Source organism: Salegentibacter sp. UBA1130, from assembly GCF_002311535.1.
Lineage (GTDB): Bacteria > Bacteroidota > Bacteroidia > Flavobacteriales > Flavobacteriaceae > Salegentibacter > Salegentibacter agarivorans.
Window position 1 is genome coordinate 1 of sequence record NZ_DCAP01000020.1, and the last position, 57,671, is coordinate 57,671.

General features: G+C 35.2%; 54 protein-coding genes (1 of these 54 running past the window's edge). 15 read left to right on the forward strand and 39 right to left on the reverse strand.

Going from position 1 to position 57,671, the window contains the following annotated elements:
- Positions 1-121: 121 nt before the first annotated feature.
- The 19 genes from B4F31_RS05425 to B4F31_RS05515 form a co-directional block, all read right to left on the reverse strand.
- Entirely contained in the window at positions 122-1,480 is a 1,359-nt protein-coding gene (locus tag B4F31_RS05425) for a capsule assembly Wzi family protein (protein ID WP_286760806.1), read from the reverse strand.
- Between the two features lie 224 nt (positions 1,481-1,704).
- Positions 1,705-2,103 carry an endonuclease domain-containing protein gene (locus tag B4F31_RS05430; RefSeq protein ID WP_286760807.1) on the reverse strand — a complete coding sequence of 133 codons (399 nt, stop codon included), beginning with the start codon at positions 2,101-2,103 and terminating at the stop codon, positions 1,705-1,707.
- Positions 2,104-2,546: 443 nt separating this feature from the next.
- On the reverse strand, positions 2,547-4,949 hold the full coding sequence (locus tag B4F31_RS05435; RefSeq protein WP_286760808.1) for a GumC family protein: 2,403 nt from the start codon (positions 4,947-4,949) through the stop codon (positions 2,547-2,549).
- 6 nt (positions 4,950-4,955) lie between these two features.
- Positions 4,956-5,753, reverse strand: a complete 798-nt coding sequence (locus tag B4F31_RS05440; protein WP_286760809.1) for a polysaccharide biosynthesis/export family protein — start codon at positions 5,751-5,753, stop codon at positions 4,956-4,958.
- Positions 5,754-6,430: 677 nt separating this feature from the next.
- Positions 6,431-7,870: a capsule assembly Wzi family protein gene (locus tag B4F31_RS05445; RefSeq protein ID WP_286760810.1), complete on the reverse strand. Its 1,440-nt coding sequence runs from the start codon at positions 7,868-7,870 to the stop codon at positions 6,431-6,433.
- An 8-nt stretch (positions 7,871-7,878) separates the two neighbouring features.
- Positions 7,879-8,946, reverse strand: a complete 1,068-nt coding sequence (locus tag B4F31_RS05450) for a sugar transferase (RefSeq protein WP_286760811.1) — start codon at positions 8,944-8,946, stop codon at positions 7,879-7,881.
- A 110-nt stretch (positions 8,947-9,056) separates the two neighbouring features.
- A complete protein-coding gene (gene wecB / locus B4F31_RS05455) occupies positions 9,057-10,196 on the reverse strand; it encodes a non-hydrolyzing UDP-N-acetylglucosamine 2-epimerase (RefSeq protein WP_286760812.1) in 1,140 nt (379 codons plus the stop codon).
- Positions 10,190-11,290, reverse strand: coding sequence for a hypothetical protein (locus tag B4F31_RS05460; protein WP_286760813.1), 1,101 nt, complete (start codon positions 11,288-11,290; stop codon positions 10,190-10,192). Before B4F31_RS05460 ends, wecB begins: the two co-directional genes overlap by 7 nt.
- Before the next feature lie 49 nt (positions 11,291-11,339).
- A complete protein-coding gene (locus B4F31_RS05465; protein WP_286760814.1) occupies positions 11,340-12,287 on the reverse strand; it encodes a glycosyltransferase family 4 protein in 948 nt (315 codons plus the stop codon).
- 9 nt (positions 12,288-12,296) lie between these two features.
- The gene (locus tag B4F31_RS05470) at positions 12,297-13,550 is read right to left on the reverse strand and encodes a hypothetical protein (RefSeq protein ID WP_286760815.1); all 1,254 of its coding nucleotides are present in this window, start codon (positions 13,548-13,550) and stop codon (positions 12,297-12,299) included.
- A 6-nt stretch (positions 13,551-13,556) separates the two neighbouring features.
- Positions 13,557-14,732 carry a glycosyltransferase family 4 protein gene (locus B4F31_RS05475; protein WP_286760816.1) on the reverse strand — a complete coding sequence of 392 codons (1,176 nt, stop codon included), beginning with the start codon at positions 14,730-14,732 and terminating at the stop codon, positions 13,557-13,559.
- Entirely contained in the window at positions 14,729-16,168 is a 1,440-nt protein-coding gene (locus tag B4F31_RS05480; protein WP_286760817.1) for an oligosaccharide flippase family protein, read from the reverse strand. Before B4F31_RS05480 ends, B4F31_RS05475 begins: the two co-directional genes overlap by 4 nt.
- 5 nt (positions 16,169-16,173) lie before the next feature.
- Positions 16,174-16,683: an acyltransferase gene (locus B4F31_RS05485; protein ID WP_286760818.1), complete on the reverse strand. Its 510-nt coding sequence runs from the start codon at positions 16,681-16,683 to the stop codon at positions 16,174-16,176.
- A 29-nt stretch (positions 16,684-16,712) separates the two neighbouring features.
- Positions 16,713-17,726, reverse strand: a complete 1,014-nt coding sequence (locus B4F31_RS05490; protein ID WP_286760819.1) for a Gfo/Idh/MocA family protein — start codon at positions 17,724-17,726, stop codon at positions 16,713-16,715.
- Entirely contained in the window at positions 17,726-18,835 is a 1,110-nt protein-coding gene (locus B4F31_RS05495) for a DegT/DnrJ/EryC1/StrS family aminotransferase (protein WP_286760820.1), read from the reverse strand. Before B4F31_RS05495 ends, B4F31_RS05490 begins: the two co-directional genes overlap by 1 nt.
- Complete coding sequence (locus B4F31_RS05500; RefSeq protein ID WP_286760821.1) at positions 18,828-19,409, reverse strand: acyltransferase; 582 nt, start codon at positions 19,407-19,409, stop codon at positions 18,828-18,830. The genes B4F31_RS05495 and B4F31_RS05500 overlap by 8 nt, the downstream gene beginning before the upstream one ends.
- Positions 19,410-19,411: 2 nt before the next feature.
- Complete coding sequence (locus B4F31_RS05505; protein ID WP_286760822.1) at positions 19,412-20,815, reverse strand: nucleotide sugar dehydrogenase; 1,404 nt, start codon at positions 20,813-20,815, stop codon at positions 19,412-19,414.
- 930 nt (positions 20,816-21,745) lie between these two features.
- Positions 21,746-22,180: a hypothetical protein gene (locus B4F31_RS05510; RefSeq protein ID WP_286760823.1), complete on the reverse strand. Its 435-nt coding sequence runs from the start codon at positions 22,178-22,180 to the stop codon at positions 21,746-21,748.
- A 382-nt stretch (positions 22,181-22,562) separates the two neighbouring features.
- The gene (locus tag B4F31_RS05515; protein WP_286760824.1) at positions 22,563-22,931 is read right to left on the reverse strand and encodes a hypothetical protein; all 369 of its coding nucleotides are present in this window, start codon (positions 22,929-22,931) and stop codon (positions 22,563-22,565) included.
- Positions 22,932-23,773: 842 nt separating this feature from the next.
- Here B4F31_RS05515 and B4F31_RS05520 point away from each other — a divergent pair.
- From B4F31_RS05520 to B4F31_RS05530, 3 genes are read left to right on the forward strand one after another with little or no spacing between them, the layout of a single operon-like run.
- The gene (locus B4F31_RS05520) at positions 23,774-26,776 is read left to right on the forward strand and encodes a SusC/RagA family TonB-linked outer membrane protein (RefSeq protein WP_286760825.1); all 3,003 of its coding nucleotides are present in this window, start codon (positions 23,774-23,776) and stop codon (positions 26,774-26,776) included.
- An 11-nt stretch (positions 26,777-26,787) separates the two neighbouring features.
- Positions 26,788-28,173, forward strand: coding sequence for a RagB/SusD family nutrient uptake outer membrane protein (locus tag B4F31_RS05525; protein WP_286760826.1), 1,386 nt, complete (start codon positions 26,788-26,790; stop codon positions 28,171-28,173).
- A gap of 27 nt (positions 28,174-28,200) precedes the next feature.
- On the forward strand, positions 28,201-31,038 hold the full coding sequence (locus tag B4F31_RS05530; RefSeq protein ID WP_286760827.1) for a M16 family metallopeptidase: 2,838 nt from the start codon (positions 28,201-28,203) through the stop codon (positions 31,036-31,038).
- 65 nt (positions 31,039-31,103) lie between these two features.
- Here B4F31_RS05530 and B4F31_RS05535 read toward each other — a convergent pair whose 3' ends face one another.
- The 9 genes from B4F31_RS05535 to B4F31_RS05575 form a co-directional block, all read right to left on the reverse strand.
- Entirely contained in the window at positions 31,104-31,421 is a 318-nt protein-coding gene (locus tag B4F31_RS05535; RefSeq protein ID WP_286760828.1) for a DUF6520 family protein, read from the reverse strand.
- A gap of 244 nt (positions 31,422-31,665) precedes the next feature.
- Complete coding sequence (locus B4F31_RS05540) at positions 31,666-32,604, reverse strand: helix-turn-helix domain-containing protein (protein ID WP_286760829.1); 939 nt, start codon at positions 32,602-32,604, stop codon at positions 31,666-31,668.
- A gap of 14 nt (positions 32,605-32,618) precedes the next feature.
- The gene (locus tag B4F31_RS05545; protein ID WP_286760830.1) at positions 32,619-32,987 is read right to left on the reverse strand and encodes a hypothetical protein; all 369 of its coding nucleotides are present in this window, start codon (positions 32,985-32,987) and stop codon (positions 32,619-32,621) included.
- Positions 32,988-33,238: 251 nt separating this feature from the next.
- On the reverse strand, positions 33,239-33,712 hold the full coding sequence (gene nusG / locus B4F31_RS05550) for a transcription termination/antitermination protein NusG (RefSeq protein WP_093304139.1): 474 nt from the start codon (positions 33,710-33,712) through the stop codon (positions 33,239-33,241).
- 279 nt (positions 33,713-33,991) lie between these two features.
- Positions 33,992-34,357: a DUF2200 domain-containing protein gene (locus tag B4F31_RS05555; protein WP_286760831.1), complete on the reverse strand. Its 366-nt coding sequence runs from the start codon at positions 34,355-34,357 to the stop codon at positions 33,992-33,994.
- A gap of 126 nt (positions 34,358-34,483) precedes the next feature.
- A complete protein-coding gene (locus tag B4F31_RS05560; protein ID WP_286760832.1) occupies positions 34,484-35,548 on the reverse strand; it encodes a glycoside hydrolase family 43 protein in 1,065 nt (354 codons plus the stop codon).
- A 103-nt stretch (positions 35,549-35,651) separates the two neighbouring features.
- Positions 35,652-36,122, reverse strand: coding sequence for an OsmC family protein (locus tag B4F31_RS05565; RefSeq protein WP_286760833.1), 471 nt, complete (start codon positions 36,120-36,122; stop codon positions 35,652-35,654).
- A gap of 44 nt (positions 36,123-36,166) precedes the next feature.
- Entirely contained in the window at positions 36,167-36,610 is a 444-nt protein-coding gene (locus B4F31_RS05570; RefSeq protein ID WP_286760834.1) for a methyltransferase family protein, read from the reverse strand.
- 156 nt (positions 36,611-36,766) lie between these two features.
- Positions 36,767-37,342: a Crp/Fnr family transcriptional regulator gene (locus B4F31_RS05575; RefSeq protein WP_286760835.1), complete on the reverse strand. Its 576-nt coding sequence runs from the start codon at positions 37,340-37,342 to the stop codon at positions 36,767-36,769.
- Between the two features lie 415 nt (positions 37,343-37,757).
- Here B4F31_RS05575 and B4F31_RS05580 point away from each other — a divergent pair, with 415 nt between their 5' ends.
- The 3 genes from B4F31_RS05580 to B4F31_RS05590 all read left to right on the forward strand — a co-directional run bounded on the left by B4F31_RS05580 (position 37,758) and on the right by B4F31_RS05590 (position 39,589).
- Positions 37,758-38,249, forward strand: coding sequence for a hypothetical protein (locus B4F31_RS05580; protein ID WP_286760836.1), 492 nt, complete (start codon positions 37,758-37,760; stop codon positions 38,247-38,249).
- Between the two features lie 4 nt (positions 38,250-38,253).
- The gene (locus B4F31_RS05585) at positions 38,254-39,051 is read left to right on the forward strand and encodes a tetratricopeptide repeat protein (RefSeq protein ID WP_075324736.1); all 798 of its coding nucleotides are present in this window, start codon (positions 38,254-38,256) and stop codon (positions 39,049-39,051) included.
- Positions 39,052-39,115: 64 nt separating this feature from the next.
- Complete coding sequence (locus B4F31_RS05590; protein ID WP_075324737.1) at positions 39,116-39,589, forward strand: hypothetical protein; 474 nt, start codon at positions 39,116-39,118, stop codon at positions 39,587-39,589.
- A 200-nt stretch (positions 39,590-39,789) separates the two neighbouring features.
- On the opposite strand, the gene B4F31_RS05595 is transcribed toward B4F31_RS05590, so the two are convergent.
- The 3 genes from B4F31_RS05595 to B4F31_RS05605 form a co-directional block, all read right to left on the reverse strand.
- Positions 39,790-41,262, reverse strand: a complete 1,473-nt coding sequence (locus tag B4F31_RS05595; RefSeq protein WP_286760837.1) for a glycosyltransferase family 2 protein — start codon at positions 41,260-41,262, stop codon at positions 39,790-39,792.
- Between the two features lie 448 nt (positions 41,263-41,710).
- Positions 41,711-42,622 (reverse strand): helix-turn-helix domain-containing protein, encoded by a 912-nt coding sequence (locus tag B4F31_RS05600; RefSeq protein WP_075324739.1) that lies wholly within the window; start codon positions 42,620-42,622, stop codon positions 41,711-41,713.
- 11 nt (positions 42,623-42,633) lie between these two features.
- Complete coding sequence (locus B4F31_RS05605; protein ID WP_093304166.1) at positions 42,634-43,014, reverse strand: STAS/SEC14 domain-containing protein; 381 nt, start codon at positions 43,012-43,014, stop codon at positions 42,634-42,636.
- A 287-nt stretch (positions 43,015-43,301) separates the two neighbouring features.
- Here B4F31_RS05605 and B4F31_RS05610 point away from each other — a divergent pair, with 287 nt between their 5' ends.
- Together B4F31_RS05610 and B4F31_RS05615 are read left to right on the forward strand one after the other, a co-directional pair.
- Positions 43,302-44,135, forward strand: a complete 834-nt coding sequence (locus B4F31_RS05610; RefSeq protein ID WP_093304216.1) for an RteC domain-containing protein — start codon at positions 43,302-43,304, stop codon at positions 44,133-44,135.
- A 252-nt stretch (positions 44,136-44,387) separates the two neighbouring features.
- Positions 44,388-44,666, forward strand: coding sequence for a helix-turn-helix domain-containing protein (locus tag B4F31_RS05615; protein WP_394333650.1), 279 nt, complete (start codon positions 44,388-44,390; stop codon positions 44,664-44,666).
- A 58-nt stretch (positions 44,667-44,724) separates the two neighbouring features.
- On the opposite strand, the gene B4F31_RS05620 is transcribed toward B4F31_RS05615, so the two are convergent.
- The 8 genes from B4F31_RS05620 to B4F31_RS05655 form a co-directional block, all read right to left on the reverse strand.
- Positions 44,725-45,699 carry an alpha/beta fold hydrolase gene (locus B4F31_RS05620; protein WP_286760838.1) on the reverse strand — a complete coding sequence of 325 codons (975 nt, stop codon included), beginning with the start codon at positions 45,697-45,699 and terminating at the stop codon, positions 44,725-44,727.
- A 456-nt stretch (positions 45,700-46,155) separates the two neighbouring features.
- On the reverse strand, positions 46,156-46,710 hold the full coding sequence (locus B4F31_RS05625; RefSeq protein ID WP_286760839.1) for a hypothetical protein: 555 nt from the start codon (positions 46,708-46,710) through the stop codon (positions 46,156-46,158).
- Between the two features lie 154 nt (positions 46,711-46,864).
- Positions 46,865-48,034, reverse strand: a complete 1,170-nt coding sequence (locus B4F31_RS05630; protein WP_286760840.1) for a ligand-binding sensor domain-containing protein — start codon at positions 48,032-48,034, stop codon at positions 46,865-46,867.
- A 371-nt stretch (positions 48,035-48,405) separates the two neighbouring features.
- Positions 48,406-48,834: a DUF1801 domain-containing protein gene (locus B4F31_RS05635; protein ID WP_286760841.1), complete on the reverse strand. Its 429-nt coding sequence runs from the start codon at positions 48,832-48,834 to the stop codon at positions 48,406-48,408.
- Positions 48,835-48,996: 162 nt separating this feature from the next.
- Positions 48,997-49,755 (reverse strand): nucleotidyl transferase AbiEii/AbiGii toxin family protein, encoded by a 759-nt coding sequence (locus B4F31_RS05640; RefSeq protein WP_286760842.1) that lies wholly within the window; start codon positions 49,753-49,755, stop codon positions 48,997-48,999.
- Positions 49,752-50,039 (reverse strand): DUF6922 domain-containing protein, encoded by a 288-nt coding sequence (locus B4F31_RS05645; RefSeq protein WP_223088911.1) that lies wholly within the window; start codon positions 50,037-50,039, stop codon positions 49,752-49,754. The genes B4F31_RS05640 and B4F31_RS05645 overlap by 4 nt, the downstream gene beginning before the upstream one ends.
- Before the next feature lie 301 nt (positions 50,040-50,340).
- Positions 50,341-50,763, reverse strand: a complete 423-nt coding sequence (locus B4F31_RS05650) for a type II toxin-antitoxin system VapC family toxin (protein WP_286760843.1) — start codon at positions 50,761-50,763, stop codon at positions 50,341-50,343.
- The gene (locus B4F31_RS05655) at positions 50,763-51,014 is read right to left on the reverse strand and encodes a DUF6364 family protein (protein WP_286760844.1); all 252 of its coding nucleotides are present in this window, start codon (positions 51,012-51,014) and stop codon (positions 50,763-50,765) included. The genes B4F31_RS05650 and B4F31_RS05655 overlap by 1 nt, the downstream gene beginning before the upstream one ends.
- 803 nt (positions 51,015-51,817) lie before the next feature.
- Here B4F31_RS05655 and B4F31_RS05660 point away from each other — a divergent pair.
- The 7 genes in view from B4F31_RS05660 to traM are tightly spaced (at most 26 nt apart) and all read left to right on the forward strand, a layout consistent with a single transcriptional unit that may run on beyond the window.
- Positions 51,818-52,105 (forward strand): hypothetical protein, encoded by a 288-nt coding sequence (locus B4F31_RS05660; RefSeq protein WP_075324752.1) that lies wholly within the window; start codon positions 51,818-51,820, stop codon positions 52,103-52,105.
- Positions 52,106-52,131: 26 nt separating this feature from the next.
- Complete coding sequence (locus tag B4F31_RS05665) at positions 52,132-52,416, forward strand: hypothetical protein (RefSeq protein ID WP_286760845.1); 285 nt, start codon at positions 52,132-52,134, stop codon at positions 52,414-52,416.
- Positions 52,403-54,826, forward strand: a complete 2,424-nt coding sequence (locus tag B4F31_RS05670; protein WP_286760846.1) for a TraG family conjugative transposon ATPase — start codon at positions 52,403-52,405, stop codon at positions 54,824-54,826. The genes B4F31_RS05665 and B4F31_RS05670 overlap by 14 nt, the downstream gene beginning before the upstream one ends.
- Entirely contained in the window at positions 54,813-55,406 is a 594-nt protein-coding gene (locus tag B4F31_RS05675) for a conjugal transfer protein (RefSeq protein ID WP_198036127.1), read from the forward strand. The genes B4F31_RS05670 and B4F31_RS05675 overlap by 14 nt, the downstream gene beginning before the upstream one ends.
- A 2-nt stretch (positions 55,407-55,408) precedes the next feature.
- Entirely contained in the window at positions 55,409-56,251 is an 843-nt protein-coding gene (locus B4F31_RS05680) for a hypothetical protein (RefSeq protein ID WP_286760847.1), read from the forward strand.
- Between the two features lie 10 nt (positions 56,252-56,261).
- Positions 56,262-56,870, forward strand: coding sequence for a conjugal transfer protein TraK (locus B4F31_RS05685; RefSeq protein ID WP_286760848.1), 609 nt, complete (start codon positions 56,262-56,264; stop codon positions 56,868-56,870).
- 18 nt (positions 56,871-56,888) lie between these two features.
- Positions 56,889-57,671, forward strand: the 5' portion of a protein-coding gene (gene traM / locus B4F31_RS05690; RefSeq protein ID WP_286760849.1) for a conjugative transposon protein TraM. It continues 171 nt past the right edge of the window; the window shows 783 of its 954 coding nt (coding positions 1-783); the start codon lies at positions 56,889-56,891; its stop codon lies off the right edge, out of view.

Consider the following 57,671-nt stretch of genomic DNA (forward strand, 5'->3'; position numbering starts at 1 on the left):
AAATACTTTTTAGACGGCCTCTTTAAGTGTATTGCGAGTGATAAGTATAATTGATTAAAATCACATCGTTTTTAGCACGGATTCTTATTAAGTTATTCTTTCTAAAAGTTATTTCAACAGTTTAAAACTCCTTTCTCAAGTTAATTCCTGCTCCGTAAAGAGGTTCAGCCATATTGCTTAGTTCAACTCCAAGCTGAACATTCAACTGCACAAAAGACTGTAATACTTTAATATCAAATAATCCCGCCAAAATATCCCGGTTAGGGGTATAATACCTACCGTACCTACCTTCGTTATGCGAAAAACTCAGTAGCAACTTCCACGGATAACTCACAAAGTAATTGGAGAAATTTCCGGAAATTCCCAGGTGATGTACACTAAATTTGTTATTGACTACCTGGTCTAATGCTTCATCGTAGGTAAAAAAGGGAAGTCCTATAATTCTACGTTCATAAGTAAAACCGGAATGATAGGTCACAAAATTATTAAGGTAATTATCATTTTTGTGAGGTGCACTGGAGTTTATACTTTGATTACGTGTAAAAATGAATTCATACAGAATACCGTTGATTAAGCGACGATCATCCTCAAAATTAAAAAAAACTCCATAGCGACCATCGGGAAAATTAGCAAATCTACTCCCGGTACCATCCTCAAACATATGATTGTAGATAAAACTTAATTCAAGTTCGGGGTCTATTCTTTTCTTAATTTCCAATTCGTAAGTTCCTAAATGATTGCCCAACACATTAACCTGATCGCTTTTTACTGCATTTTCTCCCCCTTCTCTTCCCGAGATCACTTTTATATAATCTGAAAACCCATCGGGTTGTGGTCCTGATTCGGGGGAATTTCCTGCCCACTGTGCAAAATGCCGCACGCCTAATTTAAGCTGAAAATCGGGATTAGGTTGGTATACAAAATTGATGCTTTTATGATGCAATCTCGCTCCTTTTACAAAACGATCATCGCCCATTAAATATTCACTCCAGCTGGCTTCAAAACCATAAGCTGATTGTGGTGTAAAGAAAATAGTCCGATTGGTGGAAAATGATACTCCCGGCATTGGCCTGGCGTTTAAAGACCATAACATATTTTCATTAGTAGCACTTAAACCTTTATACAATTCTTTTTCCTGCCTACGTCCAATTACGGCTTCAAGCCAATCGTTGTTATAAGCAGCATAGATCTCATCCAGGAAAATTTCATCGCTTATTCCATCCTGGTATAAAATACCCACGCCAATTTCTAAAGAATTTCCGTTACGGAATTCATTAAACGTTCTTCCTGAAATCCACCCCGAAAGATGTGTTTCTTCTGAAATTCGACCTCTTTGGTTACTATACATCCAAAAAGGTAATCGCTGTAATTCGCCATCGTGAAGATAGGCGTTCAAATAAACAGAACCTTCAAAATCCCATTGCGCATAACTGCTGAAGGTGAGTAAACTAAATAAGCTTACAAAAAGTATTTTTTTCATTGAATGATTAAGTCTGGTTTAGAAGAAAACGAGTTTAATATTAAAAGAATGGCTCTTTTATTTAGTTGGCAGTCTCAGTTGACAGGAAAAATTGAAATAGATTTTCCGCCTCTCCCAGCCCTAAAGGGTGGCGGAAAATAATTACATTACAGAAAAACACTTTATTACAATATGTGATTTCGAGAATTTTTGATAGGAAGAATTGGATACTATACTGAAGAACGTTATAAAAGTTTCAATTCATCTATCTTTTTCAGAATTTGCTCAATAACTTTTTCAATGTTTTCAACTATTTCTTCATTCGTAAACCGCAATATATGTAATTCCTGAAATTGAAGTAATTCTTCTCGTTTCTGATCTGCGGTTCTTTGCTCTTTATTGTTGTGATAACCACCATCGATTTCAATTACTAATTTAAATTGGTGACAATAGAAATCAACAATAAAAAAATGTATTGGATGCTGTCGTCTGAATTTATAACCTAATTGATTATTATTTAATTTTTCCCACAGGATTTTCTCAGTAGAAGTCATATTCTGCCTTAATTTTCTAGCCCTGGAAAAATTCTCTGGAGGAGCTCCCTTCCACATGCTTTTATTATATCCGGGATGATTTTTTTCCAAAATATGTTGACTTTGTTTTTTTCAATTAACCCTGCCCCCAAACTAAATTTAAACTCGAAAAAGATTTGGAAGAAACAATGTAATACTATTTCAACACTGTAAATATTCAAAAAAAAATCAAAAATATGATTCTTGTAAAGAAAAATCCACTCCCTTTAGGGTGGGAAAAATGGATTTTTCAGGCTCTTAAGGAACGCACAACTGAGCACTCTCAAGTGAAAATCCAGCAGTTTCAGTTGGCAGTTAAGCTACCGTCATTGCGAAGGATTCCGAGGGATTGGGAGACTGAAGCAATCTGTTGTTTCTAAAACTAGGCGTGTTTATAATGAATTCAGAATAAAAATTCAAACTAAAGATTGCCGCGCTCATGCGTTGCTCGCAATGCCAACAAAATACGCCCAATGACTAAACGAGACGAAAGCAAACAGAGAACCGAGAACTAACTAATAAACCGCTGCTTTATTTAAAAGTCGTTTCAAAAAAGATTTCTTCTCTTCTCCATAAGCATATCCATACTTATTACCGTACCCAAAATTTGACCATTTCACATCATTAAGTACAAAGCTTAGATCGTGGAATTTCCCATCTCTTTTTGAATCTACGGCGAACTGTAAAAGTTTTTTTTCAGTATGTCCGGCTCTTACTACATATAAAGTAACATCTGCCCATTTATTGATAAGGAAGGTATCTGTAACTAACAGGGATGGAGCGGTATCTACAATTACATAATCATACATTTGCTCCAACTCCTTAAACATTTCGCCGGTTTTTTGTCTCCTCCATAATTCCGATGGATTTGGAGGAATGGTACCTGAAGGTAGAAGCTGTAAGTTAGGGTTGTCTGTATTAGACTCTCTTATCAGGTCTTTAAGTTTTAAATCGTCATTAGCCAGGTAATCACTAACCCCTATATGCTCCCGGGCATTTTTCTCAAAACGCTGTAGCTGCGGATTCCTTAAATCGGCACCTACTATAATAACTTTTTTATTAGTATTTGCAAGAGTAACTGCCAGGTTAAAAGACACCAGGGTTTTTCCTTCTCCTTTTACCGTTGAAGTCACAAAAATGGTATTTCCTGTTTCCTTTTCAGCTGTATTTACAATTAAGTATTGCAAGTTGGTGTGTAAAATCCTAAAAGCTTCAGCAAGGATGCTCCTATCGTTTTTCACAATCATTTCATTTTGCTTTTTCTCCACTCTGGGAATTTCTCCAACCACCGGAATAATATTGGCATGTTTTTCCAGGTCTTCCCTACTTTTCACCTTATTACTTAATAAAGTTTTTATATAAATAATAAGAAATGGAATTAACAACCCAAGAATTAGGGCTGCAAGTAATATAATCTTCGATTTTGGAGAAACAGCGGTATTATTGCTATAAGCACTATCTACGATCTTTGCTTTGGGTGCGGTAACCGCCAGGGATAATGAATTTTCTTCCCGTTTTTCCAGTAAAAATAAATAAAGTGCCTCTTTAATATTTTGTTGTCTTTCAATGCCCCGGTATTGTCTTTCCTTTGCAGGTACTGCTGAAATTTGCGAACCTATAAGCGCCGCCTGTCGGTCTAAATCCTTTTGTGCGATCAGGAAATTGTTTCGCATACGCTCTAAACTCTGTAAAACATTGGCACGCATTTGTTCAATTTGAGAATTTAGTCTTAATACTACCGGATTTTCTTCGGTGGAACCACTTAAAATCCTGTTGCGCTCAAGCACAAGCGTGTTATATTCCCCTATAAGATCATTTACACCTGATTCTTCAATGCCCAGGTTGGCTGGCAATAAATCAGAATTACTACCCGTCTCCAGGTAAGCAATCATCGCATTGGCAAGTTCCAGTTGGGTTCCTATCTCCTGTTGCCGTTTTTTATAATCACTGGCATTCTCAATAAACATTTCAGACTCAGCTTCAATATTAGTCAGCTGGTTTGCCTCTTTAAATTCTTCTTTTCCCACTTCTACTGAATCCAGTTCCTGGTTGATGATAGCAAGCCTTTCATCAATAAATTCTGCCGTATTGGTGGCTACCAGGTTTTTATCTTCAATGGCCTGTTGGTTATATTCCAGAATTAACTGGTCTAAAATATCCTGGGCTTTCTCCCTTACCGGGTCTACCAGGCTCAATTCCAACAAACTTGAATTTTTATCGGTTAAATTAATATTTACGGCTTCCCTGTATTTGCCCACCACAGATTCTAAGGGACTAAAGCGCACTGAAATTTCTCCCTCTTCATCTTCTAGAGATAAACCGGTTTCTTCCACCGTAATCGTGGCAAAGTTTATAGCTACCGGATTACCAAATTTTCCTTCAAAAACCTCCTCAGTTTCCGTATTTATAAGATGGAAATTTTCATCCGTTTTGGGGATTATATAAAACGAACTTCCTCTTTCTTCTTTAATTGAATTTTCAAGTGCCTTTTCATCTAATTGCAGAGCAACCACTTTAAAAGGACTATTATTATAAAGCTCCTTAGATTTTACAGCTCCTTCCTCAAAATAAGTGATATTAAGATTTAAGGCTTTAATCGTCTGGCTCATAAGAGTTTTAGAACGCAGGATTCCCATCTCGTTTTCTATACTGCTGGCGCCCATCCCTCCTAACAAGCCTAGATCGGCAAAAGCAGCCATTTCTGAAGAAGGACCTTTACTTTCTTCATCTTTAATAATAATACTCGCGGTAGTATTGTATTGCGGGGTACTATATTTTATATACAAAATGCCAATTACCACGCAAAGAATTACCCCCAGAATAAACCAGGGCCAATAGCGCAAATATTTTTCAAGTTCTTCCCTTAAATCGATTTCTTCTTCTTGCGGACGAATAGAGGTAGGTGTGTTTTGAGACATAATAAATTATCTGGTTAAAAGCACGGCAACTGAAACTAAAACTGAGGCTATAGAAATATAAACCCCGGCATTCCGGTTATAACTGGCACTTTGTCTTTGTGGGGCGTTAGGTTCTACGTAAATAACATCATTTTGTTGTAAATGATAATATGGTGAATTAATAACATCGGCATCACCAAGGTTGAGATAGGCGTGCGTAGTTCTACCATTTTCTTCCCGCATCACCAGTACATTATCCCGTTTCCCGTAAATCGTCATATCCCCGGCCATTCCAAGGGCCTGAGGTAATGTAAAGTAATCGTCCTGTACATCAAAAGTTCCGGGGCGGGTTACCTCTCCCAATACACTTACCTGGAAATTCACCACCCTCACATTTACAATAGGATCCTGAACATATCTTTTTATCTGGCCTTTTAAGTTTTTCGCCAATTCTTCCTGGCTATATCCTTCTGCTTTTATTTCCCCCAGGAATGGAAAATCTATATTGCCATCCTTGCCTACCAGGTAGGTTTGGAGTTGTTGCCTGCCATTTACTGTTAATCCAATTTGATCCCCACCCATGGGAACGCCAATCACTGGAAGGTTAAATGGGATAGCCGCATCCTGTTGTTCAGCTGCAACACTAATGGTAAGCAGGTCATTAGGTTTGATTTTTAAACTTTTAGTAGATTGCTCTTGCATTTTGGCTTCTGCCTGTTCCAGACCCTGGAAATAAACAATCTCCTGGCGCGAAACACAGGAAGTAGCTAAAAAAATAAAAAATAGGCCCAGGGCCGGTAATCTTAAGAAATGGGGATATTTCATTTATCTTTATTTAATCTTAAATTTTGAATTAAAAGTTTTTATGTCCAACCCGAATTTACTTTGGGATTCTAAGAACTTAGTCTTATTATATTAGATCTCCGTTTAAAATGCGGAGCAATCTCTGAAACATCCCGAAACTTCGGGACAGAATGACATTTAATTTGGTGGGCATGCACTATGCTTGCTCCCTAATTTTAAATTTGTGCGAATATAAAAGTTTATGTTAAATTTTCCTTAACAAGAGAAGGAGATTTATATCGTTTTCGTCATTTACTGGGTTAAAAGATTGTCACGCTCCTGCCGGTGTATCAATTTACAGTAAGCAGTCTCAATTAGCAATAAAAATGAACGTCATTGCAAAGAAATTAAGACTGAAGCAATCTGTTCAATTGAAAATAGTTCGCTACATATAACAATACTGAGATCAAAAGATTGTTGCTCTCCCGTGTCGCTCACAAAGACGGAAAGAAACAGGAAACAAGAGAAAAAACTCTAAAATTATTCTTGATACAGCACTATTTCCGCTCTCGCTTCAAAACCTCCACTCGAATTGACGGTTTTTTCAGTTTACAATAAACAGTTTCAATTTGCAACTAACATAAGTACAAAGTCCTTATAACCGATCGAAAGTATTATTTTATTTAGGGAAACTTACAGTTTAACACTATAATGAATTTTTAAAATAGCTGTTTCTGCAATTCTATTCCTAATCCAAGATTCCGATCATTTTCAGATATATCACCCCCAATTAAGAAATTGAGATCAACAAATGAGTCCAAAACATTCAATTCAAAATAGCCTGAAAGAACTTTACGAGATACTGAATTTTTCCCTCGCAAATCATCATTAGCATAATATTCTGCACCATCATAGCCACGATTATAGTAATGCCCGTAATTATTACGATAACTGAGAAATAACTTATAGGATTTTCTACCTACAACAAATCCCGACAAACCTATATGGTGAACTAGTAAAATATTGTTCCCTATCCTAACGGGAGAATCCCCGCCAATATACTCATCGTAATAATTAGTTGTAATAAACGGTAAGCCCATCACCCTTTTTTTATGTGTCCAGCCTGAACGATATACCCCATTGTTAAAATACATATCATAAAGCTGCGGAACTGTTTGGCTTTGATTTTTTGTATAATAAAGTTCATATAAAAAATCAGTGACCCAAGATTTACTATTTTGTTTACTAAAATGAAGACCATACCGTCCATCTGGAAAATTTGCCAGGCGACTCCCTGATCCATCCTCAAAAATACTGTTATATATAAATGTAATTTTTAAATTTTTATAAAATTTTGAAACATACAATTCGTAACTACCTAAGTGGTTGCCTAAAACATTTACTTGATCTCCGCTTGTCGCTGTCGAACCGCCTTCCCTACCAGTAACTATTCTAATATAGTCTTTAAATGAAGAAGGTTGTTTACCGAAAACCGGAGAGGTACCACTCCACTGAGCAAAGTGTTGAACCCCTGTTTTAAAATGCCAATTATTATTACCGTTATAAATTAAATATAAATTTTTATGGTGCAATCGTGTATTTTCCACAAAACGATCATTCCCCATAAAATATTCATTCCAGGAAGCTTCAACACCAACACTTCTCTCCTTGTTGATATAAATAGGTCTATGGGTTGCTATTTGAATACCGGGTAATGGTTGAGCATTCAAGCTCCAAAGTATATTCTCATTTGTTGCACTTAAACCTGAATATAACTGAGCTTGTTGTTTTTTACCTAAAATTACTTGAAGCCAATCTAAATTCAGTTCAGCATATAATTCATCTATAGTAAGTTTATCTTCTATTCCATCCTGGAATAAAATGCCCCCTCCAGCTTCCAATGAAGTTTTTTCATTCAACTGAAATAAAGATTTGCCACTAATCCAAACAGCAGTATTAGTGCCTTTTGAAATCCTTCCTCTCTGGTTTGTATAAAACCAGAATGGTAATTCTTCATCGAAAGAGTACAATCCTTTAGATACCAGACTTCCGCTGTGATTCCCTTGTGAGAATACGTTCAAAGTAAATAGAAGTGAAACTAAAAGAAGAGAAAATATGAATACCCTTCCTTTTTCTTTATAAAATTTTATATCGCTCAACTTTTTAATTAATTACTTCTAGCTCCCTTGTAAATTATACTTCTCATGGCCATCCAGAAGTACCGTACATCTGTTGTAAAAGGAGCCTTTTCATAGGCTTTGAGGTATTTAAGCTCTGAAGCTATAATCTCTTCCAGGGTTTTTGGCATATCAGCATAAAAAGGGGGAAGAAGGCCGGGTTTGGTTTTTATCCTTTTCTCTTGTAACTCTTTAGTATATAAATTAAAGTATTGCTGGCTTAATGGCCTAACGCCTATAAGTTTCATTTCTCCCTTAAAAAGATTGATTAACATGGGTACCTCATCTAGCCAAAACTTCCTGAAGAGTTTACCTTCTTTAGAAATTCGGAAATCATCCTTAAACTTTCCACCTTCCTGAAGTTCGTTCTTTTGAAAAATATAATCCTGAAGATATTCTGAAAATGGATGCATGGTCCTTAACTTATAAACTTTAATAAGCTTTCCATCTTTCCCAACTCTTCTCAATTTTATCAATGGCCCATAACTGGGGTATTTATCAAAAACCGGTTCTTTGATTTTACGGGCAGTAAAATAGGTTTCCCCTTCTATATCATGTTCCTCAGTTATTTCAAAGCCACAGGAATAAAGCCGACCAAAAGCCTCGGCCTTTGATAATACCCTGTCTTTGCCTTTCGTAATTCCGAAATATATCTTTTTTGCAACAGGAAATTTTGGTGTCACCCGGTTTAAAAGTATATCACCGGAATGAACTACATAGTTAAAAGGTTTTTTTTGGGGATGAATAATTCTACGCTTTCGCGAATTGTATTCTTCAAACCTCCCTATAAATTCCCCGCCCTTAGATAATCTGGAATTGACTGCCTCCAAAAATTTATTTAAATACCTTATATCATTGAGACGTTCCAGGTTTATTATCTTTTCTAAATCTTCTTCCAGCCCTAATACTGAAGTATGGCATAAACTGGAAGTTACCTGGCAAGCGTTCTCATCCAAGGAATCTGCTACAACTTTTTTATAAGCTGTTGTACCTATTTTTACTTTGATAAAATCTTCTTTGTTTATATTTTGGTCATGCAGGAGATCAGTTATAACCATATTTGTTTTTGTTTGTAGGTTGGGAGTAGAAGAGAATTTTGATTACCCACAGTAGGGAGTAGGCGGTGGCTAATATTTTGATAGTACGATGAGTGGAAGTTCAGGAAGAACTAATCAAAATTTTCGATAAGTTTTTCACAAATAAAGTTTGCTGAATTTCCATCCCCAAAAATCGGAGGAAATGACTTTTTTGATTTATACAATTTTTTAAAGGAGTCGATAATTTTATCGTGATTTGCATTTACTAATACCCCCGAACCTTCTTTGATAATTTCAACCCATTCGGTTTCATTACGCAATATTAAACAAGGCTTTTGGAAAAAATAAGCCTCTTTTTGAACGCCCCCAGAATCAGTAATAATTAATTCTGCATTCTTTTCTAATTGGATCATATCTAGAAAAGAAACTGGATCAATTATCCTTAACTTCTTATTGTTTTTAATTATTTGTTGAAGTTCTTCTGGTAACTGTTGTAATTTATTATTTGTTCTTGGATGAAGGGGTAATACAACCTGCAAATTGAAGGTTTCTATTATTTCTATTAAACCTTGAAATATATTACTTAATCTCACTGGATCGTCCGTATTATTATTTCGATGAATGGTAGTGAGAATATAAGATTTATCCTTTAGATCTAAAGAGAATTGAATAGAAGACTTACTATCTGATATATCAGAAAAAAATAAAGAATTGTCATACATTACATCACCGCAGTGGAATATTCCAGGGTTGTCAACATTAAATGAACCGTTATTCTCTTCGAAACCCTCATTTAATAAATTTTTGTACCCTGTAAGTGTAGGTGTGAATAGGAAAGTTGAAGAATGATCACACATAATCCTATTAATTTCTTCCGGCATACTTTTATTAAATGACCTCAAACCGGCTTCGATATGAACGATTGGAATATGGATCTTAGAAGCTGCAATTGCTCCAGCCAAAGTAGAATTAGTATCTCCATACAAAACTATATAGTTAGGTTCTTCAGAGATTAAAATTTCTTCAATACCCTCTATCATTGCAGCGGTTTGCTTCCCATGGGATCCTGAACCCACATTTAAATTGTAATTGGGTTTTGGAATTTGCAACTCATCAAAGAAAATTTGGGACATATTTTCATCATAATGCTGACCAGTATGTACAATGATTTCTTCAATCTCTGAGCTAAAGTTCTTTTTTATGGTTCTGCTTAATGCCGCCGCCTTAATAATTTGAGGACGTGCTCCCACAATTGTAAGTAATCTCAACATATAAACTTGTTTTGGTATTCTGGATTAAACTTCATTATAGTTTCACTTTCTGGGTAATTTCTAATGAACCACTCTAAAAAGGCTGTTACATCCACTTTCTCACTAAGCAATTCTGTTTTCTTCTTCTGAAAAATTTCTTTTAAATCTTTTTGCACCAATAATTTCTGTATTTTCTGAAGCACGTCATCCTCTCTACCAACCTTAAATCCAAAAGTCAATGCATATTTATGCTCTAATTCCTCAAGCACCGAAATCCTACCGGCAAAATCGCTATACCTGATTGATGGTATACCTAACATTGCAGCTTCAACACTCATGCTTTGGCTATCACAAATTAGAAGTGAAGAAAAACTCAAGACATGGTGCATATCAGAAGGTTCTATTCTTAAAAGATAATCCTCAAACCGCTTATCTATTTTATCTTCAGATGATATTAGGGGTAAATAACCATGGTCTTTAATGGAAAAGATCATTTTATCTAAAAAAAAACTATCGATTCCTTTAACACCAAAATCGTGGTGAGCCGTTAACTTTGCTAATCTAAGAATCACATATTTTGCAGGTAATTTATACTTCTCTATGACTGAGAATCTAGGATTAAATACGTTTGGATGAAGATAACCTAATTTCATATATCCTTTATAACCAGTTTTTTTATTCTCCCATTTACCAACTTTACAAATCTCAGGACATAAAATTGTATTGCTGAAAGGATAGGTCAGATCACCTAAGGTCTTAATAACCTCATAATCATCCTCCGTAATGCTTATGCAATTAATATTCAACAGTTTGCCCAACTGTGCAATTGATGCATCTGTACCAATCATTAAATCTGGTCGATTTTTAAGTAGAAGTGGCAGTATTTTAAAATTTCGTTTTAATAGACTCCAGGCAATATGAAATTTCGATCTTCCCCTTTCCTGAGGCAGAATATTCTTATAAGGAAAGCCATCAGTCTTCAAAAGATTTTCTAAAACATCTTTTGTTTTAATTAAAATTACTACTTCAAAATCAGGTTTGTTACGTAATCGTTTAATAGTTGCCCGTGCAAAAAGATATTGGGCTGGATGACCGAAATAAAATAATATTTTCATCAGAAGTAATAATTATTAATTTTTGTTTGTTTGAAAGTATTAGTATAAATTAATTCACTGATTTATAAACTTTCAATAACTTATCGGCTATGTAAGTATTACTATATGAAGAAATAAAATCTCTTCCATTAGAACGTCTAGGATATTTTAATAGATCTTCGAGTTTTTGAGTAATTTCATTTTCGTCAAACTCGACCAAATAGCAATTTTTAGTTTTTCCAAGTATTTTCTTTACGTCGCCTACATCTGTAGAAATAATTGGACAGTTAGAAGCCATTGCTTCTTTAATAATTTGCGGAGATCCTTCAGTAAAGGAAGTCATTAATAAAACATCAGAAGCGTTTAACAAATAAGACACTTCCTCCCGCGATCGATTTTTTATTTCTAATATTTCATATTTTAAATTCAATTTTTCTACCGCTTTTTGAGCTAAACCAAAATTCTTTACAGAGTTTTGAAAGGCCGAAGAAAATAAAATTCTCCTTTGATAAGGATTTATATTGAGTTTTTTACTGGCCTCTACTTTTGATCTTGGTTGAAATAAACTTAAATCCACTCCACAGGGTATTTCATAGTAGTTTTTTTTAAAAAGGAAATACTTTGATTTTTCAATTAATTTATTAGAAACAAATACTCTTTTATCAGACAGTAAAATTGCAATTATTGAAAATATAAATTTCTTTTTATGGGTAATATCGGTTCCATGAAAAGTAGTAATAACGGGAATTTTTTTTAAGAGAGCTGCTAGGCATGCAATAACACCACTAAGCCCGTAATGAGCATGAATTAGGTCATATTTATTACAACTCAGTTTTTCCCTTAATTTGAAAACATTTTTTAAATAACCGAAAACTCCTTTTCCCTTAATGAAAAAAATATCACATTTCTCTATATAAGGTTTTAACGCTTCAACTTGATCATAAATAAACGGTCTACGAATAGAAAAATCTCTTTCCACTTCTTCATAATTGCCACTACATACAATTAAAATTTTCATAAAAATAAATTAAGATTCCAATTGAATTTGATCTGGCCGATTATTCAACCTTATTGCAACAAGACGAAATATTGCTCCTATTGTCATAAAGATCATCATTCGAAAAGTAATATGATACATTTGACCCGCTAAAGAGGTCAATAGGGAAGTTAGTAAAAGAACTAAAACGGAAATAATGTGGATTTTATATTCATCCATCAACATTTCCGACTTTTTTATTTTTTTAAAATATTTATTCGCTTTCCGAAAAAGGGCGAAGTAAATTGAGAAATATAAAATTAACCCGATCACACCAATGGAATAGAGAATCAAAGTATAATCTACATGAAATTGCCTCTCACCTCCATGTAATGCTCCACGTGTATCAAAGGCTTTTAGTCCAAATAAAATTGATAATGGTTCTTTGAAGTTTGTAATCCAATCTTCCATCATCAATAATTCCATATATCTTGCTTCTGTCTCATAAAAATTACTCTCAAACCTTCCCTTATCTGCACGGGCCTCAATTCGGCCCTCTAAAGTATCTGCATAAAATGGTGAAAGCGATATGACGATGGGAATAAAAAAGAGCAAATATTTAAATACCTTCATTTTCTTTTTAAAAAAAAACAAAAAGCCAATTATTGCAAATACTACACCACCAATAGCAATTCTCTTTAGCGACAATATTAAAAGTATTAGTACAATAATTGATACAAAATATAGGATATACTTACTTCTAATCTTATAATGGATTAATAAAGGAAGCATTATTAAACTATATGTATAAACATTCCACAAATCGCTTAACCCCCCTACCATATAATCTGCTGATTCGGTATAATTATCAGACCCAACCTTAAAATAATTGGAGAGGATTGTATTTACAATTATTAAGATATAAATCCAATAAAACTGTTTGATATAGCCAATGAAATCATTTTCATTCTGAATGATTCCATAGCCTACAAAAAACATCATCAAACTCGTAATAATTTGAAGCGACACTTTAAGTGAATAAGCGACATCCTGAGCAAAAATTAATTGACCTAAAACATAAAGTGAAAAAATTATAATTGGTTTATTTATATTAAAACTAGCTTTTCTTAAGACTAGCAGAAAAGCAATTGAACCATATAGTAAAGTGATTCGCAATACCGCTGTCACACCTCCAGGTTGAGACCAAAACGAAAATATGTCTAATAATAAATTTATTATTAGCAATTTGTAGAACAATTTTGGAAACGAGTAATTTACTCTATAAAGAGGAAATATTTTTTTCAACTGATACTATTTTGAAAATTTTTCAATCAGATCAATTTCATAATCGATACGTTCATTCCAAGATTGAAAATTTTTACGTAAAGTTTTTTTTGCGTCTTGAGAAATTTTCTTTTTTCTTGTTGAATTATTCATGATCTCTAAAGTTCTTTCTAAAATAGTTTCTTGATTTTCCTCATCTAAAAGAACAGCTGATTGATCATCTATAAATTTACCAGTATCTCCATTATTTAAAGTGATAATACATTTACCGTGAAGCATTGCTTCAAAAAGAGGATTACCAGCATTAGAAAATTCGTAAAATGATAAAAAGAATCCCGCCAAATCATAATAGGTTGGTAACTTTTCTCTTGAAACTGCTCCAGTAAATATTACAATTTCATCTATTCCTGTTTTTTTTGCTAGATTTTCAAGATTATGCCTTTCTTCACCATCGCCAATAATAATTAAATATACATTTTCATGAATTTTATTTAATTCAGCAATAAGTAAAATGGCTTTCTCAACTCTTTTCCAGCTAGCTAATCTACTAACAGTTAAGAATAATAAACTGTTTTCCGGAATTTTATGTTTTTCTAAAAAGGAAGTTTTCAATTGGTGATCTACTTCGAAAGAAGTTTCAATTCCATTTTTAAGAAAGAAAATTTTTTCTTTAGGATATCCTATTTTTTCAAGAAATTTATCTCCTTTGGTACCATCATTAGTCATAATCGCAAAATCTCCAAAATGTTTATAACAGTAATTTTTAATAAGAAACTTTAATCTTTCCCGAATGGTATTAAATTTATCTTCATTCCAAGCAACACCATAATATCTATTAACAATTAGAGCTCTATTTTTAAATAACTTATAACCTACAAATGAAGACCAGTAACCTATTAAATAAACTACATCTGGTTTTATATTGTTTTTCTTGATGATGCGTTTGACTTTCAAATAAAAAATAATTACATATAAATAATTATACAGGTGTCCTAAATATTTAATAGTACCTAACCTTTTTTGAATGCTGTTATTAATCTTATAAAACTTACTATTCCTAAAACTTACTTCAGCTCCCGGCGCTATAATTTCCAAATCGTAAAATGAACTAAAAGCATAAAATGTGCGGTTCATGACTTCTTTTCCTGAGTTCTTTTGGATATCCCAAATTGGTAACTGGGAAATAACTAGCATTTTTTTCATTTTTCTATAATATTATCAGATCTACTTTTTTTAAGCTTTATAACTAAAGTTGAAATTACTATTATGCCTATAATGAAAATTTTAACCGAAAAGATTAAATCCCAAAAATTTAAAAGTATCAACAAAACAATTGGAACCAACAAAGGTTTAATCTCCCTGAAATTCTTTTTAATTATGAATGTAAAAGACACACCTAATTTTGCAAGTAAATATTTTGTTTGGTATCCATAAACAAGAATACTTGTTAGACTAAAAAGTATCAAAGCCAAATAAACATTTCCGAATTCACCACCAATAATAAAAGAGCCCCCCCTAACTAAAAGACTAACTATCATGAATTTTAAAAATGACTTTTGTATTCTAAGTGTATAAAACAAGTTACTAATAGGAGAGGATACTAACCAGATTAATGTCCATAGACTTAAAATTTGAGAGTAAACTCCAGCTTCACTCCAATTATCACCTAAAAATACGGTGAATAAATCTTCTCCATAAATTAATACGACAACACTCGGTAACATACCGAAAAACATTAAATTTTGAATTACATTTATTGACTCTTGGGCAATTTCAGCTTTATCACGTTTTAAAGAAGATGACTTATAAAAAACATTGCCTATCGACTTGCCTAACAGATTCATAGGCATTCTAAGGAGGGTGAATCCTAAGGAATAATAGCCGACTACTTGATTATCAAAATACCAAGAAAGAAAAAATACTGGCATTAACCATGAAAAATTATTTAAAAGACTAGTAAGGTTGTCATATTTCAAAAAGTCATTTTCTTCTTTAAATATTTTTTTAATAAAACTAAAAGAAGGAATTGTTTTGAACTTTTCTCTTTCTTTTCCAATAAGAAAATAGAACAGTAAAATAATTGATAAAAATACAGCTACCAACTCTGAGATAATAAGGGATAAAAAATCGGCACTGTAAAAATAACCCAGAATCACTTTTAGAGAATACCCTGTAACAGCTGTAACTATTATAGACAAAGATAATGATGTATATAATAAATAAGAGTTACTTAAATTAGAAAGAATATTATAAAACCCCTTTAATATAATTATTATAGGCACTAAAAAAATTACATCTAAAGATGGTAAATTAAAGAGATATGATAATAATTCATATTGAAATAAAAGAACAGCAAAAGACAAAGAAGATATAATTAAAACTAGAACCACACATAAATAAAATAGTTTTATTCTCTTTTCCTTATCTGTTAAAATTAAAGCTCTTTCTAATCTCAAAGAACTAATAATCACTATTGTTCCCGCAAGACTATTTATAACACTAAGTGAACCAATATCTTCGGGTAGATATACCCTTGTAATTAAAGGTAATGCAATTAATGCTGTTAGTTGGCCTAAAAATGTGCCAGACACCAATTTCCCAACATTTCTCCAAAATAATGACCTATTTTTTTGTAACAATTTTATTATTTAGCTGGGACACCCTTTATTATAATATTACCTTCTTTATAGCTAGTGCTTACTACAGCTCCAGCTGCAACAATAGTATTATCTCCCAGTTGGACACCAGGTAAAATAATGGAATTTGCGCCTAACCAACATTTCTTTCCAATCATAATTGCACTTTTTTTCACGTGCGTTTTAATATTTTCAGAACTATGGTTTGCACTAATTATTTTAACCCCGGGACCAATAATGGTTTCATCATCAATATGAATACCATTTATACCTTGAAAATAACAACCTCCAGAGTTTAAAAAACTTTTATTGACATTCTTCCCTATTTTTATTTTTTCGGAAGCAACCAAAGTAGAGGTAAAATGAATTGGATATTTCGACTCCTTGTTATGACCGAAAATTATTTTAAAAAAATAATATATAAGTAAATTTCTTCTATCTATTTTATTAAAATATCCTTTATTCTTAAAATTTTTCAATTTAGGAATTGACAAAATGGTTTTTTTAAAATAATTCATTTGAATTTTATTGATTTCAAAAACAATTACTACTCTTTACTGGAGAAACCATCCATGTGAAAAACTAATGAAGAAACTTCTTTAAATGGATGTTTAGCCTTTTTCTCTGTAGCAAAAGGATGATAATCTCCTTTCAATCCAATAGGTTTAGCATTTCTAATATCATGTACTATTTCAATCGCAGTTCTTGCATCTTCTAAACCGTAGCCTTCATCATTTAGAACTCCTTGATATACTTTGGTGTGTAAATCTGTAAAACCACCACTAAATTCAAGTTCTTCTCCCTCTATCGTAATGGATCTATAGGTTCTCTGCCCTTTAACCTTAATTTCCTCAGGTAATACATCGTAATTGATAGATAAAAACCAACGTACTCTGGCTCTTTCAAATTCTAAATAACCCGCGGCTCTGTCATGAGTTTGTACATGAACGTCATTTCTTTTTAGTTCACCAAAAACCCAGGACAACATATCATAAAAATGCACCCCAATATTTGTAGCAATCCCCCCAGATTTATCCTTATCTCCTTTCCATGAAGTATAATACCAATTTCCTCTGGAAGTTAAATAAGTAAGATCTACATCGAAAATTTTATCTTTTGGAGCAGACGCAACTTTTTTCTTAAGTTCGATAATGCTTTCGTGAAGTCGTAACTGCAAAATATTCCATACCCTTTGCCCCGTTTCCTGTTCCATGTATTGAAGGGCATCTAAGTTCCAGGGGTTTAAAACAAGAGGTTTTTCACATATAGCATCAGCACCTCTTCTTAAGGCCATCCTTATGTGAGAATCATGAAGATAATTAGGAGTGCAAATACTAAAATAATCTGGCGTAATATTTTGTTCGTGTTTCAGCTTTTCAATGTGCCTATCAAATCGTTCTGTTTCCACGAAGAAATCGGCATTCGGGAAATAACTATCCATAATCCCCACACTATCAAAACGGTCGAGAGCTGCCAATAAGTTATTATCAGTATCCTTTATGGCTTTTAGGTGTCTTGGAGCGATATATCCTGAAGCACCAATTAGTGCAAAATTTTTCATTATAAAGCGGTTTTTAGTTGATTAGATATATATTCTATTTCCTCATTCTTTAAATAAGGATTCATAGGTAAACTCAGAATTTCATTTGAGACTTTCTCTGCAATAGGGAAATCTCCTTTAGCATATTCCAGATATTCAAAGCACTCCTGCAAATGCAAAGGCTTAGGATAATGAATTGCAGTGGGAATTCCTGCTTCTTTTAATTCTTTCGCTATCATTTCTCTGTTCTCCACCCTAATAGAATACTGTGCCCAAACAGATGTATTTGTTTCCAGAAGCATTGGAGTTATAACAGAACCTGAAAGCTGTTTAGAGTATTCTTCTGCAACCCGTTGACGGTTCGCTATATCTTTATCGTAATGATCCATTTTTACATTAAGAATAGCAGCCTGGATGGTGTCCATCCTTCCTCCCATCCCAATATATTTATGGTGATAGCGCTGCGTTTGTCCGTGAAGTCGAAGGCTTTTTATCTTTTCTGCAAATTTCTCATCACTGGTAAAAATGGCTCCTCCATCTCCAAAACATCCTAACGGTTTTGCGGGAAAAAAACTGGTGCAGGCAAAAGTGCTTAGATTGCAACTTCGTTTTCCTTTATAGGTCGCACCAAAACTTTGTGCTGCATCTTCAATAACAATCAGGTTATGTTTTTCTGCAATTGCATTTACTGTATCCATATCAGCCGTTTGGCCAAAGATGGAAACTGGCATAATAGCTTTAGTACGCGAAGTTATTTTTTCTTCAATCTTTGCAGGATTGATGTTATAAGAAGTTTCTTCAATATCAACAAACACCGGTTTTGCCTTTAAAAATGCAATGGTTTCTGCGGTTGCAATGAAGGTGAAAGGAGTAGTGATAACTTCATCACCGGGTTGGATATCCATTGCCATTAAGGCAAGTAAAAGAGCATCGGTTCCTGAAGAACAGGAAATAGCATATTTAGCACCGGTGAAATTTCCTAATTTTCTCTCCAAAACACTAATGGGTTCCCCCATAATATAATTGGAATTAGAGAGAACTTCTCCTATGGCTGCATCAAAATCAGCCTTATGTTCCTGGTATGCCAATGAAAGATTAGCAAAATCAATAGTAGTAGTAGTATTATTCATCAATCTTTGTGACCTTATTATTTGTTAATCTATAAGCTTGTTTAGTTTCAGGACAGGTTGCCTGTCCTTCTTCATTAAATTGAAGCTTATGTCCGTTTTCACTTACCCAACCTATTTGTTTGGCAGGATTACCTACAACCAGGGCATAATCGGGGATGGTTTTAGTAACAACAGCACCGGCCCCAATGAAAGCATATTTCCCAATATCATTGCCGCACACAATTGTTGCATTAGCACCAATAGAAGCCCCTCTTTTTACCGTGGTTTTGGCATATTCTGCTTTCCTGTTAACTGCACTTCTTGGATTTATGACATTTGTAAAGACCATTGAAGGCCCTAAGAAGACATCATCTTCGCAATTAACTCCAGTATAAATAGAGACATTATTCTGCACTTTGACGTTAGAACCTAATACAACCTCTGGAGAGATAACTACATTCTGGCCTATATTACAGCGTTCCCCAATTTTACAGTTCGGCATGATATGTGAAAAATGCCAGATCTTTACTCCTTCAGCTATTTCACAACCTTCATCAATTACCGCCGTAGGGTGGGCAAAATATTTATCTTCCATTCCTATAATTTATTATTGGCTTTTTCACCCAAAATCCCCTTTACATCATATACCACCGCACTATCATTTTTAAGAGCATCCAATTCCATCTCTAAAAATTCCTTATGTGCAACAGTTAATACTACGGCATCAAATCTTTGCTTGGGTAATTTGTTGGTGGTTTGCAGACCATATTCGTGTTTTACTTCTGCCGGATTCGCCAAAGGATCGTAAATAGTAATATTGGTGCCATAAGATTGCAGTTCTTTAACTACATCTACCACTTTGGTATTCCGCACATCCGGGCAATTCTCTTTAAAAGTGATTCCCAATACCAAAATGTTGGCACCTTTTACTTTTAGTTCATTTTGTAGCATCAGTTTAATTACCTCACTGGCCACATATTTTCCCATAGAGTCATTCATACGTCTACCGGCAAGAATAATTTCAGGATGGTATCCCAGCTCCTGGGCCTTTTGCGCCAGGTAATACGGGTCTACCCCAATACAGTGTCCGCCAACAAGTCCCGGTCTAAAAGGTAAAAAGTTCCATTTGGTACCGGCAGCTTCTAAAACATCATTGGTATCAATCTCCATCTTATTAAAAATCTTGGCCAATTCGTTTACAAAAGCAATATTGATATCTCTTTGGGAGTTTTCTATCACCTTAGCGGCTTCGGCTACTTTAATGGTCGGTGCTAAATGCGTCCCGGCTGTGATCACTGCTTTATATAAAGCATCTACTTGTTGCCCGATCTCTGGAGTAGAACCAGCAGTTACCTTTAATATTTTTTCTACGGTATGTTCTTTATCTCCCGGGTTAATACGTTCCGGCGAATAACCTACAAAAAAGTCTTCATTGAATTTGAGTCCACTGCTTCGTTCCAATACCGGCACACATTCGTCTTCAGTTACGCCCGGGTACACAGTAGATTCATAGATCACGATATCACCTTTTTTCAAAACTTTTCCTACATTCTCGCTGGATTTATATAGCGGCGTAAGATCGGGGCGGTTATTTTTGTCTATTGGAGTGGGGACGGTGATGATGTAGTGGTTGCAGTTGGCGATGTCTTCCAGGTTATGAGTAATGTATAAACCATTTTGAGTTTCATTCATGTTAGATCCCCGAGTAAATTTCGGGGCAGGCTCTGAAACGAGTTCAGGGTGACGATTTCCAGTAGATCCTGCGCTCGAGGTGACAAGTTCAGGATGACGAATAGATAGATCCTTGTTATCACGAACAAGAACCTGTTGAAGAATTTCATCTTCTACTTCGAGCGTACTGTCGTGACCATTTTGAAGCTCGGCTACCCTGGCTTTATTGATATCAAATCCTATTACGGGAAATTTAGTAGCGAAAAGCCTCGCCAGGGGCAGCCCTACATATCCAAGGCCAATTACTGCAATTTTAATATTCTCGTTCATTTTACTCTATAAATTATGATCAATCTGTAACTTCAAAACAAAAGCGTAGCTTTAAACATCTTCACAAATGTTTTAATTTTATTACTAAAAAATTTAGATTTTTTTCCGCCGGAGTGCGGGTGAGAGTTACACCATAAACATTTTTAAGTTTCCTGCAGTTGTAGGGAGCTGCAAAGTAGGTTTGTTAGTCCGTAGACGATAGATTTGGATTTTTCAGTTATCGGTTATGAGTTGTGGGTTAAAAAACCGGTAACTGCAACTTACCAATGCCAACTAAAAATGGCTTCGCCACAGTGAGTCCCATTTTAAGCACTCACTGCAGCTTACTTTATTAACTATTTTTAATAGTTGTTGGACTTAATAACGCCAACAATTCAAAAAAATTATGGAAAAGCGTAAATAGAATTTGTTTTCCGTTAAAGCCGCGAAGATAGAGTACATCTTAAGGCCTTACCAAGTTATAAATGTTAAAATTATTAACTAAATTTAACTTTCATTAATAATTAAATTTAATCCCCTTTTTGTTAATGAAAATGAAGAAAAGATGGTCCTTACTTAAAGTTATTTTTAATGTATCTAAACATTCTAAGCATAATTATTAGCTAATTTTTTCAAGAAATTTATAATTAACTTAATAGAACCGCATGATTTTGCCCCATTTGTTTAAAAATGCCAAACGGGTTAGTGAAATCTTTGAGTAGTAAATTTAAAAGCTGGTTTCTTACCCTGAAAGGAATAAAGTATTGAAATAATGGATTCTTTAATAGGGCCTCTTAATTTTTTCCTTTAGTGTTAGAACTCCCCTGGTGGGGGTTCCATAAGTCTTTAAGCAAGATATTTCTTGTTTTTCTTAACCTGGAGTTTTAATGCTCAATCCAGATTCAAATAATCATTTAAAAACTCCATTCGTAAGCTAGATTTTTTCTTTTCTTACACGACTACAAAATCTTCCCCATAGGCATCTTCTTCAGTAAGATAAACCCCATCTAAAACTTCCAGGGCTTTAGGTTCTTCATTTAGGTAAAAGCAAAAGCGATTTATTCCTTCCTTCTCCAGGTAGGCTTCGTTGGTCTTTTTAAGGATAGTCCTGGAGACTGCACAGTCTTTGTTCTGGCCATCATCAAATTTTAGTCTTAATATATACACATCTTCAATTTCCTTTTGAAGTTGTGTTCCATCTTCTAATTCTGCTATTAATTTAAAATGCTCATCAGGTTTGGAAATTTCAATAACATCAGGAACCTCAAAGGAGTGCCCCCAATGGTATTTTCTATTATTTTCACTTTCTTTTCCACAGTGATATTGATCAGCATATTCTTGTGAATAACTATTGTTTATACATCTAAAATTTAGTTGAATTGTCATGATAATTAATTTTAAGCCATTGCCGTCGATTTCGTTCAAGGGGAAAGTCTATCGAGTTGAAGATCTCCAGGAAAAAGCATTGCACAAAAATGTTAAAATAAAAACATTCACTTCAATAAATAAAGTTAAAGACAATTCAAAATTCTTCTCATTAAATTAACTTCACATAAATAACCTCATCCCTATACATATTTAACTGGCAAAGAATCAGCTTAGTTAATCTCGAAGTTTTGGAACGGTCACGTTAGGCTCTCGAAAAAATGGGATTGATGAATTTATAGTTTCTGCGCATAGGTTAAAGTTACTAAAGTTAGTGGTGAGGTCGGAAAACTAGCGAGAGGAGAGAACGCGATTCGACTGCGTTCCAACGGAGCTCCATCTGCTAATCGGTAGTTTCCCCTTCCTTGGGCAGAAGTTTGGAAATATCTCTTTTGGTATGATTATATACTGCCTCGCGTATTGCAACTTTTAGTACGGTCTCATATTCAGTGTTAGTAATGTCAGCAGTATTCAGGATATCTTCCAACGTTAACTTCCTTGGATCATGATAACGATTGATTAAAGTGTTGTATCCTAGGCCAAGCGCACTTCGAATACCTGTAATATATTCTCCGGGAATTTCTTTCATATTTTTTATATCATTAGTTGCAAATCTGGATTTTAAGGTTCTTAATGCTTTCTTCAAAGTCTTTGCATTAACATTCGGATCTTCTTTTGCAGTATTATGGTCTCTTGTGTTTTTCGATTTCATGACAGATCTTTTTTTGTCTATCAAAAATGGGGTTATCTGCCTGTAAATCAATTAAATAATACAGTATCAGTTATAATTATTACTAAATTAGTAATATATAATTTGGTTTTTACAATAATTATATTTAATATTGTTTTATACAATACGTCATGTGTATGAATTATTTTATCTTTTATAATATAAATAATCTCTACACTTACTAATATAGTATTAACAAAGAGTCTCGACTGCGAATTCCGACAATTTGCTTAACGGACGAGACGGTAGGTTAATGCCCGGGGTGATATTTTGTGTACATTCGTACCGCTATAGCACCAAGGGCTCTATCGTAATCCCGTTCCGTTGGCCGTCGGAAGCCCGCAGTGCGGTTGATAGAGCCCGCTATAGTATTTGGTTCTATCTATACTGGAGAGACTCGTTTTCAACTAATCAATATGAAAACGGGTTTTTTATTTTACATAGTACTCATTTCCGCCACCCAGGGCGGCGACTCCCTCTTCAACGGCCCATCGGCCGCAGAACGGCTATTTTCAGTTAAACCCAGAAATCCTATTTAAGTTATTTTCTTCATAGTCTCCAACAAATCTGGAGCACCTAAATGATACCCTCTAAAGAACTTAGCAAATTCATAAAGCCCTTACCGATGCTTGAAAAAACTGGATGCTCTTGCCCTTCCGGTCAAGGCTAAGGTTTCGGTAAAAGAGTGAAGAAAATTGCAAAATGAAAAGAAAAGTGAGTTAGCCTAAGGCATTAAGCCCAAAACATTCCCCTAAGATTGACGTCCGGAGGGGAAGGTTTAGGCTTAAATAAAACAATGTTTCATTCAAAACACACGTAAAATTATGAAAAATAATTACTCGCGCCTTAAATGGGTGGCGCTAATTATTCTTGGCGGAATGCTAATGTTCCTGTCAATGGTTGCAACTGCAGCAACTACCTCTCCTCTACCCTTGCAACAACAAGAAGTATCGGGTATAGTACAAGATCAAAATGGGCTTCCTATTCCAGGAGTTACCATTACAATAAAAAATACCAACCGTGGTACCGTGACCAACCTAGATGGGGAATATAATATTACAGCTCCTGCAAATGGAGTTTTAGTATTCTCTTTTATAGGCTATACTACCGTCGAAATCGAAATAGATGGACGGACAGAAATAGACATACAACTGCAAGAAGACATTGCCGCTCTTGGTGAAGTAAAGATAAATGCTGGGTATTATAACACTACAGACAGAAAAAGAACGGGTAGTATTTCACGAGTTACGAGTGAAGATATTGAGCAACAGCCAATAGTAAGTCCACTGGAAGCATTACAAGGAAGGATGGCCGGTGTAGAAGTAGAACAACCAAACGGAGTTCGGGGAGCAGCTTCCTCTATCCGCATTCGCGGAAGGAACAGTCTTAGACTAGAAGGTGACCAACCACTGTTTATAATAGACGGGGTACCAATTAATGCCAACTCCATAAATAGTATAAGTCCATTCACCCAAAATAGCGGTATGGACCCATTAAGTACTCTAAACTTATCAAATATAGAGAGCATTGAGGTTTTAAAAGATGCCGATGCCACAGCGATTTATGGTTCAAGAGGGGCCAATGGAGTCGTACTTATTAGTACTAAAAGAAATAAAGGCGGCGATACCCAGGTGGAGGCTAAATTATACACCGGCTTTTCAAAGGTTTCCAATCGGATGGATTTAATGAACACTGCAGAATATTTGGAAGTCCGCCGAACAGCATTTGAAAATGACGGAGCCACTCCTAATGAGTATAATGCTAGAGACCTACTTCGTTGGGATCAAAATCAGGAAACGGATTGGCAGGAAGAATTATTGGGAGGAACTTCTCCAATAACAGATTTAAATATAGCAGTATCTGGAGGCAATGAACAAACGTCGTTCAGACTGGGAGGTTCATATAGAAAAGAAGGATCGGTGTTCCCTGGAACTTTTGAATATAATAAAGTGACCGCAAATCTTAGTTTAAATCACCGATCAAAAGACAATAAATTTGCGTTGGACCTTACAGCAAATTATGGTGTAGACAATAACCAGCTATTCTTCGGTTCCGATTTTGTAAGAATGGCAGTCACCCTACCTCCAAATGCCCCTGAATTATATAATGAAGATGGCACCTTAAATTGGGCAGAAAACAGCTGGACCAATCCACTAAACGGCTTATTCAAACCTCAAGATATAGAAACCAATAGTCTGTTAAGCAATCTTAGCTTAAAATACAACTTTGGAAAAGGTCTGGAGTTTAAAACTAATTTTGGTTACTCTAATTTGAAAAGCGGAGAGGTTACAAAAAATCTCATTAATGCTTTTAATCCTGTTACTTGGGGATATATAAGTCTTTTCTCCTATCATACCGATACCCGTAGAAATTCCTGGATCATAGAACCTCAAATGACCTATAATAAGCAATTCGGTGCTTTTAATATAAATGCAATTACTGGATTAACTTTTCAGGAAAATCAAAATAATCTTTTAACAATGGACGGTACTGGTTATGGTGATGATAGTCTAGTTGGAAACCTTAGTGCGGCGGATGAGGTAAGGGTAACTTCGGACCAAGAAATAAATTACCGCTATGCCGCTATATTTGGTCGATTGGGCCTGGATTGGAAGAATAAATATTATTTAAATATTACTGGGCGAAAAGATGGTTCCTCTAGGTTTGGACCAAATAAACGTATTGCAAATTTTGGAGCCGTAGGCGCAGCCTGGATCTTTTCGGAAGAAGCTTTTATTAAGAGAAATTTGCCCTTTTTAAGTTTTGGAAAACTTAGGGGTAGTTACGGAACTACTGGAAGTGATCAGATTCCGGATTATGGTTTTATGGATACTTACGAAGCTACGGATGGCCCTGGCGGTTTATACCCCACTAAACTTTATAATCCGAACTTTTCTTGGGAAATCAATAAAAAGTTAGAAGCCGCTTTACAACTCGGTCTTTTAGACGATCGTATAAACTTAGAAATTAACTGGTATAGAAACAGGTCTTCCAATCAGTTAACCGGCTATCCTTTACCAGCCATAACAGGATTTAGTTCAGTACAGGCCAATCTTCCCGCCACCATTGAAAATTCTGGTTGGGAAATAGCCCTAAATACAACAAATGTTCAAAATGAGGAATTTTCCTGGAGGACTTTTTTAAATTTCACACTCCCTAAAAATAAATTGGTAGAGTTTGATAATTTGGATCTAACTCCTTATAGACAAACCTATAAGGTTGGAGAGCCTTTAAGTATAGCCTTGGTCTATAGATATGAAGGTATTAATCCTGAAACAGGACGCTATGAGGTACAGGATGTAAATGAAGATGGTAGACTGGATTTTAGTGACAGAACAGGCACAGCTTTCGTAGGCAGAAAGTATTATGGAGGAGTTCAGAATACAATTAAAATAAAAAATTTCAACCTCGGTTTTCTTTTTGAATATATAAAACAGAATCGACATAGCTATCTCTTTGAAATAGCAAATTCTCCGGGTACCTACGGTAATAATTCTACACAAATTTTGGATGCATGGACCCAGCCGGGAGACCAAACAAACATTCAACAGCTATCCACATCTACCCCTTCTTCTGCTGCATTTTCTAATGCAATGCTATCTGATGAAATGATAACGGACGCATCCTTTTTACGTTTAAAAACACTTTCGCTTAGTTACCAATTCTCGGAGTCTTTTGTAGAACGTATAGGATTGAAAGAACTGGACCTTTATATACACGGTCAAAATTTATTTACAATGACAGATTACCTTGGCCTCGATCCTCAAGGAGGCATGGCAGTTCCTCCTATGCGTACCATTACTTCCGGTCTCAGATTAACCCTTTAAAAATAAATATGATGAAATATATCAAAATTCTCGTACTGGCTCTTTCCATCGTTTTACAACTTTCCTGTGAAGATTTTGTTGAAATTGAAATTCCTGATGATAGGATAATCAATGAAAGTGTTTTTAACAGGGATAAAACTGCTAATAGTGCGGTAAAAGGTATTTATAATGAACTATACCAAGCAAACTTCTCCGGTGGTTTTCAGACATCAATTACTGTTCTTTCTGCCCTATCGGCGGATAATCTGAAGGCCACGGTAACAACCGAAAATCTACTTGAGTTTGAAGAAAATGAAATTTTTATCAAAAACAGCTATAACCTGGGCATTTGGTCAAGCGCCTATAATATTATTTATATGTCCAATGCCGTGATAGAAGGTCTAACTGGAAATAACAATATATCCACGGAATTAAATAAAAAGCTTACTGGAGAAGCCCGTTTTATTCGGGCATTCACCTATTACTACTTGGTCAATCTATACGGCGAGGTGCCGTTAGTTTTAGCCACCGATTACGAAATAAATTCTCGGAAAACCAGAAATAGCACCTCCGAAATTTATTCTCAGATCGTTCAAGATTTAGAAATTGCCGCCGAACAATTAGGGAATACCTACGAGAATGGCGAACGATTACGTGCTAACAGGTTTACGGCTTTGGCATTGCTGGCAAGGGTGTATCTAAATGTGGGAGAATGGGAACTGGCGGAGACTTATAGTACGGAAATAATTGATGCATCAGAAACTTTTGAACTATTACCCCATGAAGAAGTATTTATGGCTAACAGCAGAGAGGCTATCTGGCAAATATCTCCCCTGGAAGGAGGATCTTCCAGAAGCAATACCCAGGAAGGTGCATTGTTTATTTTGCTCGATGATCCTGGACGTGTTGCTCTAACCGAGGACCTTATAGAATCATTTGAGAGCAATGACGCCCGACTGGATCAATGGATCGGACTTTTAGAAACAGAAAATGAGAGCTACTATTTTCCTTATAAATATAAGGTTAAAAATACCATAGATGGAAATTTAGAATACTCTATGGTTATGCGCCTTGCAGAACAATATTTAATAAGGGCTGAAGCTCGTGCTGAGCTGGGTAAATTGGCCGAGAGCATTAGTGATTTGAATGATATAAGGCAGCGGTCAGATCTAATCCCTCTAGATCTAGATGATCCAAGTATCACATCAGATAAGGTAATAAACCTCATCCTGGAAGAACGCAGAAAAGAATTATTTACAGAATGGGGTCACCGATGGCTGGACCTTAAACGTAAAGATAAAGCAGGGGCTGTTTTATCTTCAAAAAAACCACTTTGGGATGATACCGATATTTTATATCCCATTCCAGAAGATGAACTATTAAAAAATCCTAACCTGACTCAAAATTCAGGTTATTAATATCAAACAATAATTTTTAATAACGTGATGATCAGAACAAAAAAAAGCATATTCCTATCGCTTATTCTCAACCTCATAATTAGTATTTCGTTGGCTAACACGAGTAATTCCAACGATAGTATACCACTTGATGCCAATATCAGGTATGGAAAATTACCCAACGGGCTGACTTACTATATTAAACCCATTGATAATCCCGGTGCCGGATTAAATATAAGACTTGTAGTCAAAGCTGGTATTAAACAAGAAAAAGATGGGGAGTTAGACTTTGCTCATATTACAGAACATTTGGGCTTTGTCGCTGGAAAAAATATTTCAAGAAAGAAATCTACCCATCTTTTTGATGAAGCCGGGGTACGTCTGTCACAACTCAATGGATTTACTGCTGGAAATTACACAGATTATTTCGTTCAGGTTTCTGACAATAATGAAAAAGGTATATCCCTGACTTTAAAATTTTTCAAAGATATTTTATGGAATTTAGAACTGAACGAAAAGAGTATAGACCTGGAGAGAATAACTGTTTTTGATGAAACAAACGGTGGGGTTTTTAACTTGGGAATCCATTCATTTCATTTGGAACAGCAAATTACAGGCTGGGGTGCCGAAATCCCCGAAGATTTCGAAAAACATATAAAAACATTTGATCATGAAAAATTAATTGAGTTCTATAAAAGATGGTATCGTCCCGATTTAATGGCTATTGTCATAGTTGGAAATATAGACAATATTGATAAGGTGGAAAAAGAGATTAATGAAAAATTTGATAAAAAAAAGGAGCCGGGTAATCCTGTCGATCCTACTGTTGATCAAATGAATTACCTTGATAAAACACCTCAATTCTACAAAAAAGAACTGCAAGGTGATAATGACTATTTAATATATAAACCCATACATTTAAATTTTTACTTCCGTCAAAATATCAATATTAAGGATCAAAGTAATAATGGGTTAAAGGATCAATTGATAAGGAATTTATTTATCGAACTATTGAACAAAAAGTACTTACAAGTACTACAACAGTACAACACTTTTAGCGCAATTCGAGCTGAATTTCTGAACCCCCCTGCCGCTTTGAAACTCGAAATTGTTCCAATGGAAGGATTAAAAAAGGATTATATTGATACTGCACTCAAAACCTTGAAAGGAATAAAGCAATACGGGTTTTCTACCGAAGATTTCAATCTTGGCAAAGCAGAATATCTTAATTCAATTAGGCAATCCGACACCTTAAGCCTGTCTTATTGGAAAAGTCAAATCATTAATCATTTTGTCTACGGAGAGGCTTTACCCGAAAACAAGGAACAGCTTCAGGAAAGGATTTTACAAAACCTGGAAAAGGAAGAATTTCATAATGCTATAAAAAATTACATTAAGGATAAACCAGAAGATATAAGTATTGTGGCATATAAAGGTGATCCTGCGTTAAAGAATCCCGAAAAAAAGATAAAAAATTGGATAAATGAAATAAGCAATGAAACGGTGGAAAAACCTGATCGCCCTGAAAAGAAGTTAAGTTTAATGGATACTGTGCAAACTAACGCACTGGAGAAAACATCGGTAAAAGTTTTAGAGACTGAAATCACTGGAGCTAAAAGCTATCAATTGAAAAATGGGCTACGCATTATATTAAAAGATTCACAAAACCATTCTTCAGGTAAGGGTGCAGGTGAGAATAAAATAGTATTTCAGGGTTTTTCGCAACACGGGATAAAATGCTTTCCACAAGAAGATTATTTTTCTGCTTTAAACGCAACGGAAATAACGAGGAATTCGGGAGTGGGGAAACTTAATAAATTTGAATTAGAGCGATATTTAGACCGCTACAGATTTAAAGGTTTTGTATCCCCTTATATTGAAAATGATGCAGCAGGAATTAAGGCTAATATTGCTTTAAAAGATATAGAAACTGCTTTGCAATTAGTATACTTGTATTTTACCTCTCCTAATTTTAATACTACGGCCTTTGAAGATTGGAAGACTTATCAGAAAATTTATATAGCATATCAAAATTATCCCGTAGAAAACTTTGAAAGTAACATCCGAGAAGTTTTACCTGACAATGATTTTAAGCCAAAAGGCCGGAAATTTATTGAAGGGTTGGCCTATACAGATTTAAATAGGGCCAAGGAAATCTTTAATCAAATCTTCAATGATGCGGAAAATTTCACCTTTTTATTTTCAGGCGATTTTAATGAGGAAGAAGTTTTAAATCTTTGCCGAAAATATCTTGGTAATCTCCCTGTCACATCGGAATATTCAAGGTGTATAAGTAAAAGTGAAGAATCATTAGTTCTACCGGTTGAATCAAAGACTTTTCATTCTGTAGCATCTTTGAATTCCACGATGGTTAAAATGGTTTATGTGAAGGAATCGAATATTTCCTCTATGGACTGGCAGGAAGAAATCAAGTTGATTCTCTTAAACCATATTATGAAAGAATCGTTAATGCGTCGATTACGATTTAAATCCGAAGAAGGAGGCACTTATGAGGTGACGCCTGGTTTAAATATTGTTAACTCCCATAATTATATTGAAATTCCTATTGGTTTTAATTCAGACCCTAAAGATGTTGAACGATTAATTGGAGAAGTTCAAAACTTTATTGAGGAGCTGAAGAGCTCACCTGTAGAAATTTCATTTTTTGAAAAATTAAAAAAAACACAATTAAATGATAAAATAAGCTATGGCCTTGCTTTAGCCAAAATGCTAAGGCATTCGAAGGATAATTATCCTTGGTTGGATAAAGAAGAAAGAAATGCATTTATTAATTCCTTACATCCAAATGATATACAAGAAACAGCCAATAATTATTTAAGCAATAAACCGATAATTTTTAAAATGCTTCCAAAAGAAAATAAATAATAGCGAATTAGGCATGCGAATGAAAAAAGTGTACAGCCAAATAAGGCTGTACACTAATCATTTAATTAATCAGTAGGAGGAAAACCTTCAAGGCTCTTGATATCTACCACTCCTATTGCAGGATCACCCAGATCTTCCGAATTGTATACCTGATAGGTAGCCCCCAGGGTCGGGTCTTCTTCAAATGATACACGGCATTCCGCATCTCCTATTCCACAGTCAACCTCAATTGGATACCAGTTGTTTCCAATATTTACATACATGGTTGCATAGCTATCACTTTCTGATAATTCGAGTTTCGGTTCTGAATCTACAGTAGCAAAAGTCAATCCTATGGCAAATATAAATGCCATCATCGGTAATATTAATTTTCTAAATTTCATAATATTTAAATTTAATTGTTAATAAATATGCCGTTGTAAAACAGGTATTCGGCCTCACCTGCATCATCGCGCAATAATATTTTTAGAACTATTCTCTTCTTTTTAATTCAATTAGAATATTGAGTTTAAAAAGAATATAAATCCAGAATAGTTTTTTTTCTTTTTCTATGAATATAAAGGTCTGCAATAATCATATTCCAGATGAACCATGAAATGTTCTCGGGGAGTATTTTTCTTCCTTGGCCTAATTATGTCTATCAAAGAAGGCCTTCTTTCGGAATTGCAAAGGCGATATTCCATATTTTTTCCGAAAGCGATTACAGTAGTGAGAAGATGTTTTGAAACCATAATTAGTAGCCACGTCCTTTATTTTAATATCGCTTTTCTCTAGTAAAAAAGTACTGGCCTCAAGGCGCTTTTCCATATCGTATTTTAATACTGCCATACCGTACCGATCTTTGAAAGCTTTCTGCATAGCACTTATACTGGCTCCTGCTTCCCCAGCAGTAAACTCTAATGAAGGAATGAATGAAGTTTGGTATTTAAGAAGTACATCATGTACTTTTTGGGCCAGTAAAAAATCGCCAATTGTCTTAGAGTTGTTTTTAGCTTTTTTACCGGGAAAAGTTTGTAAAGTATCTTGTTCCGGTGTGGCTATGGGAGGAACCGGTTGCTGAGGATCAAAGCCTATAATAATATACCAGGAATCCTCTAACAATACTCTGGTTTGTATTACTTGTATATGCAAAGGAATTAATAATTCACTCTCTTCCTTAAAATCCAGGATCCCCATATCATAACAGCCTAAGGATTTTTTATCCCATTCATTCCAGTGTTTTAAAAATTTTCTTTTTCCGTCTCTAGTTAGCAGGTCACTAATTGTTTTTGGTATTAATTCCTTTGAGATAATTTCATGATTCACATCGGTATGAGTCAGCAATTCTTTCTTTGAATTTGTTAGAAGAATAATTTGAGGACGTGTAAAAACCTGGGTTTTCTTGATTTCATTAAACATCCAATTCAGACGGAAATTGGTATTGTTAATTAACATGCCAAGGGTGTCTTTCCAGTCCATGGCATCTGAAATCGGAATTCTGTGTGAAAGATTGCCTGAAGCCATTTTAAGCAAAGTCTTTACTAATTGGTTAAACCTCTGATCGTATATCTGATGTGGTGCGAGCATATCAAAAGGAATTATTACTTATACTTTTGGAGAAAATCCAGAGCTTGCTGGTTATTATTGAAAATTTGAGTAGGTTTTCCTGGATGGTGAAATTTTAGAAAGATTTCTGCCAAAATTCTATGATAATACAAAGTGCAGAGCACTGAGATGGCCGGGATCAGAGTGGCACCCTCCCTGCCCAGGTATTCGGCGGCCTCTTCACTTACAACCTTAAGGTTATGAATGTTGCATAAAACTGGATAGGGAGTATTATTCTGAAACTTAAATCTACTGGCGACAAGTAGTTCCGCCTTTTTCAGATCTAGTTCAGCTATAGGTTTAAATGTGAAAAAAAGAATTCCCTCACTAACCCACATCGTGGCATATTCAGATTCTTCCTGCATATTAATTTGTTTCCAGGTGAAATCTATCGGGTAGGGCTCAAGAATTATTGGGCAATATAAATATAATAAGTTTTTTGTTTACTCAGGAAATTGCCTGGTAAGCCTAAAAAGTGTTCTCTAAAGTTTTATTTTGAGTAAAGGAAGGTGAATCAACCACCTTTAGGCTAAATAAGTTTTTGGGGAAATAACAAAATTTCGAAAGAAACCTGTTTAAACAGAATTATGATGGGTATCGATTTCTAATTTTCTATCTAAATAATCTCTTTGGTTTGAACTTCTAACGTAAACCCAAGTTCGGGAAGTACAAGGCGCATTTTTCTCTTTCCAATATCGCGAATTATGGCTTCCTGCTGTTTGAAGGCACCGTTTTTAATGGTTATTTTATCTCCTTCATTTAGATGCTCTACTTTTGCGCCATCCACTTTATCTTCTTCAAGCCATTCGCGTATTACTTTAATCTCCTTATCTCTTACAATAGCCGGTTTGCCTAACCAAAATAAATACCGAATCACGCCGGGGACCTCAAAAACTCTGTTGCGATTTTTTTCCTCCATCTTTATAAAAACATAAGATTTAAAGAGAGGCGTTTTGATTTTCTTCTTTCTATCGCTCCATTGTTTTATCTCTGTGATAAAAGGGCAATAGACCTCAACGCCCATTTGCTGCAAACCGTTGGCTACTCTTTTTTCCATCCTGGGTTTGGTATATAAAACGTACCACGACATAGCTAAGATTTTTTTATCATCTCTTCGTAGTAGGGTAATTTGAAGAAATTTTAGATTGAATTGTTAGTTAGTAGCATCAAAATTACAAAGATTTTGAGTAGAAATAAGGCCTGGCGCCCGTTGAAATTAGAATCAATCTTTGAAACACTCAGGCATAGTTAGTTATTTTTAAAATATTAGGAAATGGGTGACTAAAACCGTTTTACAAAAAAGTAACTGGCAGTTTTAATACAACACTTACCTAACTGAATTATTATATACCAGGTGGTAAAAAATGTCTCAATCACTTCTCAAAATTTTCTCCATAGTTTTAGCCTTCGCAAGTTCGTCTACCAACTTGTCTAAATACCTTACTTTTTGAGTTAGGGGATTATCGATTTCCTCTACGCGGTAACCACAAATTACCCCGGTAATAAGGTGCGCATTCCGATTTAAATTTGCGCGCTCAAAAAAAGTTTGGAAGCTTACTTTTTCTTCAATGAGTTCCTTCTGCTTTTTTTTATCAAAACCGGTTAACCACTCAATCACCTTTTCAAGTTCTTCTTCTGTACGTCCTTTCTTCTCCACCTTGGTAAGATAATGTGGATATACCGAAGCAAAGGTCATTTTTGCCATTCGCTCGTTGTGTTTGAATGTTGTTTTCATAACCTAATATTTATTACCTGCTAATTGCTATTATTTTCAACTAAAAACAGGTTTAAGTTCTAAAATTATTGGTGGTTTTACCACCTTTAAAAATATCCCGGATTATAACTTTCTAAATCCCTCATTCTATTTAATATTTTCCATACTCATTTCTTTATCACTTAACTCCTGGCCAAAAAAGGGCATTCCGTCTTTCCACTTCAATACTCTTGCCCTGGTGTGCCTATTTGGGTCGTAAAGAGGTTCGCCATCAATTTCTTTATAATTACGGGCGTGATAAATCATTATATCGGTTTCTCCATCTTCAGCTTTCGTAAAGCTATTATGGCCGGGACCAAAACGCTTCAGAACGGGATTACTGTAAAATACCGGTTCTGGTAATTTATGCCAGGAAGTGGGATCAAGAAGATCGGCATCACTATCGGCCCACATCAATCCTATGGAATAATTGGCATCGGTGGCACTGGCAGAAAATGTTACAAATACTTTTCCGTGACGAACAAGCACCGCAGGAGCTTCATTTACCCTGTGCCCCTGAATTTCCCAGTCGTAAGTAGGCTGTGAAATCACCACTTGTTTATCTGCAAGAGTCATTGGGCTGGTCATTTCAGCAATATACAGGCCGGTATTCATTATAGTATCTGAAGCCCTATCAGTCCAGATCATATACCGCTGGCCGTCCAGTTCAAAAGTAGTCGCATCCAGGGAAAAATCGTCCCGGTTACTAACCACCTGGCCTTCCTCTTTCCATTCCCCTTTGGTAGGATCGGCGGAAGGATTAGACAGGGCATACATTCTTATTTTCCATTTTTCTTCTGCTGAACCGGCTGCGAAATACACGTACCATTTTCCGTCTATTCGGTGCAGTTCTGGAGCCCAGATATGATTCCCCATTACTCCTTTATCATGTTTACGCCATATTATTACGGGCTCGGCTTCCTTTATGCCATTGATAGTTTTTGATTTACGAATTTCAATTCGATCATATTCCGGAACGGTTGCTATAAAATAATAGTTGCCATCTTCGGTCTTAGTCACAAACGGATCTGCTCTTTGTTCGGCTAAGGGATTATCAAATTGCAAGCTTTTTGTTTCCTCCATTCCGGTTTTTGAAGAACCACAGGAAAACGGTATTAAAAGAAGACTGAAAACTCCAAAAACTTTTACTATACCAACAAAAAAATTTCGCATTTTAATCAGGTTTTAATTTTTCCCCAATTTAATAAAACTATTTTAATTGTGTATTTCACACTTAAAATAGTTGGAGTTAATTCTGTTTAAGGTTTAGTTGCTTTTAATTTATGGTGGTGGTGGGGTTATATTCAATATCAAAATTACAGGAATTGGCAATAAAACACATTTTACCTGCTTCCTGGTGCAACTCATTTGCCTTTTGAATCATACTTTCTTTTGCTACTTTCACTTGAGGATTTAGCATGACTTTGGTAAACTTTCCGCTTCCATTAGGAGCTTCTTCCATTACACCCGTGGCATTATCCAAATAGGCTATTACTATAATTTTGTGACTGGAACATAGATGTAAAAACCAAAGCATATGACAGGCCGCTATTGAAGATAAAAATAAATCTTCGGGATTATATTTGGTTTTATCGCCCAGGAAATCCGGATCTGCCGAACCCATAATTTCAGCATATTTTCCTTCTGCTAAAATCTTATGATTACGATTGTAAGATTTATAATCTAAAGTTCCATTACCTTCGTTACCCGTCCATTCTACACTTAGTTCGTATTGATGTCTTTTCATTTAAAATAATTGACTTATTATTTATACAAAGAAGTTAGGTCTTATTAAATCCACCGATTTACTCGAGACTTATATTTTCTATATTCTGCACCAAACTGTTTTTCCATTTCATTTTCTTCATAGGAAATATACCAGTAATTGGTGATCAAAATAAATAGTAAACAGCCAAGTATTGGGATCAATGTTCCTAATAAGACCCAAACTCCAAGTAAACTTATTAAAAAACCGAGATAAATTGGATTTCTGCTGTATTTAAAAAGTCCGTTTGTAACCAGTTTTCTTGGTTTTTTGAAGGTGTGGATTTCGGTATTTATTTTATTGAATTGCTTTTTAACTTTTATAGTCATAATTAAACCCAGCAGAATTAATATAATCCCAAGATAATTATATGGCTGCGGAATAAGTTTTAGAATTACAATCATATTCCTAATCAATACCATTAGAATAATACAAATTAGAAAAAGAAATGGTGGAATTAATTTTTTCATACCCCGGATGTTTAGTATTTGTAAACTACCTCGAAGCAAGCTCACGAAACATTCATTAAGAACATTGTTTAATTTTCGAGGCAAACCTCGGAGTATTTAAATCTCGATTATCGAGTAAAGGTATACCGCAAAAAAAACGATTACATTAACATAGGTTTATGCGCCCATATTTTTTCTAATTCGGCTTAAGGCAATGGGCGTGATACCCAAATAAGAGGCGATCATATGTTGTTTTACCCTTTTTTCCAGGTCTGGGTATTCTTCCAGAAATATGCGGTATCTACTTTCAGCATCCAGTAACAGGAATTCCCGTTCCCGCTTTTCTTTTACCGAATATCCTTTCTCTAATAATTTAACCAGCAGTAAATTCCACCTGGGATTTTGTGCTTTTAATTTTTGCCAGTTATTATAAGAAATGACTAAAACCCCTGATTCTTCCAGGGCTTCAATAAAGAAATAAGAAGTTGTTTTTGAGATCATTGCCGAATAGGAACTAATAAAACTCCCTTCAGGCATAAAGACTTTTGTAAATTCTTTGCCCTCTTGCGAAATATAAACATAACGGAACAAGCCGATCACTACAATACCAAATTTAACGGGAATTTGACCTGCTCTTATAAAATGAGATTTTGGATCGAAGTTTTCAATTTTGGATATTTCGGTAAACTCAGAAATTTCTTGTTCACTTAAGTCGGTGAATTTTCTAATCGATTTTATAATTTCTGCTAACATCTCTGAATTACTTCCACGAATTATTATAAACACTAAAATAATCAAATTCAGCAATTTAACTTAACAGATGCTTTCTATCAGCAGAAACATAACACCCGCCAATCAAAACTGTAACAAATTCTGAAATATCGCACCAATAAGCTATAAAATGAAATCATCTTATGAAAAATACTACCCAGGCTCTTGTTGCCAGGCTCAAAAAATCGGATAAAAGAACTAAGATTCTATGCTTGATCACAGCAGGGTGCATCCTTTCTCTTATAGTTTTACAGATGGGCTATTTATTTGGAAAAGCATTTTATCATTTTACTCATAATTAAGAGCATCAATTTCCGGCTAAGCTTCAATTATAATTTGTCCCGTTCAATACTCTCTTCTGTATGTCATTTTTCATAATATACTTTAAACTTTACTATTGAAGAATAAAACCAACCTTTTCTTATTCACAAGTTTAGTAGTCTCATTTATGCTAACCGGATGGCTGTTTTATCTATCCGGGAAGCGAGTTGGAGATCTTACCGTAGATAAAGAGCAGGATGGTAATTTTCAGGTTTGCAATGAGGATAAAATATTTCAATATTACAATCTGGACACAGATTATAAAGGAGGAAAAAAAGCAATAAAAAAAGAAATTTTCAATGAGCTGGAAGGCTTAGATTTTAATAATCCTGGCTTAATAACAGTTCGTTTTATCGTGAATTGTAACGGGGCCACAGGCAGGTTTCGCTATAAATCAACTGATTTAGATTTAAAAGAAATAAAAGTTAATAGCGAAAATATTAAAAAAATAAAATCTGCGGTATTATTACTACAGCACTGGAACTCTCCGGAAGAAAATAGGATCTTCGATAGTTATTATGTTTTAAATTTCAAAATCAGGAATAATAAGATCTTAGATATATTTTAAGCGGATGAAAAGATTTTTTAAAATTCTCAAATTGGTTGTCGCCTCCCTGCTTACACTTTATTCTGTGATAATTATTTATTTCCTGTTGTTTTCCCCGGCGGAGAAACGCTATAATATCGCCGCTGATTTACAGGGAAGTTTTCTATCCCAAAATCTATTCGAGATTTTAAAATTCCAGGATCCGGAAAATGATGAGATCTACTTTGAGCAGTCTGTAGCGTTTAATAAAAGAGGTGAATATAAAAAAGGATTTGAACTGCTAGACCAGGCTGTAGACCTAAACCCAAAGGTACACCTGGGTTACCGAGGTTATATGAAACTTCGGTTTTTAAGAGATTTTAATGGTGCGTTAAAAGATTTCACTCGGCTGGACTCCTTAACCCCTAATTTTGTTGATGCGCCCTGGGGTGAAGACATTAATTTTTTGAGGGGAGAATCGTATTTCGGCTTAAAAGATTATGAAAAGGCAAAAGCTTATTTCGAAAAAAGTATAGAAACTCAAGGGACAGATTGGGTAGATATACAGGCATACGTGTATGCAGGAATTTGTGAATATAAAATGAATAAACCGGCTGAGGCTATCGCTTTTTATCAAAAAGCCCTTGAGCAATCAAAATATACGGTTGAAGCACACTTAGGATTAGCAAATATATACCTGGAAAAACAAGATATAAAAAACGCTGAAATACATGCAGATTTAGCGCAGAAATATTACAGCTATAAAAGGAATGATGGCTATAATGAATATTTAAACGAGGTATATAAAAAAGATATTGAACTACTAAAAAAACGATTCAAATAAACTCACAGAAAAATCACTCTAAAAATTAATCAATCTAAAAATTAATCAATCTAAATACTGCAAAATGAAAATACTTAGTTTATTAGTTTTCTTACTTATAGGAATAACTTCAGTTTCCGCCCAGGAGATTGAAGCTGAAAAAGTTTTTCTGGGTTATAAGTTTACCATGAACAATAAGACCCTGGATTTTAAAGGAATGCAAAAACTTATGATCGCCGATGAACAGGCCACACGTTTAATTAAGAAAGCACGAAAAAACAATACCATTTCCACTATCCTGGGAAGTATAGGCGGGAGTTTTGTAGGAATTCCAATAGGTGCAGCGGTGGCTGGCGGAGATGCCCCCTGGGTTTTAGCAGGAGTTGGAGCAGCTTTTATTGGTGTGGCCATACCCATTTCTATCAGAGCCAATAATCAGGCGCATCAGGCCGCAGAAAGAATTAATCAGGTAAATTCATCACAACCTAATCCTTTAGTACCGGTCACCTTTAAATTCATAGGAAATCAGCAAGGGCTTGGACTGGCTTTATCATTTTAAATGACAGAGAAACCGATTCTTTTCTCTGGAAATATTCTCAAGCTTTTGCCTTAAGTTGAAGCTCCCTTCATAAGGTTTCAAAAAGAAAAAGCTGTTTGAAAATTCAAAACCTTTTCTCGAAGCCCGAAATTTCAGGTGAGATGAGATTATGCGTTTTCAAACAGCTTCTTAATTCCTAACAAATTAAAGTTAGGCCTCCTTTATTTCTTTTGCGGTAATTCACGGGTCAACCAACCTCTTTTACTGGCAGTTGCCATAGCGTAAGGTGTAATCCAGAACAAGCCAAACGTATAGAAAATACTATAGGAGTAGATCCAGAAAGATTCAGCTATATTATATTTTTTAGCATAGAAAAATGCCGGTAGACTAGAGAATATAAGGATACTCAATAGTGTTGAAGTAAGAAAAAGAACCGGATGCGCTATAAGCAGAATAAACATAATTATAATAGCAGGATAGGTTGTAAGCATATTCATCCACTGGTTTAATAATAGCAAACGTGGACCGGATTTTGAACCTGTTCTAAAGGTTTTAAATGCAAATTTAGACATCATCAGGTTTTCACGCACGTTACTTCTTTCCCAACGTGTAAACATTTTATGTAAACTGCTGAATTTTTCAGGGATATTGGTAAGCACATACGCATTCCGCTGGAATAAAACGTGGAAACCCTGTGATAAGATCATATTGGTCATGGCACGGTCTTCTCCAATATCGGTAGGTTTACCCATAAAGGTTTGGTTAATCCATTGAGGCAGACAGTTTTTTACTGCAGTGGCACGGTATGCTGCTAAGGCTCCAGGGGTACACAATACCGAACCCAGTACGCTTTGGGCGGAACGAATAAATTCAAAACTAAAGACAAAACTCACATTAAGCATTCTAGGAATAATCGCTTTTTGATTGTTTAAAACACGAACATTCCCTGCAACAGCGCCACAGTTTTTATTGGTTACAAAGGGTGAAACCAGGTTACGTAATGTATCGGTTTCTACAATAGAATCACTATCCACCGTTACGAAAACCTCGCCAGTGCCCAGGTTGAATCCTCGGTAAAGTGCATGTCTCTTTCCCTGGTTATGGGATTGCTGATAGATGGATACCCGGGTTCCAAGTTCTTCTTTTGCCAATTTCATCCAGTACCAGGTATCATCTTTACTCCCATCATCAATAGCGATTATTTGTAATTTTTCAGCAGGAAAATCACTGTTCACAAGACTTTTTAAGGTTTCATAAACCTGTTTTCCCTCGTTATAAGCTGGGACGATTATAGTAGAAAAAGGTAATTGGGCATCTGGGACTGAATTTATAGGTTTGTATTTAAAAAATAGTCTCGCCAGGTAGGTTAGAAAACCGAGCCTGAATAACAACAGAAGCCCTGCGATTATTAGCAGTACACTACCCCCGAGAGTATTTCTCCTACTTAGGTTAATCTCCCGGAAATCGGCATGAAAAAAATAAAAAGATAAAGCTGCCGCTATAAATAATAAGAATGTTCCTGCAATGATGAACAGGTGTCTTTTTGTAAAGCTTGCTTTTTTATAATCGGATGTATTGGTATTATTCTCTCTTACAGTCTTTGCTTTTTGATGCAACGCCTTTTTGGAGTTCGTCTTCTTCTGATCTTTAAAAACCTTTGGTTGAGCGGGGGATAAATCAACATTAGATATCATACTGTTTCTGTTTTTTATTTAACTTTCAGCCTATTAGTTTCTTTTAGCACCTAAACCATAATAGTCCTGTAGTATTTTTTTAGATCAAAGCAAGATCTATACCCGGACAATAACTGCTGAAAATGAACCAATTACCAAATACCTATGGTGAATAAAATGGGGTGAATATGGGAATGTTGGGGAGAAAATCTACATCAAAACAAAATCTTTTAAGAAAATCACCCTGCCAATTATTCAAAGTTTGCAGCTGGTTCAATTAAATAATTAATTACAATCGCCTTATTCCTGGCTTCTTGGCTTGGAGTCCGATATAACCAGTTTTAATAGTACACTGATTTTGACCTTGAGAACAGAACCTCTAAGGCTTACTTAATCTAGATTCTATTAGCCGCTAAGAGATATTTCTAAACGACCCAGAGTGTCGGATCGGTATAAATCCAGATATATTTTATGTGTTACGAGTGATTTTTTTATAGAATCTAGGAGTTAATTGAGTGAACTTTTTAAAACTCTTCGAAAAATGGGGATAGGAACTAAAACCCATCTTATTTGAAATTTCAGTTAAGGAAAGATCTGTATTTTCTATGAGTATTTTACATTTCCGAATGCGCTGCTTGTTGTAGTACTGAGTGGGAGTACAACCAAAAACTTCTTTGAAACCGTTTTTTATTTTATATTTATTGGTATTAAAGAGGCCTGCTAACTGATCTAACGTTTTTGGAGGCTCTTCCAAATGGTGCATAATATAGATATGGATTTCGTGAAATAGTTTTTGATCCCATCTTGAATAGGTTTTTATTTCAGAATTCTCGGGAAGTTCTGAGAAAAAATCCTCGGTGGTATCCATAAGGTAAGAAGTTACAGTATATTTTTCATCCCTCATACCGGTTAGCCTGGAGATTACAGTATGTAAATCAATTTTCAAAAGTTCATCAAAATGATATTCCAGGGTAATATTAAAAGATTGTTCATTTCCTTCTAAGAATTCCGTTATTTTTTTGGTCCATCTATCTTGAGATTTTTTGATTAACAATTCATAAAATGGTTTGTCAATAATAGTATTGGGATCAATTACAATATTATCAGGATGTGTATAACTATAATCCACCACCTTTAGATTTTCATCTAATAAAAAGGTAGCTGTACGAATCATCATAATTTCGGTTTGCCGGTTAAGCAACAAAAATTGATGTCGTTTCCTGCGTAGTTCTTCTGCCGTTTGATTTACATAAGCATTGAGCCCTTCGAGCTCATCCCTGTGGTGAGTTCTTTTTATTTGATAAGCAAAATTACCTTTTGCCATTTCAGTAAGCATACGGTATATACCACGTAAATTTACCCTATTAAATACACGTTCCATAATTGTAGGTTTTAATTAATACTTCTTTGGCTGTATGGCTTTAGAAATTGTATTGCCTGGTTTCTATCGTTGAATACTTGAATGGGTATTTGGTGATTTAGAGTTTGAATATAGAATTCGGTAAGGCGGAGCGCCACTGGAGAGGTTACATAAAATGCTAAAGCTTTTATAAAAAGAGCACCTTCCTGAGCAAGGTAGTGCCTGGCATCTGACTGAGAATCAATCCGACCGGAAAGCTTACAACAAACGGGATATTCCTTGTTATGCTGAAATCCCATTCGCTCTTGCACAATCCTTTTTGCTACTTTTAAAGTGAAAATTAGATCCTCCTTATAATCTACGAATAGAATGCCATCAACAATACAATATTTACCATACTTACCTTCAAACATCAACGGGGGGATTTTCGTTTAAGTAGGGTTTTTTAAGCGAATACTTGGAAAAACCAGCTTATTCAACTCAAATATAAAAGATAAAGGTCAGAAATACTTATACATTTCAACAGTGAACTTGTGAATTTCATTAATTTTTGACTTTTTTTTATTTTTTTGAATAGCTAACTGATATAATTTGAGTTAATTTAATGACAGATGAGGATTTACCCTGTACCAATTCCTTAAACAAACCAAACTTGAAAATAGCCCAACAACGATTTTATTTATTTTCATTTACTACCAGTATGTTTGAAAAGGACATGGAGACATTTAGTGAAAACATCGAACGCTTAATTCATTCGGGGAAAACCGAGCTGAAAATGGCTGATGACGGGATAAGGTTGTGCATCCAAACCTTATCAAAACTTCAAAAACAGGTTGATAAAGAAGACTTTGAGGATACCCAGACGGAGATTGAGTTTTTCAAAAATATCAAACCCATACCCATGAGTTACCTGATTTATTTCACGGAAGTTCGATCCTGTGAACTAATGTTGCCCAAGGCTGGTGATTCTCATAAGGTTCGGTATTTAGAAAAAGAAATTAAAAAAATTAATAAGTTCTTTTCCGCCAACAATCGTTTTGTGAATTATATGGAACAAAACAAAAATTACCTCGACTTCGAATTTTTTAGCCGGGAAGGGAGGAGAGATTTTTCCTTTAGTCCCGTTATAAATTATTATCAGAATCCCGAGTTTTCGACTACTCATGATATGTTATGGTCCAAGGTGCAAGCCCTTTACCGCTATATCCATTATATTAGGGAGAAACTAGAATTGATTCAACCCGGTAGCAACAGTAATTTTCGAAAACGTCAACCCAATTTACTGGTATGGTCGGGCTGTAAAATTTCACTGGCAGAAGTAATTTATGCCCTATACCATGCAGGAGACATTAACCATGGAACTGCAGATCTCAAGACCTTATTCTCTGTCTTTGAAGATGTCTTTAATATCAAATTTGATAATTTTTATAAAACCTACGGGGAAATGAAAGCCCGAAAAGATCCGCGGGCAAAATACCTCCTTGAAATTGCTACTAACCTGGAAGCCAAAATGCGCAGAGAGGATGACAAATAATTTTCGAAGTATCTTCTTACTACAAAAAACCAGTAAAGCATTATTTCTTATTGCATCTTAAGGCTAATTTCATAACACCTGATCTTTAATTTCAACATTTCTTATTGAATGTGGTTAAATGTTAAAGTTTTTCGTACTACGAAGAATATGGGGAATTATTTCCCTGAAACATTCTCATTTTTATAGAACAATTATTATTAAACCGGGCCAGGAATTATAATTGCTATTCCCAGCCATAAAAAGTGTTCTATTATGTCAACACCAATTACCAGAGATGATCTTCAGGATTTTAAAATGGAGCTACTCAGAGACATTAAACAGCTGCTTAACCAACAGAAATCAACTAAATTAAAAAAGTACTTAAGATCGTCAGAAGTTATGGACTATTTACAAATCAGTCCAGGGACACTTCAGAATTTACGGTTAAACGGTACACTTCCCTATATCAAAATTGGCCGTATCATTTATTACGAACCAGCGGAAGTCCAAAAAGTAATGGAGAAGAATCGTATACTAAATTTAGGCCTATAAAAAGTTTTATTCTTATTAGCCTGCAAGCTGCCTAATGAATGGAACACTGAGTAAACCTTCAACTTCGGTTTTCCTGTCTAAGTGTTTCTGCCATTGAAAGTAATTTCTCATTAATAATTTCGGCATTTTCTTTTTTTGTAATTATGGAACCGTGATTTGCATCCATATAAAATTGTTTTCCTCTAGTCGATAGTTCTTTCAGTTCTTTTTGCATCTTGAACCATATCTTAGGATCACCATACTGTTTATTCGCTGTAAAAACCAAGACAGGTAAGGAATCTAAATTCTTTGCTCTACCTGCTCGTAAAAGAATATCATCATTTATCTTATTTTCTTTTACATACCTACGATAAACATCCCCTGAATATGAAGTCAGATCCAGTTTACGATCCTTGGCATCTTTTGGTAGGTGTTTATCTATAGATTTTGGATTAGTTATTTCATAATATGCTCCCGTTATTCCCATATCAGAAAGTATTGCAACAGATTTTATTAAGAATACTTGATTTTCATCAAACATTTCATTTGCTGCCAATCGTTCCCATTGTTCGGGATGACTCGAATCCAGGAAAACCATTCCTTTTACTTCATTTGGGTACAGGTCTCGGAATATTAGATTATAAGGACCACCCATAGAGTGACCTGCCAAAATATATGGTGGTTTTTCACCATTTTTTTCTAGTAATTTATGTAATTGGCGCGCATAAAATTCCGGGGTAATACTGTCTTTACTCGATTCGCTAAACCATTTTCCTTCTCTGTCATAGCGCACAACTCTCATATCCTTTTTCAATCCTTCTGCAACCCAATGAAATACATCTGTATCACCACCTGCACCTGATTCAAGGACAAGGGTTGGTAAATCATTCTTTTCACCCTCTGCTCTTATATGAAGTTTTGTTCCATCAACATCAACTAATTTCCCTGGTGGAAGTGGTTTTGAACTAAATAAACGGAAAGCCAATCCTGATATCAATAACAGTATTAGAAGTCCTGCTAAAATTTTACCAGTCCATTTTAAAATTTTCTTCATCGAAAGCTTTCTTTAAAATTTTTCAAGGTTTACGTGATGCAAGTTATTAAATTAGGGATGTGTATTTGGCGAATCAGCCGTTTATATTCCAGATTTCGAAATTTATTTTTTTCCTCAATAGCCCTATTGCAATAAATCTTTGTCATAGAATTTTTTTTACAAATTTTTCTTTTTTTCAAATGTATTTCGGCCAACGGTATATGCATAAGCTGATGCTCAAAGAAATTGAATATTTAGATCTCTAAATGCACAATCCGGTGAAAACGGACACTCATTCCGCTGGAAAGCGGACAGTGATTCCGGAATAAAGCGTGACTTGTATAAAAACTGTGCGAGAGGGAGAGCCGGATAGTCTGCAGAACAATCCATTAAGCAAGCGAGCAAGGTGTTTCGACTTACGACCAAATTAAGCATCTTTGTTTTTACACAACTTTGTTGGCACCTGGCTTTTATAAGTCATAACTCCCGATTTCCTTGCCCTATTTTATGCTTTGCCTTTCGACCTCCCATATTCGTAGCATAGCCAATAATTATCTCTGATTTCTCCATTCCTTCTTCTTTAAAACTTAAAAACACAGAGCAATCATTATTTATTGAAATCCATACAGTTTTACTTTCTCCAGGATCCAATTCATCAATCATTTTCGATTCGCAGCCACTAATATTTATGTCCGTTAATTTTGAATCAGTTGGATTGACTAAAGTCAATCTGATGGTATTTAGAAGAATTAGCATTATCCAGAAGTAAAAAACGGCAACTGGAATATTTAGCAACATAATTCCAATATTTAAAAATAGCTTTTTCCTTAAAATTCTATTGTTAATTGCTTCTACTAATGATGCTATGAATACACCAATATTGACTATAACTATTAAAAATACAGAAATATAACCTATAAGAAGTAGTTCAGCTTTTTCGGTGAAAAAGAAAAGTCCGATTAAGACCGACCCAATGATAAACGATAGCAGAGCTACAGTTCTACCTATCCGTTCCTTTTTTAAATACTTCATTTGTTTTTAGCTTGGTGCCCACGACCCGTATAAAAATTGTTCGAGCTGGCGAGTATGTTTGTCAACAGGACAATCAGGCGTTGCAAGGGAGCACGGAGTTTCGATGTAAGAACTAATTTAGCTTTGTTTTTATACACTGGTGCAACAGTTATTTTTACTTTGTCCAAGATTCTTTATCCGAGACATCCGTTATTGCTTTTCCATCATACAGGCTTATTCCTTCCCAGGTGCTAAACCAAATTTGCCCTTTTTTATCTTCATAAATGATTTGGATTGTATTTGTGGCTAGTCCGTCTTCTACTGTAAATAGGGTAAAATCTTTTCCGTTATAACTATATACACCATAATTTTCTGCGGAAAACCAAATATTACCGGCTCTGTCTTCACAAAAGTTATAAGTTTCTAAGCCCATTATTACTCCTTCTTTTGTGAAGTTTGTAAACGTCTTACCGTCAAATTTACTTACACCTCCATAAAAAGTTCCTATCCAAATATTTCCTTGACTATCTTCAAAAAGGTCAGCCACATTATTGTCGGTCAGCCCATTTCCGGTGGTGAAAAATTCATATTGATTACCATTGAATTTGGTGATGCCGTAACTATCATTAACAAACCACAAATGTCTATTTTTATCAATTAAAATATCACTGATTCTATTTTTAGATAGCATAGGGTCGGGATTTGGAACATTAGGCTTCGGTACTTCGAGAGTTTCAAAATTATTCCCGTCAAATTTACTAGCACCGCTTACTGTGCCAATCCAAATTGTCCCCGTATTGTCCACTTCAATTGCCCAAACTTCATTGTCAATTAGTCCGTCATCTATTGTGTAATTAGTAAATTCTTTTCCATTGTATTTTGTTAAACCATTTGATGTTCCAAACCAAATATTCCCAATTTTGTCTTCGGCTATAGCTCTTACTGCATTTCCACCTATTCCATCTTTTGAAGTATAGTGAATAAGGGAATTATTATCATAGACAAGAATACCATCGTGGTTAGTTCCAAACCAATAATTTCCTTTTTTATCTTGATAAATTTGCCATACAAATTCACTAACTGACCCATTTAAAGTAGAGTGCTGTTTTGAGTTCCTGTAAATGAGAGGTTGATGTTTTTCTATGTTTGATTGACTAGAATTAACTTTTTTGTTGTCTTTATTCTCTGTTTCTTGTCCCTTGCAAGAATTAGCCAAGGTAATTAGAAGCATCATACTTAATAATCTTGTAGTTAGATTCATAATAAAATCAAATATTTTTATTCTGCTTTCTAATCGTTGCCAACCTCTCGTCCTATGAAAAGCAATAATCGGCTTCTCTTCCAAATTTAATATTTGAAACTTTTTATTTCAATAGCTTATATTCTTAACGCGTTAAATTTTTGATGAAGCTCATCTTCACTAGAAATTGAATGCAAAATAGTCAATGCAAACATTTCCTGTTCTTTACTAATGGTTATATATTTTTGAGTAAAGCAATATTCCGGCTAACGTTTTAGCAATATGTACTCCGTGTGGTATGATTAGGTAGCCAGCGAAATACTTAACGTATTAAGCACTTTTCCACCCCCCTCTCGGAACCACTGGTGACTATTTCGATGTCAAGAGGCTCTAATCCGACTGGTACGTGCGGTGTATTCCGCCAGTTTCTGGCGGAGCCATCTACTTAATTAGCCACTAGCTTTTTTTATTCAACTTCAAATTCCCAGCGTAATTTGTTCTTTTACTTTATGATAGATCAAGGAAGCCTTAATACATTCCTTTAATTCTAATTCTGGAATTTTCTGGTTTAATTCAAAGACAATTGTTCGTTTTCCCTCGTATTGAAATTTGTGATTAAAAACTACCCTGAAAGTATCAACCAACCTACTCGTGCATTGGAAATACATTACATACTGGTCAGGTGTTTTTTCTTTCCAATCCATTCGCAAAGTACTGCCGTTTTTAGTAACAAAGCTGGGTTCTCCCCATTTCAATGTTTCTTCTAAAACATTTATACCTTCGGTTTCTTCTGCTGTTTCAATTACCAATTCACGCAGATATTGCATTTTATCCCGAACAAAGTCAGGATAACTCGCAAAAACTGTCTCTACTTTAGGATCTGTCTTTATTGTCAATTTACCCATTTGATTAAATTTTTTATACCTCTATAAAATTCTACTTCCTATGCATATGTTGTATTTACTTATTCACAAAGGATTAGGGCGTTTGTGCGGTACGAGTGTTGTACAAATTTTAAGAATTAAAAAAAATCAAAGTCTTGAAAAAGTAAAGTATAGTTGCCCTCTCTATCGTATTCTAGATTTTGGGAATTCAATATTTAAAAATCTACATAATTCTCTTAAGCGCATTCTAAATTGGAGTTTTGCTGTTTGCCAAGTAACCGCATTATCCATTTTTAAAATATTATCGTGCGAATGCATCATCTTATCTTTACTTACTTTATAATTGCTGTCAAAAAGTAATAATAACAAAGGATTATCTATTACCGATTCTTCAGTATCGATATCAAAGATATTTTGGTTTTCTTTCTTGTTGAATTGCTTGTATTTCTCCTGTAAATCTTCATACAGCCTTATAAGTGATATTTCTTCCGTAATATAATATAAATCGTAAATATCTTTTTTTGTTGGACGACTGGATGCACTCATTAACTTAAATAAACCAATATCCCTTACAGAAAACAAACGTAAACATTCTATTGTTTCTACAGGATCTACAGCTTTCATATTTTGAATAAGATCTACCTTTATGGTTACACCATCTTTCTGAACAAAGAAACGTAAAAAAGTAAACTGATCACTTAACTTCATTGGATCCATAAAGTTAATGGCCTTATTTCCAAAATGGTTTTCTACTTCTTGTTGAATTTCTTGAAAACCTTCAAACCCAATAATTTCTGTACAAAATAAATCGATATCTATCGATTCTCGATGATCATAGCGAACAGCTAAGTTTGTTCCTCCTGCCAAGGCAAAGGACTGTAAACTTCTTAAGCTTTGTAATTCCTTTATGGTTTGATAAAGTACCGGACTTACGGCTTTCATAGCGAGTAACGGAGAAAAGGTTTTGCGTTATAACGTTTAGTTACCAACACACATATTTCATTACTAATACGTTCTTTGGTATTTCTAAGAATACTAATAATTTCTTTTTTGGAATAGATTTCTTCTAATCGTTGAATATCATTCTCGAACGTAGCTTGAGTTGTGGCAAATAAAGCCCTGGGAATGATAATAGCCTTATCTTCTTTAACCGATAATCTACTGGCATCCATATCCCAAAATAAGTGCTTAGGGAATTTCTTTGCTATGTTAACCTGTTTGCGCACGCTTTTAATTTGTTACAAAGATACAAAATAGTAAAGTAATGCTATTGCGCTTGTTCATAATCTGCTATTAAATCTGATAACAGGTTTAATTCAATATAGTCAGGAGCTTTCAATAAAAAAACGATCCTTCTGGGTGTAATGGGAGACCTATGCTAGTGTCACAATGCAATGTTTGTACTTCATAGCCAGGAAATTTTGCTTTCTCATTTCGGGTATGTGTAACCAAAGCCTTTCCTCGCTGAGTTCTAACTTCAAACAAAAAATTCAGCCCTGGCCTATCGGCGGGTCGAATACTTAATTATTAGCCACTGGCTTTTCCTTTCAGATATGTTTCGGGAGTTAATACAGCTAATTTACTTTTCTTAAAATCCTTTATGTTTCTGGTCAGAATAATATTTATTTTTTCATTTTTAATAGCAGAAAAATTTTGTAATGCATCTTCAAAATCTTTAAATTCTGAATTAAGAGCATCTAAAACAACTTCTTTGTTCATTTCTGTAATTTCTATTATGCTTAAAAGTTGTTTTATTTTTTCTATTATCAATTGATGTTTTGCTGTTTTTCCTAATAAATAGTAAACATTGCAGATTATAACCGGAGTGGTAAATCCGTTTATTTTTTTCTCTTCGCAGCGGTTTAAAATTTCTGTTGCGAATTCGGCGAATGGTTCACGGTCAAAAAAGAAATCCAGTATTACATCAGTATCGATTAAAACGCTATCCATTATAGATACTTTTTTTCTAATCGGTTTCTAAGTTCTTTTTTATAATCCATATTCTTTGGCATTTTAAAAGAACCTTTCAAAGATTTTACGACTGGATTTAATTTTTTCATATCCGTGGCTCTTTCTTCTTTGGTTAAAATCTTTAGATAATTTTCGATAATATCGGACAAACTCCTGTTTTTATCTTTAGCGTATTTTTTAGCTCTCTCGATAATTTCTTGTTCTATAGTCAAAGTGAGTTTTGTGTTCATTTTTCTTATGAATTAAGGAATTAATAAAACAAAGATAGGAAAATAACTTGTAACACGTGCTATTTTTAATTTAATTACACGTCCTGATCAGCTTGTAGCTAACATACCGATAAATGTCATATTACATTTATTAGCAAATAAACCTAAATGTGACATCTATTATAACTTTAAGGATGTTCTCTCCTCTGTCATCTACCCTAAACCTGAAATTTTAAAATTTAATAATTGAAAAATTCAGTTTTGAGTAAGCATTTCAATTATATATCACTCTATTTGGAACAGCAGTGGATTTGTGAATGACTATTTTGCTCAATTAATACGTTGAATTAAAGTGTATTTGACTCTTGTATCTTCAAAATAATACCCAATCTGGGTACTAAGGATCACTCAAGTACACCAGCATTGTCATTAGCTAAAACCCAATTCCAAAAGAATCGAAGAACATTGATTAACCTCTCGAGAAATCGGAGAATTGAAAAACTTCACACTATAATAGCAAACTCTATTACTTGTGAAGGGTAGCCTTAAATGAAAAATCGCGGTTCTTGTCCCGGAAAAAATATTTTTCTAGCAGTAGAAATTACAAATTTGACGTTTTTACTCTCTTCCTCCATTCCCATATTTAAAGTTATCAACAGCCCTCTTCCAAATTTTCATAGAATTTAATATCAAATAACAACATTTAAAATCATTAGACATCAAAGAATATTTTATTAACAAATATCTGATTTACAGATACTTAACTGCTTAAATTCCTAATTTTCTCATAACGAAAACGAGTCAATAATTTAAAACTATCCGTTATGAAAAAATCAACCTTCCTGGCAACTTCTTTCTTGTTGCTCTCAACAAACCTTTTTGCGCAGATCGGTGGGATCGAAGATTCCGTAGCAGAAATTTCAGATACGATCAGGAATATATTCCCAATAGTACTGGGAATAATCTTTCTGGTTGGCTTCCTATTTAACATTGGTCATTTCTTCGGTGAAAATTCCGATATGAAAAAAGGATTGACCAGGGTACTCATTTTTGTACTGATCTCGGGAACAGTAGTGGGCATCTTCTCCTACTTGATCACCATAGTTGTATAAACCTAAAAAGTAATCTGAAAGAAATTATGAAAAAATACGAACCTTATAGGAACATTCGAAAAGGCGCCGTGATCTTTGGACTAAGCCTTCCCCTATTTGCACTGATGATGATGTGTGTAATTGCCAGCTTACTGGTTATTATTTTCTCATTTAGTTTAGGGGTCATTCTAAGTGGGCTGGTATTTAATGTGGCCCTATATATCGGGCTGCTTCGCTTAAACAGACTCATAGAGTTTTTCCAAATGACCGGAGTCTTTTCCAAAATCATCAGTAACAAAAGAAATTCAAATATCAATTATGAACAAGATTAAACTTTCCTCCCACTGGCCTATTGGGGATATCCAGGACAACAGCATTTTTGCCAACAATGGTAACGTGGTAATGTGTTATGAGATGACCCTTCCCGAAATCTACTCTTTATCCGAAAAAGATTTCGAAGACCTGCACACAGTCTGGCACCAGGCTCTTAAATCACTACCGGTGGGTACGGTGGTACACAAGCAGGATATTTACACCAAACAAGCTTATAATAGTGAAGCTTTACCGAGAGACACCTTTCTGGAAAAAACTACTCACGATTATTTTAAAGGAAGGCAATATTTAGAGCATCGCTCCTACCTATTCTTTTGCCTCACGAAAAACAAAGCTTTAAACCATGTAAAATATGTAAACCCCTTCAGAAAAATTTCCAGCAGTGCCCTCCGGGAGTGCGATGCTAACCTGCAAGGTTTTATGCAATCGGTACGTGATTCGGTTTCCTTTCTGGACAATAGCCGTAGGTTTTCGCTTAAGAAATTAAGCGCGGCAGGAATTATCAAACTGACCCAAAACTATTTCAATGGTTTTAATGAAGGTTTCGATACGGATATATTACTGGAAAATAAAAATATAACTATTGGCGGTAATCATTTTGATGCCCTGGCCATCAACAGTGAACTGTGCTTTGGCGAAAGAGTACAGAGTAGCAAAACCAATGAGAAATTCACTTCAGACGATTTTGTATTTCATCAGGGGTTTATTGATGGCATAGGGCTTACGCTAAATGAAAACCATATTGTCAACCAGGTGCTGTATTTGGATGACAAACACAAATGGCGCAAACTCCTCGATAAAAAAATAGAGGAACTCAGCAAGAGCTCCAATTTTGGATCCCAGAACAAGGTGGTTCTGGGTAAGATCCAGGAGATTTTGGAAAAGATCAATAAAGATGATAATGCCCGGATCATACGAGGCCATCTCAATATTATCTATTGGGGCAATGAGCTTTCGAACCTGGAAGGTATTCGATCTAAAATTAAATCTGAATTTAAAGAGCTTGATATTACACCATATTATCCCAGGGGAGAAGAACGCAAAAACTATATTCTCAATAGCTATTGCTGTTTTTCTTCGAATTTCTCCAACGAGGATCTTTATGTTACCGACCTGAAACACGCGTTATGCCTACTGATTAATAACACGAATTATAAATCAGACAATACTGGGATTATTTTTAATGACAGGGAGCATAATATCCCGGTAGTAAAGGATGTTTGGGATGAGCATAAAAAGCGCATCAAGGCACGGAATTTTGCCATCTTCGCTCCTACCGGGGAAGGTAAATCCTTTTTAGCCAACAATATCCTGCGCCAGTATTTCGAAAGTGGGGTTCGCCTGGTCATTATCGACTTGGGAGGATCTTATACTAAGCTTGCTAAACTCTACCCGCAGGCATATACCGTACTGCGATATGAGAGTGGTAAGAATTTAGGGATCAACCCATTTTACAGCTACAATTCCGAAGAATTAAGTCCGGAACACCTGGAAGATCTTTCCGTGTTTTTATTTGAACTCCTGGCTTCTGATTTAAAAATTAGTAAGGTACAATCCGTTTCTATAAAGAAAATCCTTCGGCATTACTATAAAATTACCGCTGAAAACCACTCCCTGGAGAGCTTCTACAATTTTATCGAGCAACATCAAAAGACTTTGCTCGACACCCTTAAAATCCATCCCGACTACTTCAATATCACAAATTTCCTGCACGTGTTATCGGAGTATGTCGGAGATGGTCTATATAGTTTTCTCTTCGAAGGAAACCAGGACCAAAGCTTTAAGATCGAAGACAAACGCCTTATCATTTTCGAACTCGATGAAGTAAAAGATAATAAGGAAATTCTTTCAGTGATGCTCAAGCTCATCAAATCGGCTATCCAGCGTAGCATTTGGAAAAACCGGGCGGAAAAAGGCATCATCCTCTTCGATGAGTTTGCCAAACAATTAAAATTTGAAAATGTCCTGGAGAGTGTGGAGTTTTATTACCAGGCCATTCGTAAACAAAACGGGGCCATAGGGATCATCCTACAATCCATAAATCAACTTCCCGGAAACACCACTTCGGCCAGTATTCTGGAAAATACCCAGGTCATCTATAGTCTTAATAATGAAAAAGGATATGATGAGCTAGTTCGAAGGCTACATCTTTCCAGTCACGATCTCAACCAATTAAAATCGATTAAGAACAAGCTTTCCGGACAGCGAAAATATACCGAGATATTTATCAAAATCGGCAAAGAAAGCAACATTTTCAGATTAGAAGTACCGCCGGAAGTCTATGCCGCCTACCTCACTGACGGGTCCGAAAATACCGTTATTATGGACAATTTTAAACTGACCGGAGATATGGAAGCAGCTATCAAAGGATTTGTAAGCGCAAAAATGAAACAAGATGCAATCCATTAGAATAATCAGACACAGAACATTGATCATTACCACGGCATTAGCGCTATTATTGCCTGCAAGCGCTGCCTGTCAGGGGATGCCGGTTTATGACAATACCAACTTTGTAAGCCTTGTAAAATCTTTGGTAGAATCAGCCAAACAAACCGCAAACCTGGTTAAGACCGTTAATTTTCTAAAAGCTCAAAAAGAAAATATTGAGAAGGTCAATAGTGTGATCCGCGACTTACAAGCCGTTCGTGAGATTGGCCGCAATAATGAGCGGCTCATCGCAGTAATGCAAAATGACCTTCGGGATATTTTGGACTCCCCTTATATCAAACCGGGTGAAGTCACTAAAGTCACAGAATCATTTAATAGTGTAGTAGAAAACTCTCTGGCAACTCTGGATTTTATCGATGAGATCTTATCGAGTGACCACTTAAAAATGAGCGATGCCGAAAGGGCTGAAGTCTTAAAACAAAAAGAACTGGAGTCCAAAGAGATGGTCACCGATGTACGCCTGAAGACAAAACGATACCGGGAAATCATTTCCTTTCGGAAAATGCAGGATAAGATCAATAACCGGGAAACCACTTATTAAAGATGAATGCTACAATTATTTTAGCCCTCGGCCTGGAGTATATGGATAGTGTCTTTCAAACTATTCAGAATAGCGAGTTTTCCCGCTACACCATTGTGGGAATAAAAGCCCTGGCGGTGCTATTCTTCCTGGTGAACATCCTCAAAAAATATAACGAGGGCGTTGCGGACCGGGACGGATATACCTGGGGCTTATCTCCGGGGGAGCTGGCTAAAAATTTTGTGGTAGTGATTTTAGTGATTTTTTCAACCCAGATCCTGGGCTTTTTCGATGGCGTACTGGTGGCCATTGAAAACCAATACCGTGAAACCGCCCCTATGCTCCTACCCTTGCAAATGCAAGAAATCCCCATTGAAGAAGAAGTTTCTGCAATGGACGCCATGCGTAAAGCCATGGCCCTGCTTTATGAAGCTCTGGTCACCCCTTTGTATGGATTAAAAACACTTGCGTTTTTGATCAGCTTGTTCCTATGGATGCTGGATTTGTTCATCTACCCACTTTTCCTTGCAGAACGTTATTTTCTATTGGGCATTATGCAGGCTTTCTTTCCATTGTTACTAAGCCTTGCTGTTTTTGAAAAATTCCGGTCGATGGCCTATAGCTTTTTTAGGCTCTATGCCGCAGTTTATATGCTTGTTCCGGCATTCTTCCTGGTCAATGTTTTTATCAACGCGATCTATACCGAGATAAATACCAATTTCTGGCAGAACCTCTTTGGGACAGAATATGGCAGCAGCTTTTTTGCACCCGTGGTAGAGTTGGGTTCCATAGCATTTATTGTTTTTCTAAAATTCAAATTATACCGGCGTTCGATCACTTTTACTTTAAGATTATTCACCAACTAAAAACCATTTTATGAAAACACCATATCAGAATATTTATAAGGTTCTAAAACTGAACAGGTTTATTGTACTTAGCGTGGTTATTTGCAGCTTTCTTACCAGTACTCTTGCACTATGGACTGCATTTTCCACCAGCCGGAAAGCTTTAAATTCTGCTTTTGCCATTAATACCGATGGTAGTATCATTCCCTTAACACTGGTTACTCAAAAAGAAAATTTCCGGGTAGAAGCCCTTGCACATTTGGAATTGTTCCATTCTTATTTCTATGATATTGATGCCAGTAATTATGAGAAAAATCTGGAAAAAGCCCTCTGGCTGGGAAATAGCTCCGTAGACAACTTGTATCGACAGAAAAAGGCTGATGGAGTGTATAACCGCCTGCTTCAATATTCCCTGGTACAAGAAGTTCTGGAAATTGATTCGAAGCTGGAAGAACAGGAGGATGTATACTATTTCCGGACCAAAGTAATTTTTGAGCTCAACAGGGGAAGCATTATCGATACTTATGAGCTTATTAGCACTGGTAAACTCTTACCGGTAGACCGTCATTTTCCCAACAACCCTCACGGGCTTTTGATCACGGATTATTTTGAAAACAGTTTAAGAAAACTCGCGGAATAACTTTTAAAATTAATAAAGATGAAAATAGAGAAAAGTAAAATCGTATTTGTCAGCATATTGGTTGTGATCGTGACTTTCCTTATCACCTATACGATAATGATAACCGGAGATGAAAACCACTTTCTCAAAGAAACAGAAGTACCCGAGTTAGAAGAAGATGATCAAAGAGTATATGAATCCAAACTGGATGCTATAAATGATTTAAAAGAGGTCCGCGAAAAAAGTGCTCCCAGTATCTACGAAGAGAAATTAATTGACTCCCTAGGCTATTACGACCCTTATTTACCGGAAAAAGAAAAAGAGCGTCTGATCGATAGTATTTATTTATTAGGACAATCTAGGCAAGAACAAATCAGGGCGGCCACCAAACCCATCGAAATACCTGAAACAATCAAAGAAAAAGCTTTGGTCACTACTGATACTCCTGGAGATGAAAAGATCAAAGTCAAAGAAATGGGATTGGAACATCAATTATTCTTTGCTTCTGCCCCTAAGAAGCCCGAGCCGGATATAATAAGTATTACCGCTAAGCAGATCAATGTAGTGGTTGATGGCAACCAGGTAGTCAAGGCCAACTCCCGGTTGCGAATGCGGCTTTTAGAACCTAGTTTAATTAGTGGTATACCTATTCCAAAGAACACCCCAATTTTCGGATTTATCAGCTTTCAGCCAAACCGGGTTTTAATCGAGATCGAAAATATCATGCATCATCCTACAAGCTTAAAAGCTTTTGACCTCCAGGACGGTAGTGAAGGGATTTATGTAGAAAATAATTTCCGGTCGGAGGTTACCACGGAAGTC

What these genes read in the sequence shown, in the direction of transcription:
- B4F31_RS05595 (WP_286760837.1), bottom strand. Translation starts at nt 41,262, where the DNA reads ATGATATCTAATGTTGATTTATCCCCCGCTCAACCAAAGGTTTTTAAA.
- B4F31_RS05490 (WP_286760819.1), bottom strand. Translation starts at nt 17,726, where the DNA reads ATGAAAAATTTTGCACTAATTGGTGCTTCAGGATATATCGCTCCAAGA.
- B4F31_RS05540 (WP_286760829.1), bottom strand. Translation starts at nt 32,604, where the DNA reads ATGCTCGCACCACATCAGATATACGATCAGAGGTTTAACCAATTAGTA.
- B4F31_RS05510 (WP_286760823.1), bottom strand. Translation starts at nt 22,180, where the DNA reads ATGACAATTCAACTAAATTTTAGATGTATAAACAATAGTTATTCACAA.
- B4F31_RS05450 (WP_286760811.1), bottom strand. Translation starts at nt 8,946, where the DNA reads ATGGTTATAACTGATCTCCTGCATGACCAAAATATAAACAAAGAAGAT.
- wecB (WP_286760812.1), bottom strand. Translation starts at nt 10,196, where the DNA reads ATGTTGAGATTACTTACAATTGTGGGAGCACGTCCTCAAATTATTAAG.
- B4F31_RS05600 (WP_075324739.1), bottom strand. Translation starts at nt 42,622, where the DNA reads ATGGAACGTGTATTTAATAGGGTAAATTTACGTGGTATATACCGTATG.
- B4F31_RS05615 (WP_394333650.1), top strand. Translation starts at nt 44,388, where the DNA reads ATGTCAACACCAATTACCAGAGATGATCTTCAGGATTTTAAAATGGAG.
- B4F31_RS05570 (WP_286760834.1), bottom strand. Translation starts at nt 36,610, where the DNA reads ATGAAAAAATTAATTCCACCATTTCTTTTTCTAATTTGTATTATTCTA.
- nusG (WP_093304139.1), bottom strand. Translation starts at nt 33,712, where the DNA reads ATGTCGTGGTACGTTTTATATACCAAACCCAGGATGGAAAAAAGAGTA.
- B4F31_RS05585 (WP_075324736.1), top strand. Translation starts at nt 38,254, where the DNA reads ATGAAAAGATTTTTTAAAATTCTCAAATTGGTTGTCGCCTCCCTGCTT.
- B4F31_RS05670 (WP_286760846.1), top strand. Translation starts at nt 52,403, where the DNA reads ATGAACAAGATTAAACTTTCCTCCCACTGGCCTATTGGGGATATCCAG.
- B4F31_RS05505 (WP_286760822.1), bottom strand. Translation starts at nt 20,815, where the DNA reads ATGAACGAGAATATTAAAATTGCAGTAATTGGCCTTGGATATGTAGGG.
- B4F31_RS05665 (WP_286760845.1), top strand. Translation starts at nt 52,132, where the DNA reads ATGAAAAAATACGAACCTTATAGGAACATTCGAAAAGGCGCCGTGATC.
- B4F31_RS05640 (WP_286760842.1), bottom strand. Translation starts at nt 49,755, where the DNA reads ATGAAAGCCGTAAGTCCGGTACTTTATCAAACCATAAAGGAATTACAA.
- B4F31_RS05610 (WP_093304216.1), top strand. Translation starts at nt 43,302, where the DNA reads ATGTTTGAAAAGGACATGGAGACATTTAGTGAAAACATCGAACGCTTA.
- B4F31_RS05465 (WP_286760814.1), bottom strand. Translation starts at nt 12,287, where the DNA reads ATGAAAATTTTAATTGTATGTAGTGGCAATTATGAAGAAGTGGAAAGA.
- B4F31_RS05675 (WP_198036127.1), top strand. Translation starts at nt 54,813, where the DNA reads ATGCAATCCATTAGAATAATCAGACACAGAACATTGATCATTACCACG.
- B4F31_RS05555 (WP_286760831.1), bottom strand. Translation starts at nt 34,357, where the DNA reads ATGAAAACAACATTCAAACACAACGAGCGAATGGCAAAAATGACCTTT.
- B4F31_RS05605 (WP_093304166.1), bottom strand. Translation starts at nt 43,014, where the DNA reads ATGTTTGAAGGTAAGTATGGTAAATATTGTATTGTTGATGGCATTCTA.
- B4F31_RS05650 (WP_286760843.1), bottom strand. Translation starts at nt 50,763, where the DNA reads ATGGATAGCGTTTTAATCGATACTGATGTAATACTGGATTTCTTTTTT.
- B4F31_RS05435 (WP_286760808.1), bottom strand. Translation starts at nt 4,949, where the DNA reads ATGTCTCAAAACACACCTACCTCTATTCGTCCGCAAGAAGAAGAAATC.
- B4F31_RS05620 (WP_286760838.1), bottom strand. Translation starts at nt 45,699, where the DNA reads ATGAAGAAAATTTTAAAATGGACTGGTAAAATTTTAGCAGGACTTCTA.
- B4F31_RS05515 (WP_286760824.1), bottom strand. Translation starts at nt 22,931, where the DNA reads ATGAAATCGAAAAACACAAGAGACCATAATACTGCAAAAGAAGATCCG.
- B4F31_RS05460 (WP_286760813.1), bottom strand. Translation starts at nt 11,290, where the DNA reads ATGAAAATATTATTTTATTTCGGTCATCCAGCCCAATATCTTTTTGCA.
- B4F31_RS05495 (WP_286760820.1), bottom strand. Translation starts at nt 18,835, where the DNA reads ATGAATAATACTACTACTACTATTGATTTTGCTAATCTTTCATTGGCA.
- B4F31_RS05425 (WP_286760806.1), bottom strand. Translation starts at nt 1,480, where the DNA reads ATGAAAAAAATACTTTTTGTAAGCTTATTTAGTTTACTCACCTTCAGC.
- B4F31_RS05655 (WP_286760844.1), bottom strand. Translation starts at nt 51,014, where the DNA reads ATGAACACAAAACTCACTTTGACTATAGAACAAGAAATTATCGAGAGA.
- B4F31_RS05635 (WP_286760841.1), bottom strand. Translation starts at nt 48,834, where the DNA reads ATGGGTAAATTGACAATAAAGACAGATCCTAAAGTAGAGACAGTTTTT.
- B4F31_RS05475 (WP_286760816.1), bottom strand. Translation starts at nt 14,732, where the DNA reads ATGAAAAAAATGCTAGTTATTTCCCAGTTACCAATTTGGGATATCCAA.
- B4F31_RS05560 (WP_286760832.1), bottom strand. Translation starts at nt 35,548, where the DNA reads ATGCGAAATTTTTTTGTTGGTATAGTAAAAGTTTTTGGAGTTTTCAGT.
- B4F31_RS05525 (WP_286760826.1), top strand. Translation starts at nt 26,788, where the DNA reads ATGAAATATATCAAAATTCTCGTACTGGCTCTTTCCATCGTTTTACAA.
- B4F31_RS05680 (WP_286760847.1), top strand. Translation starts at nt 55,409, where the DNA reads ATGAATGCTACAATTATTTTAGCCCTCGGCCTGGAGTATATGGATAGT.
- B4F31_RS05530 (WP_286760827.1), top strand. Translation starts at nt 28,201, where the DNA reads ATGATCAGAACAAAAAAAAGCATATTCCTATCGCTTATTCTCAACCTC.
- B4F31_RS05440 (WP_286760809.1), bottom strand. Translation starts at nt 5,753, where the DNA reads ATGAAATATCCCCATTTCTTAAGATTACCGGCCCTGGGCCTATTTTTT.
- B4F31_RS05535 (WP_286760828.1), bottom strand. Translation starts at nt 31,421, where the DNA reads ATGAAATTTAGAAAATTAATATTACCGATGATGGCATTTATATTTGCC.
- B4F31_RS05590 (WP_075324737.1), top strand. Translation starts at nt 39,116, where the DNA reads ATGAAAATACTTAGTTTATTAGTTTTCTTACTTATAGGAATAACTTCA.
- B4F31_RS05575 (WP_286760835.1), bottom strand. Translation starts at nt 37,342, where the DNA reads ATGTTAGCAGAAATTATAAAATCGATTAGAAAATTCACCGACTTAAGT.
- B4F31_RS05485 (WP_286760818.1), bottom strand. Translation starts at nt 16,683, where the DNA reads ATGAATTATTTTAAAAAAACCATTTTGTCAATTCCTAAATTGAAAAAT.
- B4F31_RS05565 (WP_286760833.1), bottom strand. Translation starts at nt 36,122, where the DNA reads ATGAAAAGACATCAATACGAACTAAGTGTAGAATGGACGGGTAACGAA.
- B4F31_RS05545 (WP_286760830.1), bottom strand. Translation starts at nt 32,987, where the DNA reads ATGCAGGAAGAATCTGAATATGCCACGATGTGGGTTAGTGAGGGAATT.
- B4F31_RS05625 (WP_286760839.1), bottom strand. Translation starts at nt 46,710, where the DNA reads ATGAAGTATTTAAAAAAGGAACGGATAGGTAGAACTGTAGCTCTGCTA.
- B4F31_RS05685 (WP_286760848.1), top strand. Translation starts at nt 56,262, where the DNA reads ATGAAAACACCATATCAGAATATTTATAAGGTTCTAAAACTGAACAGG.
- B4F31_RS05660 (WP_075324752.1), top strand. Translation starts at nt 51,818, where the DNA reads ATGAAAAAATCAACCTTCCTGGCAACTTCTTTCTTGTTGCTCTCAACA.
- B4F31_RS05520 (WP_286760825.1), top strand. Translation starts at nt 23,774, where the DNA reads ATGAAAAATAATTACTCGCGCCTTAAATGGGTGGCGCTAATTATTCTT.
- B4F31_RS05500 (WP_286760821.1), bottom strand. Translation starts at nt 19,409, where the DNA reads ATGGAAGATAAATATTTTGCCCACCCTACGGCGGTAATTGATGAAGGT.